This window comes from Pseudomonas sp. GM78 (assembly GCF_000282475.1).
Lineage (GTDB): Bacteria > Pseudomonadota > Gammaproteobacteria > Pseudomonadales > Pseudomonadaceae > Aquipseudomonas.
This window is the reverse complement of record NZ_AKJF01000075.1, coordinates 1-56,875: the sequence shown is the minus strand read 5'-3', so window position 1 is coordinate 56,875 and position 56,875 is coordinate 1. Positions and strand designations below refer to the sequence as shown.

The following is a 56,875-nucleotide window of genomic DNA, read 5'->3' as shown; positions in this document are numbered from 1 at the left end:
TACCGCATGCACCAGATGGCGCTATACGGGCCGTTCCGCACGGCGATGCTGATGCTGGGCAGCAAGATCGGACGCGGGACCGAGCCGCGCCTGAAGCTGCACTGATGTAAAAACCTGTGGGAGCTAGCCTGCTAGCGATAGCGTCGAAACAGTCAGCATCGTGTTGACTGACATAGCGCAATCGCCAGCAGGCTAGCTCCCACATTGGTTTTAGCAGTGCCCTTATGTTTTTCGCAGGCAAAAAAAATCCCCGTATCTTTCGATACGAGGATTTTTAGTATGGTCGGGGTAAGGGGATTCGAACTCCTGACATCCTGCTCCCAAAGCAGGCGCGCTACCGGACTGCGCTATACCCCGGTAAAAAAAAGGCACCTTTGAAAGGCGCCTTCTGCGAACAGAGCTTTTGGCGTCTGATCTTAAGATTCGATTCCAGCGTTAACTGGTTTCAAAAATGGTGGGTCGTGTGGGATTCGAACCTACGACCAATTGGTTAAAAGCCAACTGCTCTACCAACTGAGCTAACGACCCAAAAATGGTCGGGGTAAGGGGATTCGAACTCCTGACATCCTGCTCCCAAAGCAGGCGCGCTACCGGACTGCGCTATACCCCGGTTTGAAATTGGCTCCGTGACCAGGACTCGAACCTGGGACCCAATGATTAACAGTCATTTGCTCTACCGACTGAGCTATCACGGAACTACACATTTCAATTTACAACTTTGTAGCTTTACTGCGTTCTCTTCGACCCGTTCGCATCGCTGCGTTCGTGTGTCTGAGGCGCGCTATTCTACAATCTTCAGCACCTCTGTCAACCCCCTAATTTGCATTCAAGTTAATGATTTGCAACTTATTTTAGATTCCTGCTTGGGAGCAGAAACCCTGGCGGGTGACTTACTGCGGGGCGCACTTTACAAGCCTTTTCCTTAGAGTTCAACAGCCTGAATGAAAAAAAGGCCTCGCAATGCGAGGCCTTTTCGATTTTGCTGCCGTTAGGGATCAGACGAAGACGATTTCGTCGTTCTCCACCACGCCATGGGCCGTATCGCCCGGCATGAATCGACCCGAGAGGATCAACTGCGCCAGCGGGTTCTCGATCCAGCGCTGGATCGCTCGTTTGAGCGGCCGTGCGCCGTACACCGGGTCGTAACCGACCGCGATCAGCTTGTCCATGGCCTCCGGGCTCAGTTCCAGCTTCAGCTCTCGCTCGGTCAGGCGACTGCGCAGGCGACCCAACTGGATCTCGGTGATGCCAGCGATCTGATCCCGCGCCAATGGCTCGAAGATCACCACTTCATCGACCCGGTTGATGAACTCGGGCCGGAAGTGGCTGGAAATCGCATCCATCACCGCTGCGCGCTGTCCCTCACGATCCCCCACCAGCTCCTGGATCTGCACCGAGCCCAGGTTGGACGTCATGACAATCACGGTGTTCTTGAAGTCCACCGTACGGCCATGGCTGTCGGTCAGGCGACCATCTTCCAGCACCTGCAGCAAAACGTTGAACACGTCCGGGTGCGCCTTCTCGACTTCGTCCATGAGGATCACCGAGTAAGGCTTGCGGCGCACCGCCTCGGTCAGGTAACCGCCCTCTTCATAACCGACATACCCCGGTGGCGCACCGATCAAGCGAGCCACGGAATGTTTCTCCATGAACTCGGACATGTCGATTCGCACCATCGCCTCTTCAGTATCAAAGAGGAATTCCGCCAGCGCCTTGCACAGCTCGGTTTTACCGACACCGGTCGGGCCGAGGAACATGAACGAGCCGCTCGGGCGATTAGGGTCGGACAACCCGGCACGGGAGCGCCTTACGGCGTTGGAAACGGCCACCACCGCTTCGTCCTGGCCGATCACACGCTGGTGCAACAGGCTTTCCATCTTCATCAGTTTTTCGCGCTCGCCCTCAAGCATCTTCGACACGGGAATGCCGGTCCATTTCGACACGACTTCGGCGATTTCCTCTTCAGTCACCTTGCTGCGCAGCAACTGGTTTTCGGGCTTGCCATGTTGATCGACCATTTGCAGGCTGCGCTCCAGATCCGGGATCACCCCGTACTGCAACTCGGCCATGCGGCTCAGGTCGCCTTTGCGGCGAGCGCTTTCCAGCTCCTGGCGAGACTGTTCGATCTTCTGCTGGATCTGCGCCGAACCCTGTACCTCGGCTTTTTCCGAGTTCCAGATTTCTTCGAGATCCGAGTACTCACGCTCCAGGCGAGCGATTTCTTCCTGGAGTTTTTCCAGGCGCTTGATGGCTGCTTCGTCGCTTTCTTTCTTCAGCGCCTGGGATTCCACCTTCAGCTGAATCAGGCGACGCTCCAGGCGATCCAGCACTTCCGGCTTGGAGTCGATCTCCATGCGGATGCGGCTGGCGGCCTCGTCGATCAGGTCGATGGCCTTGTCCGGCAATTGCCGGTCAGTGATATAGCGATGGCTGAGCTTGGCCGCCGCAATGATCGCGCCGTCGGTGATCGCCACCTTGTGGTGAACCTCGTAGCGCTCTTTCAGGCCACGCAGGATGGCGATGGTGTCTTCTTCGCTCGGCTCGTCCACCAGCACTTTCTGGAAGCGTCGCTCCAGGGCGGCGTCCTTCTCTATGTACTGGCGGTACTCGTTGAGCGTGGTCGCACCGACACAATGCAGCTCACCACGGGCCAAGGCCGGCTTGAGCATATTGCCCGCATCCATCGAGCCCTCGCCTTTACCGGCGCCGACCATGGTGTGCAGTTCGTCGATGAACAGAATGATCTGCCCTTCCTGCTTCGACAGCTCATTGAGCAGGGCTTTGAGGCGCTCTTCGAACTCACCGCGATACTTGGCACCGGCAATCAATGCCCCCATGTCCAGGGACAGCAGGCGCTTGCCCTTGAGACCATCGGGCACTTCGCCATTGATGATGCGCTGGGCCAGGCCTTCGGCGATGGCGGTTTTACCGACGCCAGGCTCACCGATCAGCACCGGGTTGTTCTTGGTGCGGCGTTGCAGCACCTGGATCGTGCGGCGAATTTCATCGTCACGGCCGATCACCGGATCGAGCTTGCCGTCTTCGGCACGCTTGGTCAGGTCGACGGTGTATTTGTCCAGGGCCTGGCGCGCTTCCTCGTGGTTGGGGTCATTGACCGCCTCACCACCGCGCAGGTTGTTGATTGCGTTTTCCAGGGCTTTCTTGCTCACGCCCTGGCCAAGCAACAGCTTGCCGAGCTTGCTGTTCTCGTCCATGGCGGCGAGCAGCACCAGCTCGCTGGAAATGAACTGGTCGCCCTTCTGCTGGGCCAGGCGATCGGCCTGATTGAGCAGGCGCGCCAGGTCCTGCGACATATTCACGTCGCCGGTCGGATTCTGGATTTTCGGTAGCTGGTCGAGCTCTTTGGTCAGCTCTTTACGCAGGCTGTTGACGTCGAAGCCCACCTGCATCAGCAGGGGCTTGATCGAGCCGCCCTGTTGTTCGAGCAGGGCTTGCATCAAATGCGCCGGTTCAATGGCCGGATGATCGAGACCGACGGCCAGGGATTGGGCATCGGACAACGCTAACTGCAATTTGCTGGTTAAACGGTCTATACGCATGGGTCACCTTCCTTTTGAGCAGGCCGGACCTATAAAACATCCTGAATGAAGAAACCTGCCAGATACCACCTTAGATGTGGTCGATTCTGGGAGATTCAAGCGTCGGGGCGTTGATGCAGGTCAGGCAAGTCTAGCGTTCAAGCCAGATAAGGGAGGCAAACCGACCAGTGCGAGGACTACGGCGGTAGGAGAAGAAGCGCGGATCGGTCACGGTACAGAAACCGCCACCGTAGACAGCCGTTACACCACGAGCCGCCAGACGCAGGCGCGCCAGCGAATAGATGTCGGCCATGAACTTGCCGGCGTTTTGACTTGGCACGAATGCCTGGGCGGCTTCGGGCAATTGCTCGACGAATGTTTCGCGCACTTCCGGGCCGACTTCAAACGCTTTCGGGCCAATGGCCGGGCCCAACCAGACAAGCACTTCATCGGGTGGCAATGCCAGCGTGTCGAGCGTGGCTTCCAGCACGCCCGCCGCCAACCCGCGCCAACCGGCATGAGCCGCTGCAACGCGAGTGCCCGCACGGTCACAAAACAATGCAGGCAGGCAATCGGCGGTCATTGCCGCGCAGGCGATTCCAGGCGTTGCCGTCCAGCTGGCATCGGCGGTCACCACCCGGCTCGGATCGGCATCCGCCACGACAATGCCGTGGACCTGCTGCAGCCAGGCCGGTCGAATGGAGAAGTAATCGGTAAGGCGGCGGCGATTTTCGGCGACAGCTTCGGGGCTGTCGTCGACGTGATCGCCGAGATTGAGGCTGTCGAACGGCGCCACACTGACGCCGCCCGCACGGGTAGTCACACAGGCTTTGACCCCGGCCGGCGCGGGCCAGTCAGGAATCAGCCAGTCATTCATCCGACAAACGCCTCGCGGTCTTGCTTGAGCAGGGTCAGCAACCAGACGAAGTCTTCCGGCAGCGGCGACTCCCAGCTCATGCGGACGCCGGTCGTCGGATGATCCAGCTCCAGGAACCGCGCATGCAGCGCCTGGCGCGGGAAGTTCTTCAGCGACTCGACCATGGTCGGGTTGGCTGCCGGCGGAATCCGGAAACGACCGCCATAGGCCGGGTCTCCGACCAACGGGAAGTTGATGTGCGCCATGTGCACGCGAATCTGGTGCGTACGACCGGTTTCCAGCTTCACCCGCACGTGGGTGTGGGAGCGGAAACGCTCGAGCACGCGGTAATGGCTGACGGCCTGCTTGCCACCCTCCATCACGGCCATGCGCTGGCGTTGCTGGCCATGACGACCGATGGGCGCGTTGATCTTGCCGCCTGCCGTGACCACGCCGATCACGATGCACTCGTAGATCCGGCTGACGCTGCGGCTCTGCAACTGAGTCACCAGCTGCGTCTGCGCCTGGATAGTCTTGGCCACCACCATCAGACCGGTGGTGTCCTTGTCCAGGCGATGCACGATCCCGGCGCGGGGCACATTGATGATGTCCGGCACATGGTGCAGCAAGGCGTTGAGCAAGGTGCCATCAGCGTGGCCGGCAGCCGGGTGGACCACCAGGCCCGCAGGCTTGTTGATCACCAGGATGTCGTCATCTTCATAGACGATGTCCAGGGCGATGTCTTGAGCGACCCATTCGCCCTGAGCTTCCTGCTCGGCAGTGAGTTCAAGAATGGCGCCACCGTGAACGATGTCTCGCGGGCGGACAACCGCCCCATCCACAGTCAGGCGGCCGTCTTTGATCCAGGCGGAAAGGCGCGAGCGCGAGTGCTCAGCGAATAGTTGTGCGGCGACTTGATCGAGGCGTTGGCCGCCCAATTCGGACGGCACCTCTGCGCGAAGTTCAATTTTATCGGACATGCTCGGACTGGGCGTCGGCACAGCCTTTGGTTTCGGCTGCGCGCTTGTGGTTAAATACGGCGTCTTTTGCCCCGAGGCTATTCAACGGGGCGCTCATCATAACAGGACGGCCTCGCCCAAGACAGCGGCCGTCATAGGGACGCAAGCCGCCATGCAAGTGAAACACCTGCTGCTGATCGCCATCCTCGCATTGACCGCTGCTTGCTCTTCGAAGGAAGTCGTAGACGAAAACCTGAGCGAAGTCGAGTTGTACCAACAGGCTCAAGCCGATCTGGACAATAATAGCTACACCAGCGCCACTGCCAAGCTGAAGGCTCTGGAATCGCGCTATCCGTTCGGCCGCTATGCCGATCAGGCTCAGCTTGAGCTGATTTACGCCAACTACAAGAACGCCGAACCGGAAGCTGCCAAGGCGGCTGCCGAGCGCTTCATTCGCCTGCATCCACAGCACCCGAACGTCGATTACGCCTACTACCTCAAGGGCCTGACTTCTTTCGACCAGGACGTTGGCCTGCTCTCGCGTTTCCTGCCGCTGGACATGACCAAGCGTGACCCGGGCGCCGCGCGCGACTCCTATAACGAGTTCGCCCAGCTGACCAGCCGCTTCCCCAACAGCCGGTATTCGCCGGATGCCAAGCAGCGCATGATCTACCTGCGCAACCTGCTGGCAGCCTACGAAATCCACGTGGCCGACTACTACCTGACCCGCCAGGCCTACGTGGCCGCCGCGAACCGTGGCCGTTACGTGGTGGAAAACTTCCAGGAAACCCCTGCAGTCGGCGACGGCCTGGCGGTGATGACCGAGGCCTACCAGCGCCTGCACCTGGACGACCTGGCGGCCACCAGCCTCGAAACCCTGAAGCTCAACTACCCGAACCACCCAAGCCTGGTGGACGGTCAGTTCGTGCCATCGGTTGCCGAAGCCGACAACCGTTCGTGGCTGAGCAAGGCCACTCTGGGCCTGATCGAATCCCGTCCGCCGCTGCCACCGGGAGAAACCCGCGCCAACCAGGACGTGCAGAAGCAATTCCAGGACGCGAAAGACGCGATTCCGAACGAGCTCAAGCCTAAAGACAGCAATGGCGATGTGATCGAGGAAGAGGAACACGAAGCGGAAGGCAACAATGACGACCGCTCGTGGTTCAGCTACATGACCTTCGGCGTATTCGACTGATACGACCGGCGGCATAGAAAGGGAGACTCTCGAGTCTCCCTTTTTTATTGCGCCATTTTTATGCGGCGCGAATACGCTGTGCGGCCGTCATGTCCTTGGCTAAACTGGCGATTCATCCGCCATAAAGCAGCTCATCATGCTTCGTTTATTATTCTGGATCGCAGTGATTGCCGCCGCTGTTTGGTTCTGGCGCAAGTTCAAGGGCCAGTCTTCCGCGCCCAAGTCTTCCGCCGAGTTGGAAGCCGCGCCCATGGTCCGTTGCGCCCATTGCGGCGTGCACCTGCCCCGCGACCGCGCACTGAACCTTCAACAACAGTGGTATTGCAGCCAGGCTCACCTTGAGCAAGGCCCCGGCAAAAGTGATCGCTGAGACGTCCAGTCCCGGCGAAAAACAGGCCCAGCGGCTGCTGCGTCTCTATCACCTCTACCGTTTAAGCATCGGCATCACCCTGGTGCTGCTGATTTTCAGCAACCTGGACAACCGGTTGCTGACGTCCGCCAATGACAACCTGCTGCGCGGTGGCAGCTGTTTGTATCTGGTACTGAACATCCTGCTGACGGTCTTCTTCGGGAGCACCCGCCGCCCGGCGCAGCTGTTCAGCCTGGCACTGGTCGACGTCCTGCTGCTTAGCGGGTTGTTCTACGCCGGCGGCGGTGTGGCCAGCGCCATTGGCAACTTGCTGATCGTCTCGGTGGCCATCAGCAATACCTTGTTACGAAAATCCATCGGCCTGCTGATTGCCGCCATCAGCGCACTGGGCATCCTGGGTTCGAGTTTCCTGCTGAATGTCAGCCATCAGGTCAGTCCCAACGATTATTTGCAGGTCGGTACCCTTGGCGTCCTGTGTTTTGCCGCCGCGCTGCTGGTGCAAGGCCTGGTCCGGCGACTGGAAGTCAGCGAAACCCTGGCGGAACAGAAAGCCAGCCAGGTCGTCGGCCTGGAAGCCCTCAATGCATTAATCCTGCAACGCATGCGCACGGGCATCCTGGTGCTTGATGACCAATGGCGCGTTCAACTGGCCAATCACAGCGCCTTGACGCTGCTGGGCTGCGAGCGCCTCGAAGGCCGACGGATCGACGAACACGCCCCTTCCCTGGTCGAGCGCCTGCAACTTTGGGCCAACAACCCGACGCTGCGCCCGCCAAGCCTGAAGATCGCCAGCAGCGGCCTTGAACTACAGCCGAGCTTCATTGCCCTGGATCCCGGCCCGCATCACCAGACCCTGGTCTTTCTCGAAGACCTCGCACAGATCACTCAACAGGCTCAACAACTGAAGCTCGCCGCCCTGGGCCGCCTGACCGCCGGGATCGCCCATGAAATCCGCAATCCGCTGGGCGCCATCAGTCACGCCGCGCAGCTATTGCGAGAATCGGAGGAACTGAATGCCGCGGATCGACGTCTGACGCAGATTATTCAAGACCACTCTCAGCGCATGAATCGGGTTATCGAAAACGTCCTGCAACTGTCCCGCCGCCAGCCAACCACGGCCCAACGACTCGATCTGAGGCCCTGGCTGGAACAGTTCGTGACGGCAACCCGCGAACAGGCGAGCGAGCAGCATAAGATCCACCTACGCATTGCTCCCGGTGATTTCAAGACCTTGATGGACCCGAACCAGCTGGAGCAGATTCTCGACAATCTGATACGCAATGCATGGCGCCATAGCGCCCTGGACCACGACCAGGCGCAGGTCTGGCTTGAGTTGTTTACCGATCCGGACAGCCAGTTGCCGGTCCTCGAAATCCTCGACGACGGCCCTGGCGTGGCCCAGGAACATCAGGCGCAATTGTTCGAGCCCTTCTTCACCACCAGCCACAAGGGCACTGGCCTGGGGCTCTACCTGTCCCGTGAGCTGTGCGAAAGCAACCAGGCCCGCCTGGACTTCAAGCCATGCCAAGGCGGCGGCTGTTTTCGCATCACCTTTGCCCACGGACGCAAACAAGGTTGAACATGAGCCCACGGCAAAAAGTCCTGATCGTCGACGACGAACCGGACATCCGAGAACTCCTGGAAATCACCCTGGGCCGGATGAAACTCGACACCTACAGCGCCCGTAACGTTGGCGAGGCCCTGGCCCTGCTCCAGCGTGAGCCGTTCGACCTGTGCCTGACCGACATGCGCTTGCCGGACGGCAGTGGTCTTGAGCTGGTGCAGCACATCCAGCAACGCTACCCACAAGTCCCGGTGGCCATGATCACGGCCTATGGCAACCTCGACACGGCGATCAATGCGCTGAAGGCCGGTGCGTTCGATTTCCTGACCAAACCGGTGGACCTGACACGCCTGCGGGAACTGGTGACCAGCGCCTTGCTGCTGCCCGCCCCTGGCACTGCGATCGATCGCCGCTTGCTGGGCGACTCGCCGCCCATGCGCAATCTGCGCAAGCAGATCGACAAACTGGCCCGCAGCCAGGCACCGGTGTACATCAGTGGTGAGTCCGGCAGTGGCAAGGAACTGGTCGCCCGCCTGATTCATGAGCGAGGACCACGGGCCAACCAGCCCTTTGTGCCGGTCAATTGCGGCGCGATTCCAACGGAGCTGATGGAAAGCGAGTTTTTCGGCCATCGAAAAGGCAGCTTCAGCGGCGCCATCGAGGATAAACCCGGATTGTTCCAGGCGGCACACGGCGGCACCCTGTTTCTCGACGAAGTGGCAGACCTGCCCCTGCCCATGCAAGTCAAACTGCTGCGGGCGATCCAGGAGAAAGCTGTACGCAGCGTCGGCGGGCAACAGGAGAAAGTGGTCGATGTGCGCATACTCTGCGCCACCCACAAAGAACTTGGTGCCGAAGTCGCGGCCGAACGCTTTCGCCAGGATCTGTATTACCGCCTGAACGTGATCGAGCTACGGGTTCCACCTTTGCGTGAACGCCGTGACGACATCGAGCCGCTGGCCAGCCATGTGCTCAAGCGCCTGGCTGCAGACACTGGGCAGCCCGCGGCAAAACTCCATCCCAATGCCCTCGACGCCCTGAAAAGCTACCGTTTCCCGGGCAATGTGCGGGAGCTGGAGAACATGCTCGAACGGGCTCACACCTTATGTGAGAACAAGCAGATCGAGGCCAGCGACCTGCGCCTGGCCGAGGGTAACTGTGCCGCCGAAGGGGGCGTGCCGGACCTTACGCAGATCGATAACCTGGAGGCGTACCTGGAAAACGTTGAACGCCAGCTGCTTCTGCAGGCGCTGGAAGAGACCCGCTGGAACCGCACGGCGGCGGCTCAGCGGTTGAATCTGTCGTTCAGGTCGATGCGCTATAGGCTGAAAAAACTAGGCCTGGATTGAAACCTTAAAAGATCGCAGCCTGCGGCAGCTCCTACAGGGGAAATGCGTACTGCTCCTGTAGGAGCTGCCGCAGGCTGCGATCTTTTGATCTTGCTTCAGATCCGCCGTGCCGGCGCATACGGTGCCGGATCGATGATCGGCGCCCTGCCCAACATCACATCAGCGAACAACTGACACGACGCCGGCGCCAGTACCAACCCGTTGCGGTAATGCCCGCAATTGAGCCACAGACCATCAAACCCCGGCACCCGGCCAATGTAGGGAATGCCCTCTGGCGAGCCTGGCCGCAACCCGGCCCAATGCCCCACCACCTCGGCGTTCGCCAACGCCGGAATCAACTCCACGGCCGAAGCCTTGAGGCTTTCGAGTGCCGACTCAGTCGGCGTCTTGTCATAGCCTTCATGCTCCAGGGTGCTGCCAATCAGGATGTGCCCATCGCGCCGGGGTATCGCATAACGCCCTTTGGCCAGCACCATGCTCGGCAGGAAATCCGCTGCGCACTTGTAGAGGATCATTTGCCCTTTCACCGGTTCGACCGGCAACTCAAGGCCCAGGCTCTTGAGTAAATCGCCGCTCCAGGCGCCAGCGGTCAAGACCACTTGATCGCCATGGATTGCGCCTGTGGAGGTCTGCACACCGACTATTTTTTCGTCTTGCCGAATAAACCCGCTGACTTCGCATTGCTCATGAATCGTCACGTTCGCCAGCGCCTGCAATGCCGCCTTGAGCGATTTCACCAGCCGCGGGTTACGCACGTTGGCTACGTCAGCCATGTAGATCGCTCGGGCAAAACCGCCACCGAGCACCGGCACCGCATCGTGGGCCGCCGAGATATCCACAGCCCGCAGTGGACGCCCCTCGCGCGCGGCCCAGGCCAGCGCCTCGGCTTCATCGTCCAGGTCCAGCCAGTACAGGCCCGTGGTATGCACCTCGGGATCGATCCCGGTAGCAGCGAACAAACGCTCGCCCAGCTGTGGATAAAAATCCTGGGACCAATGCGCCAGCGCGGTCACCGCAGGGCTGTAGCGCCATGGATAGAGCGGAGAAACGATGCCACCGCCCGCCCAGGACGACTCCTGGCCGACGTTCGATCGATCCAGCAGCACCACACTCTGCACCTGGGACGCGAGATTGAATGCTGTCAGCAGGCCGATTACCCCACCACCGACGATCACCACTTGCTGTTGCCTGGTCATGTTCAGATCCAACCGTTAAATAGACAGAGGCGCAAAGAACGCCCGAAAAGGAAACTCAGCGACCCCAGCAATCCTTGGTGGTCAGGCCGTCCGTAGCATTGACCATGCTTCTGACACCGGTGTTGGTAAGGGTGAAATCACCACACTTGTCAGCGGCCATGGCAGTCCCGCTTTTGCGTATTGCCGTCAGCAGGAACGTCTGGTCGGTCAGGGTCGGCGTGATACTGTAGTAGTCGTTGCCGGCGCTAAGGCCGGTGGCGTTGGAGTAGACGCTGGACTTCGAATAGTGGCGTTCGAGGATCTGCGCCTGCTCGGAGAGTAGGCCGGCCACTTCAGTGCGGCGCCCCTTATTGAGATATTCGGTGAAGCTCGGCGCAGCGATGGTCATGACAATCCCGATGATCGCAATCACGATCATGATTTCGATCAGGGTAAAACCGCGGTTGGATCTGTGCATGCCTCAACTCTCGCTTACTGTATTTGTCGCCACATGATGCGGCGGCTCCCGCCGCCGCCGGATTTTTCCACCAGCGTGGAGATACCGCCACTGGTATCGTTCACGATCTTGCGCGTCGCGCCATTGACGATGGCGTTCAAGGTCGGAATCCCGCCGGTAAAGACCACGCCGCTGGACAGCGTGTCGGTGCTGTCGACCACTGCGTCGCCGTTGGTGTCGAGCACCGCGTAATTGAGCATCTTACCGCTGAACGCATCGAGTTCGACCAGTTTGCCGGTACCAAAGCTGGCGCAAGGGTCCGTGGTATCCACGCTGGCCGTGGTGAAGACGATCCGTCCGAGCACCAGGCTGGCCTCGTTGACCACCCGCTCACCAGTCAGCGCGCTGTTATACACCAGTGGCAAGTACCAGCCCTTTTGCGCCGGGTAGGTCACCTCGCTCTGGGTGGTGGTGATCACCTGCCCCGAACTTCCCGACGACACCCCGGTTACCGCCTGGGCCTGCAGGCTGGAGGTGGTGATCTGTCCGGAGCCGCCGTTCGCGTCCCACACCGCGTAGAACGCCTGCAGGTCCTTGTTGGTCTTGTCCGCCGTCTCGTTGAGTTTCCCGCTGCCGAAAAACACCATCTTGCCACCCAGGGCATTATCCGCCAGCAACGGCTGCGCGGTGATCGGCTGGGTATCGCCACCAGCGGTGGTAAACAGCGGTTTGCCGGCAAAGGCCAGGCCCCAGGTGTCCGGGGTGGCGCCACTCAGGTCAAACTTCCAGAGCCGTCCCTTGAGGTCGCCGCCATAGGCCGCCTGCACCACATTCTGCGCGTTCACCTTGAGTTTCACCGAAGACAGGCCGTTAGTGGTTTCGCGGCTGTCGATCACGATTTTCCTGATCAGGCTGCCGTCACGAATGTCCACCACGTACAACGCCGCCACCCCTGAGTGACTGCCATAACCGTTGGCAATGAACACAGCCCAGCGCCCATCCGCCAAGCGTGCCACCTCCGGTCGGGCGTAGGCATAACCCAGATCATTGAAAGCGTTCGCCGCACTGGCAGCGGCCGGTGCGCTGATCTCCCACAAGGCCTTGATGACATTCCCCGCCGACGCGTCGAACAGCTGCAGCGCATAAAAAGTTCGTCCACCCGCTCCCGTTCCGCCCAGTGCGAGGGTTTTCCACGCACTGTTCAACTGAGCATCGAACACGCCCACCTGGCCATCCACCAGAAATTTGTGGCTGGCGCCGTTGATGTAGGCGGTATCGGCGATGTAACGCAAAGACGGCAGCACGCTGGAGGGCATGTAGGCATAGCGCCGGGCACCGTTGCCGGTATTGATGACGCTGACGAACCCATCGTTGGCGTTGACCACCAGACTGGCATTCATATTGGCCGCCTTGGTGGCCAGGTAGGTGCTGTAGCTGGTGTCCCCCGACCAGTCCGAGGCGGTTTGATCCGAAGGTGCCGCCAGGACCAACGGTGAGTTGACGATATCGCCCAGCAACACACTGCGCGCTTTCAGGCCGGCCTTGTGGGTGCCCTTGCTCCACTCCACCAGATCGCTGCCCGTAATACCGCTGGGTAAGCCCTGGTTGAGAACGGCTTGCTGGGCTGCGGAAAAGCTGGCGAAGGCCAGTGTCACGGCGCTGTGGGTCTGGTTGTTCCAGGATTGATAGGTCGGTGCCGTAGCGCCCGGCACGATGGCGGTGTCGGTGGACCACAGCACCGATGCGGTATCGACCGTGCCACTGGCGGTGAAACCGTAGGCGTTGATCGTGCCGCGCCAGTCCTTGGGGTCGTAACGAGTCTGGAAATAGCGGGTGCCGCTGGCGACACCACCGCCGCCAGAGCCGGCGGCGCACAACAAGGGCGAATCCGAAGGCGTGAAGGCAAAGGCGGGAGCTGCCAGGAACAAGGCGCAAAAGACCCCGCTCAACAATTTCCACAGCGGCGCGCACCTTTCAATACTTCGCATAAATGCTTTCCACCACGCTGCGCGAAGTGCCGGCAATGCCCACGGCGGTCACCCGGTACAACGTGGCCGACGTATTGCTCGGCACGTTCACCGCCCCCGAGGTGGTGCCTATGTTCTGCACGCCATAGAAGCCGCTGCCGGACGCGATCCAGGTCACCCCCGAGGTGGAATTGAACCCGGCCGTGTTGAGGGTCGCCGATTCGGCAGGCGGTGCGCACCGAGTCGTGCCGCTGCACACTGGCAACGAATAACTGTCGAGCTGCACCGCGCTTTCACCCACGCGCAGCACCGCTTCGGCAGCCTGGAACGACTGGTTGCGCAAGCCCAGGCTACCGGCCATTTTTTCCTGCAGCGTGGCGTTCTGCATCGATGAAATGCCGATCAGCGTCAGCAGCAACAGGAATACCAGGCTGACCAGCAGCGCCATGCCGCGCTGGGAACCTGTGGATACACTCATCGACCCGCCCTTCATGGCAGGCGGTTGCGCAGAGCGGCAACCACGTTGAAGGTTTGGTCGCTCACCCGCTTCTTCGGGTCGGTGAGGGTCAGGCTCAGGCGAACGCTACGGATGCGTGCCGGGTCCGACGGATTGCTGCTGTAACTGGAAGCCGCCGTATCGGACGCCGAGCTGGCGAGACCGAAGCTCACGTTGAAGGCACTGACGTTATCCACCAGCACTTGCTCGAGCGGCTTTTCCCTGCCGACACCCAGCATCAGCTGATCGTTCTTCAAGCTGTAGATCAAGCGCCGGATGGGGAATGCCTGTTGCCCCGTAGCAGGTGCGCGAAAGTCGGTATAAGCCGTCGCGCTGCTGCGACAATCTGAAACCACCGTCCAGGCGGGCTTCCCGCCATTGTTGCCGACGTCCGCTGTCACCAGGGTCAACCTGAGGCCTGTGTTTTCCCAACTGATCGGCGTTATCTGGCTGGCAGCGAAGTCGCCCTCTTTGCTGGCATCGGTGATCGTCCCCAGACAGCCGAACATGCCGACCATGCGGATTTCCTGGATCATCTTGCTCAGCACGAAGCGCGCGTCCTCCTGCATGGCCGCAGCGGCATTCTGGCTGATGTAGGTGTTTTTCGCGGCGATGAACACCTGCACCACACCCAGTACCACGACCAGGCTCAACGCCAGGGCGATCAGCAACTCGATCAGGCCGAAGCCGCGATTGCAGCGACTCATGGATTGGCCACCGGGTCGACAGTCGCGCGACTGGTGAGGACGAAACTGCGCAGTGAGTCGGCGCTGTTGGCGGCCCGCGAGTCGTCCCAGGTGATGGTGATGGTGTACACCCGCTGGTTCTTGGAGATGCTGCCGGTTGCCGTGGCGCCACCGAAATTGACGATGTTCTGGGTGAAATCGTAGAGGTCCTGGTCCCGGGCGACGTTGAGATTGCCCGAGGTCGGCGGTGTAACCGTGTAATCGGCGGCCGCATTGGCGCGAATGCGATCCAGCATGTCGTAGGCGATAAAACTGGCCTGGCTGGTCATGCGCGCACTGTCGGTGTATTTCAAGGCATTCAATTGAACGGCAGCCGCGCCCAACAGCGCCACGCCCAGAATCAGCAACGCCACCAGGACCTCGATCAGCGTCATGCCCTCCTGGGCCCCCTTGCTCCTTGACCTCATCCGCAACTTCCACCCAATAGAATTCGTCCGTTCAAACACACATTCAGCGTCCTGCTTTGCGTTCCGAGCACATAGCTGATCACCACTGCCGTGGAGGGTGACGACAGCCCGCCCAGATTATTGAAATCGATGGCCGTCACTCCCGAGGTTAGCGTCAGAGTTGCACCGCTGCTCATCGCTGGAACAACCCGCAATACATTGGCCGGGGTCCCCGTACCCTCATAGATCGACAACTCCCCTGTCCACACACGTCCATCCGCCGTGGGTCGTATCCGGATGGTCTCGCCGCGATCGATGGCTTGCAGTCGGGCGTAGTTGAGGCAACGCCGCAGATCCCCCATCTCGGTGTCGGCCCTGGTGCCTTGTGTCGAACGGATAAAGGCCGGGACCGCCAAGGTGATCAGGACCAGGAAGACCGACAGCGCAAGCAACAACTCGATTAGCGTGAAACCTTTTGTACGATGATCCATCGTTGTCCTCTGCTGCCGTCGGCTATACCTGCTTGCACACGCCAGGACATTCCAGGGAGGAAAATCTCATGCGTGAGCAAGGTTTCAGTCTGATCGAATTGCTTATGGGACTCGCGATTGCCGGGATTGTTCTTCTGCTGGTCAATCCGGCGTTCGCAACGCTTGCAGAATCGAACCATCGCGAGGAAGCAGCCAAGTCACTTGCCAGCGGCCTGCGCAGTGCAAGAAGCGAAGCGATATCACGCGGCCAGGCCGTCGTCGTTCACGGCATAAACGACGACTGGAGCCAGGGCTGGCGGATCATTCTGGATGTCAGCGGCAAGGGGCACGAGGACCCCGGCAATCCGCTGCTGGTCGAGCGCCGCAGCGGCATGGGCGTGGCGATTTTCGGCAATCAGTATCTCAGGACTGCCGTACGGTTCGGCCCACTAGGGGAGCCGGTGTCCGGAGGTTTTCAAGCAGGGACATTGCATGTGTGCGCGGCACGCGCGGCGCAGAGCCAACACCAGGTGGTGCTGGCCCGGACCGGTCGCGTCAGCCTGCGCAGCGAGAAGACCGCGCAGGCGTTATGCGCGACCTGAAGGTTCAGAGCAGCGAACGGACCCGCAGTTCTTTGGGCATGGAGAACGTGATGTTCTCTTCACGCCCGGCCAACTCATCGGCACCGGTAGCGCCCCAGGCCTGCAATTGCTGAATCACGCCACGCACCAGGACTTCAGGTGCGGAAGCGCCTGCGGTGATGCCGATCCGCTCGACACCGTCGAACCAGCTCTTGTCCAGGTCCTCGGCACCATCGATCAGGTAGGCCGGGGTCGACATGCGTTCTGCGAGTTCGCGCAGGCGATTGGAGTTGGAGCTGTTCGGACTGCCAACCACCAGCACCACATCGCATTCGTCAGCCAGTTGCTTGACCGCGTCCTGGCGGTTTTGCGTGGCGTAGCAGATGTCGTCCTTGCGCGGGCCGCCAATGGCCGGGAAACGCGTACGCAGCGCGTCAATGACGCGACTGGTATCGTCCATGGACAAGGTCGTCTGGGTGACGAACGCCAGTTTCTCCGGATTCCGCACCTGCAGTTCGGCAACATCCTTTTCGTCTTCGACCAGATAGATCGCACCACCACTGCTGGCATCGTACTGGCCCATGGTGCCTTCGACTTCCGGATGACCGGCGTGGCCGATGAGGATGCATTCACGACCGTCGCGGCTGTATCGGGCGACTTCGATGTGCACCTTGGTGACCAGTGGGCACGTGGCGTCGAACACTTTCAGGCCACGGCCGGCAGCTTCGGTCCGTACGGCCTGGGACACGCCGTGGGCACTGAAGATAACGATCACGTCGTCCGGCACCTGGTCCAGTTCCTCGACGAAGACTGCCCCGCGGTTACGCAGGTCTTCGACGACAAACTTGTTGTGGACCACTTCGTGGCGCACATAGATCGGCGGCCCGAAAACCTCCAGGGCGCGGTTGACGATTTCGATCGCCCGGTCCACACCGGCGCAGAAGCCACGGGGATTGGCGAGTTTGATTTGCATGCTGTGCCTCGTGTCTTGCGCGCGAAAACAATGAAAAACCAAACTGTGGGAGCGAGCCTGCCCGCGAAAGCGGTGTGTCAGTCGACATTTATGCTGAATGTGATGACGCTTTCGCGAGCAGGCTCGCTCCCACAGTGGACCTTATTCGGTCAGTTACAGCGCTTTGACGGAGATGATTTCCACGTCAAAGGTCAGCGTCTTGCCTGCCAGCGGATGGTTGAAGTCGATGGTCACTTGCGCGTCATCGAATTCTTTGACCACACCCGGCAATTCAGTATTGGCCGCATCGTTGAAGATCACCAGCAAACCTGGCGACAGGTCCATGTCCTGGAACTGCGAACGCGGGATGATCTGCACGTTTTGCGGGTTGGGCTGGCCGAACGCGTTTTCCGGCTCGATGCTCAGTGTACGCTTGTCGCCCGCCTTGAAACCGAACAGTGCCGCTTCGAAACCTGGCAACAGGTTGCCATCACCGACCTTGAAGGTCGCCGGAGCCTTGTCGAAGGTGCTGTCCACCGTGTCGCCGTTCTCCAGGCGCAATGCGAAATGCAAGGTGACTTCCGTGTTCTGGCCGATGCGTTGCTCAGCCAATACCTGTTCAGTCATGAACGGTTTCTCCGGTCTTTTTACTTTTGAACATATCCAGTGCCAGCATGATGGCACCGACGGTAATCGCACTGTCGGCGACGTTGAACGCCGGGAAGCGCCAGCGATCCTGCCAATGCACCAGAATGAAATCGATCACATGGCCAAGGGCGATCCGGTCGTACAGATTGCCCAGCGCACCACCCAGCACCAGCGCCAAGGCAATGGCCAGCCAGGTTTCGTTGCGGCCCAGGCGCTTCAGCCACACCACCAGCACGGCACTGACCACCACGGCGATCAGGGCAAACAGCCAGCGCTGCCAGCCGGAGCTGTCGGCCAGGAAGCTAAAGGCCGCGCCGGTGTTGTAGGCCAGGGTCCAGCTGAACAAATCGGGGATTACCACGATTTGCTGATACATCTCGAGCCTGCCCTCGAAGTAAAACTTGCTGGCCTGGTCGATGACCAGGACCAGCAAGCTCAACCAGAGCCAGCCCAGCCGTCCGAAACGGCCAGCGGCATTAGGCATAATGACGAACCTCGCCCGCGCCGCTGATGTTGTCGACGCAACGGCCACAGATTTCCGGATGCTCCGGGTTCACGCCGACGTCTTCACGGCAGTGCCAGCAACGGGCGCACTTGGCGAAGGCCGACTTGACGATTTTCAGCTTCAAGCCGCTGACTTCGGTGACCACCGCGTCCGCTGGCGCCTGAACAAAAGGCGCAACGCTGGCGGTGGAGGTGATCAGCACGAAACGCAGCTCGTTGCTCAGCTTGGCCAGGTCGGCGGTCAGCGCCTCTTCGGCGAACAGCGTCACTTCGGCTTGCAGGTTGCCACCGACGGCCTTGGCCGCACGCTGGATTTCCATCTCTTTGTTGACCGCGACCTTCACTTCCATGATGCGGTCCCAGTAGGCGCGACCCAGCTCGAAGCCTTCCGGCAGTTCGCTCAGGCCTTCGTACCAGGTGTTGAGCATGACGGACTCGTTGCGCTCGCCCGGCAGGTATTGCCACAGCTCGTCGGCGGTGAACGCCAGGATCGGGGCGATCCAGCGCACCAGCGCTTCGGAGATGTGGAACAGCGCGGTCTGGCACGAACGACGGGCCTTGCTGTCGGCACCCGTGGTGTACTGGCGGTCCTTGATGATGTCCAGGTAGAAACCGCCCAGCTCCTGCACGCAGAAGTTGTGGATCTTGGAGTAAACGTTCCAGAAGCGGTATTCACCGTAGTGCTCTTGCAGCTCGCGTTGCAGCAGCAGGGTGCGGTCCACGGCCCAACGGTCCAGCGCCAGCATTTCTTCGGCCGGCAGCAGGTCGGTGGCCGGGTTGAAACCGGTCAGGTTCGAGAGCAGGAAACGCGCGGTGTTACGGATACGCCGATAGGCGTCCGCACTGCGCTGCAGGATCTGCTCGGACACTGCCATTTCGCCGGAGTAGTCGGTAGAAGCGACCCACAGGCGCATGATATCGGCGCCCAAGGTATCGTTGACTTTCTGCGGTGCAATGACGTTGCCCAACGACTTGGACATCTTGCGGCCGGACTCGTCAACGGTGAAACCGTGTGTCAGCAGCTCGCGGTACGGAGCGTGGTTGTCGATGGCGCAACCGGTCAGCAGCGACGAGTGGAACCAGCCGCGGTGCTGGTCCGAACCTTCCAGGTACAGGTCGGCGCGTGGACCGCTTTCGTGGCCCATCGGGTGCGAACCGCGCAGGACGTGCCAGTGCGTGGTGCCCGAATCGAACCAGACGTCCAGGGTGTCGCTGATCTTGTCGTACTGTGGGGCTTCATCGCCCAGCAATTCGGCGGCGTCCAGCTTGAACCAGGCCTCGATGCCTTCGCCTTCGACGCGCTTGGCGACTTCTTCCATCAGCTCGACGGTGCGTGGGTGCAGCTCGCCGCTTTCCTTGTTCAGGAAGAACGGGATCGGCACGCCCCAGTTGCGCTGGCGGGAGATGCACCAGTCAGGACGGTTGGCGATCATCGAGTGCAGGCGCGCTTGGCCCCAGGCCGGTACGAACTGGGTCTCTTCGATGGCTTTGAGCGAGCGCTGGCGCAGGGTGTCGCCAGTGGTCGGCTGCTTGTCCATGCCGATGAACCACTGCGCGGTCGCGCGGTAGATCAGCGGGGTCTTGTGGCGCCAGCAGTGCATGTAGCTGTGTTCGATGATGGTGGTGTGCAGCAGCGCGCCGACTTCGGTCAGCTTGTCGACGATGGCCGGGTTGGCCTTCCAGATGAACTGGCCGCCGAAGAATTCCAGCGAAGTCGCGTAGACGCCATTGCTTTGTACCGGATTGAGGATGTCGTCGTTGACCATGCCGTATTTCTTGCAGGTCACGAAGTCGTCCACGCCGTAGGCCGGGGCGGAGTGAACCACGCCGGTGCCGGCGCCCAGTTCGACGTAGTCAGCCAGGTACACAGGCGACAGACGGTCGTAGAACGGGTGACGGAAGTTGATCAGCTCCAGCGCCTTGCCCGCGGTGGTCGCGATGACCGAACCTTCCAGGCTGTAGCGCGCCAGGCACGACTCAACCAGCTCTTCAGCCAGTACCAGCAGTTTGTCGCCGACATCGACCAGGGCGTAGTTGAATTCCGGGTGGACGTTCAACGCCTGGTTAGCCGGGATGGTCCACGGGGTGGTGGTCCAGATCACGATCGAAGCAGGCTTGGCCAGCGATGGCAGGCCGAAAGCGGCAGCCAGGCTGGCTTCATCGGCAATCGGGAACGCCACGTCGATGGTCGAGGACTTCTTGTTCTCGTACTCGACTTCCGCTTCGGCCAGGGCCGATCCGCAGTCGAAGCACCAGTTCACAGGCTTCAAGCCTTTGAACACGAAACCGCCCTTGACGATTTCGGCCAGGGCACGGATTTCACCGGCCTCGTTCTTGAAATCCATGGTCTTGTACGGGTTGGCGAAGTCGCCCAGCACGCCCAGACGGATGAATTCGGATTTCTGCCCTTCGATCTGCTCGGTGGCGTAGGCCCGGCACAGTTCGCGGGTCTTGTCCGCGCCCAGGTTCTTGCCGTGGGTCACTTCGACCTTGTGCTCGATCGGCAGGCCGTGGCAGTCCCAGCCCGGAACATAAGGCGCGTCGAAGCCCGACAGGGTCTTCGAACGGATGATCATGTCCTTGAGAATCTTGTTCAGTGCGTGACCGATGTGAATCGTGCCGTTGGCGTACGGAGGACCGTCGTGCAGGACGAACTTCGGACGATCCTTGCCAATCTCGCGCAACTTTCCGTACAGGCCAATGCTGTCCCAGCGCTGCAGAATCTGCGGTTCGCGCTGAGGCAGGCCGGCCTTCATTGGGAAGGCGGTGTCCGGAAGGTTTAGCGTGGCTTTATAGTCGGTCATTTAAGGCTCTTCATTAGCGATTGGCGCTAGGTGCGACAGGGCACGGGCGGCGGCGACATCCGCATTGATCGCCGTCTTAAGCGCCTCCAGAGAGGCGAAACGCTGCTCTTCACGCAGCTTTTGGTGGAAAACCACCGTCATACGCCGGTCATACAGATCGCCGGCAAAATCTAAAAGATGTACTTCAAGGTGGGCTTTGCCATCTCCCTGAACCGTAGGTCGAACGCCGATATTGGCGACGCCAGGCCAGGTCTTGCCGTCCAGATCTACGCTGACCAGGTAAACCCCGGTAAACGGTACGCGACGACGCTTGAGCTGAATGTTGGCGGTGGGCGTACCCAACTGCCGCGCCAGCTTCTGGCCGTGCAACACGCGACCGGCGATCCGGTACGGGCGGCCCAGCAGACGCTCTGCGAGGGCAAAGTCAGCGGCGGCCAGCGCATTACGCACCTGGGTGCTGCTGACGCGAATACCGTCGAGCTCGACGGTTTGCGCCGCTTCGACGGTAAAGCCCTGCATGACGCCGGCCTGTTGCAGGAAATCGAAATCCCCTACCCGGTCACAGCCGAAACGGAAGTCGTCGCCGACTTCAAGGTGTTGCACGCCAAGGCCATCAACCAGGATGGTATCAACGAATTCACTGGCGCTGAGCTTGCTCAGGCGCTGGTTGAAGGCCAGGCACAGGACCCGGTCGACCCCTTCGGCAGCCAACAGCTGCAGCTTGTCGCGCAACCGGGCCAGGCGGGCCGGCGCCGTGTCAGGGGCGAAGAATTCCCGTGGCTGCGGCTCGAAAATCACCACGCAGCTGGGCACGCCCAACTCCAGTGCACGCTCGCGCAGCCGCGCCAGGATAGCCTGGTGGCCACGGTGTACACCGTCAAAGTTGCCAATAGTGGCGACACAGCCCCGATGCTGGGGGCGCAGATTGTGGAGGCCTCGAACCAGCTGCATAACGCGCTTCTTGCTCATAAAGTGGTCGATTATAACCACACCCGGCGGCCGACGACAGGCAACACCGTATCCCAAAGTAATCGAGCCGACAAAAACGCCGTCTCGCCCCTGTTTATCCAGGCCTGACCTTAACCAAGCGTCCTGCGATTGAAGTCGCGCAACCTGAAGCCCATCAACACTAACATGCCGAAATAAGCCACCACACCGGCGATTACCAAAGCACCCAGGCGCAGGAACCGCTCAGGCATCTGCCCTTCGCTCCAGGCGGGCATGAAATGCATCCCCGCCAGCAGTACAGCGGACATCACCAATACCGCCACCACCAGCTTGAAACCAAACTTCACCCAGCCCGGTTGCGGCTGGTACATCTGCTGTTTGCGCAGTTGATAAAACAGCAGCCCGGCATTCAGGCAGGCACCGGCACTGATGGCGAGCGCAAGGCCGGCATGGGCCAGCGGGCCAATCAACAGCAGGTTGAACAACTGGGTCACGACAAGGGTGAAAATCGCGATTTTTACCGGCGTGCGGATGTTTTGTTGCGCATAAAAGCCCGGCGCCAGCACTTTGATCACAATAATCCCCAGCAAACCGACCGAATAGGCGATCAGTGCGCGCTGGGTCATGGCCGCGTCATGGGCTCCAAACTGACCGTACTGGAACAGCGAAACCGTCAGCGGTTCGGCCAAAATCCCCAACGCCAGGGCGCACGGCAATACCAGCAGGAAACACAGGCGCAGGCCCCAATCGAGGATTCGCGAATATTCCTGGCGGTCCTGGCTGGCGTAGGTCTTGGCCAGGGTTGGCAGCAAAATCGTGCCCAATGCCACGCCCAGCACGCCGGACGGCAACTCCATCAGGCGATCGGCGTAATACATCCAGGACACCGAGCCGGCAACCAGGAAGGAGGCAAAGATGGTGTTGATGATCAGCGAGATCTGGCTCACCGACACCCCGAGAATCGCCGGCAGCATCTGCTTCATCACCCGCCAGACGCCGCTGTCGCGAAAATTCAGGCGCGGCAGGACCAGCATGCCGATCTTTTTCAGATGTGGCAGCTGGTACAGCAACTGCGCCAGACCGCCCGCCAGCACCGCCCAGCCCAGCGCCATCACCGGGGGATCGAAATACGGGGTCAGGAACAGCGCGAAAATAATCATGCTGACGTTAAGCAGGGTCGGCACAAAGGCGGGCACCGAAAAGCGGTTCCAGGTGTTGAGGATGGCGCCGGCCAATGACGACAGGGAAATCAGCAGGATGTAGGGAAAGGTCACCCGCAGCAGACTCGTGGTCAGCTCGAACTTCTCTGGCGTGTCGATGAAACCCGGGGCGGTCACCCAGATGACCCATGGGGCGGCAAGCATGCCCAACACCGTGACGAACGCCAAAACCAGCGTCAGCAGGCCAGAAACGTAGGCGATGAAGGTTCGCGTCGCCTCATCGCCTTTCTGGCTTTTGTATTCGGCAAGAATCGGTACGAATGCTTGGGAAAACGCCCCTTCGGCAAAAATTCGCCGCAACAGATTGGGCAGTTTAAAGGCGATGAAGAAGGCGTCGGTCGCCATTCCCGCGCCGAATGCACGTGCGATAAGGGTGTCACGAACAAACCCCAAAACCCGGGAAAGCATCGTGATAGAGCTGACGGCGGCCAACGATTTGAGCAGATTCATTAAAAGAGTTCGTGCCTGTCGATAAACAGCAGGCGAACTACGCGCCCACTTATGCGATACTCCGCGCCGCAACAGCACAGAGCCAAAGCTCGCGAGTTTACAGGTCGCACGCTGGAAAGAAATATCCAGAGGTGTAGTACCTACCACTTAGCGGAACGTCTCAACCGCCCTTGACAAGACCTCAACTCATCGGCATGATTCGCGGCCTATTTTGTTTGCTATTTCCTAAAAAGTCTTTCGAGGAGCTCGACGGTGGCCAACTCACCTTCCGCCAAAAAACGTGCAAAACAGGCTGAGAAGCGTCGCAGCCACAACGCCAGCCTGCGTTCCATGGTTCGTACCTACATCAAGAATGTAGTTAAAGCCATCGACGCAAAAGACGCTGAAAAAGCTCAAGCTGCTTACGTTCTGGCTGTGCCAGTTATCGACCGTATGGCCGATAAAGGCATCATCCACAAGAACAAGGCCGCTCGTCATAAGAGCCGTCTGAATGGCCACGTTAAGGCCCTGAGCGTTGTCGCTGCTGCCTAAGCGACCCGTTCATTAAAAAACCGACCTCAGGGTCGGTTTTTTATTGCCTGCGATTTGACGAACACACAAAAACTGTGGGAGCGAGCCTGCTCGCGATAGCGTCATCACATTCAACATTCATGCTGACTGATGCACCGCCTTCGCGAGCAGGCTCGCTCCCACAGTTCTGATTGCGTCAGATTATTGAGCGTGAGCCCACGGCAAAATCGGAATCGCCGTCACCGCATTCTGCGGACTGCCCTCGATCAAGCGATCGCTGTACACCAGGTACACCAGCGTATTGCGCTTCTTGTCGAGGAACCGCACCACCTGCATGGTCTTGAACACCAGGGAGGTACGCTCCTTGAACACCTCGTCACCGTCCTTGAGCTCCCCCTTGAAGCTGATGGGCCCGACCTGGCGACAGGCAATGGACGCCTCGGCGCGATCTTCTGCCAACCCCAGCCCACCCTTCACGCCACCAGTCTTGGCGCGCGACAGGTAGCACGTCACACCCTCGACCTTGGGATCGTCAAAGGCCTCGACCACGATGCGATCGTTCGGGCCGACAAACTTGAACACTGTCGACACCTGGCCGATTTCCTCGGCCGATGCCAGCAGCGGCATCGCCAGCAGCAATCCCAACAATCCTTTTGCCATGCGCATCAGGTATTCCTTCAGACCAGGATCAGGTTATCGCGATGAACCAGTTCCGGTTCCGCCATATAACCCAAGAGACCGACAATCGCCTCAGACGACTGACCGATGATTTTTTGTGCTTCCAGCGCACTGTAGTTGGCCAGCCCACGGGCAATTTCACGACCGTCAGGCGCTACGCACACCACCATTTCGCCGCGACGGAAGCTGCCCTGGACCAATTTGACCCCCACCGGCAGCAGGCTCTTGTTGCCCTCGGACAACGCCGTCACCGCACCCGCGTCCAGCACCAGGGTGCCACGGGTTTGCAGGTGCCCGGCCAGCCACTGCTTGCGCGCCGCCAGCATGCCGCGCTCAGGCGAAAGCAAGGTGCCGATGCGCTCGCCCGCCTTGAGGCGATCCAGCACGCGCTCCAGACGACCACCGACGATGATCGTATGCGCACCCGACCGCGCCGCCAGGCGCGCCGCTCGCAGCTTGGTCTGCATGCCTCCGCGCCCCAGCGCACCACCGGTACCACCCGCCACCGCATCGAGCGCCGGATCATCGGCACGCGCCTCGTAGATCAGCTGGGCATCGGGATTGTTGCGCGGGTCAGCGTCGAACATGCCATCGCGATCCGTCAGGATCACCAGCAGGTCAGCCTCGACCAGGTTGGCCACCAGCGCCGCCAGGGTATCGTTGTCGCCGAAACGGATTTCGTCGGTGACCACGGTGTCGTTCTCGTTGATCACCGGGATAACCTTCAACTCGACCAGCGCACGCAAGGTGCTGCGGGCGTTCAGGTAGCGCTTGCGGTCGGACAGGTCATCGTGGGTCAGGAGAATCTGCGCAGTGTGCCGGCCATGCTCGGCAAAGCTCGATTCCCAGGCCTGCACCAAGCCCATCTGGCCGATTGCAGCAGCGGCCTGGAGCTCGTGCATCGCACTGGGTCGCGCGGTCCAGCCCAGACGGCTCATGCCGGCCGCCACCGCCCCGGAGGACACCAGCACCAGCTCGACTCCCGCCTCGTGCAAGGCCACCATCTGCTCAACCCAGACACCCATTGCCGCGCGATCCAGGCCCTTGCCATCCGCCGTCAGCAAAGCGCTGCCGATCTTCACGACCCAACGCTGCGCACCTGTCACCTTGCTCCGCATCATCTTCAACCTTAGCTTGAGGGCAGCGCGACCTGGCACTGCCCGTGACGTTATTCGTGGTTATTCGTGACCAACAATCGATTTCCAGATACTAAAACGCCGCTCGATTGAGCGGCGCTTAAGTTTATCGCAACGAATCAGTCACGCACGTAAATGATTTCCGGACCGTCTTCGTCATCCACATCTTCTTCGTCCCAATCATCGTCGCCGATGTCGTGGACCGACTTCACGCCGCTGCGACGCAGGGCACGCTTGTCATCCAGCGCCTGCAGTTGCGCGCGAGCTTCGTCTTCGATGCGCTGATCGAGATCGGCCAGCTCTTCCTTGTAGGCCGGGTCATTGGCCAGACGATCGGCACGATCTTCCATGTAACGCATGATGTCATGGCACAGACGCTCGGTACCGAGCTTGGAGATAGCCGAGATAACGTAGACCGGACCAGTCCATTCCAGGCGATCAACGATCTCCTTGACGCGAGCATCATGTTCTTCATCAAGGATCTGGTCGCACTTGTTCAGGACCAGCCAGCGATCACGCTCCGCCAGGGACGGGCTGAACTTGATCAGCTCGTTGACGATCACTTCAGCGGCATCAGGGGCGCTGGCATCATCCAGCGGCGCCATGTCCACGAGGTGCAGCAGCAGACGCGTACGCGCCAAGTGCTTGAGGAAGCGAATACCCAGACCAGCACCTTCGGAAGCACCTTCGATCAAACCCGGAATATCGGCAATGACGAAGCTCTTCCAGCGATCGACGCTGACCACACCCAGGTTCGGCACCAGCGTGGTGAACGGGTAGTCGGCAACTTTCGGCTTGGCAGCCGAAACCGAACGGATAAAGGTACTTTTACCGGCGTTCGGCAAACCCAGCAGACCTACGTCAGCCAGTACTTTCATTTCCAGCTTCAGGTCGCGCTGCTCGCCCGGCTTGCCCGGAGTGGTCTGGCGCGGCGCACGGTTAGTACTGGATTTGAAACGGGTGTTGCCCAGACCATGCCAGCCGCCCTGCACCACCATCAACTTCTGACCGGCCTTGGTCAGGTCGCCGATGACTTCCTGAGTCGCGGAGTCGATCACCGTGGTGCCGACCGGAACACGCAGGATCAGGTCTTCACCCTTCTTGCCGGTGCAGTCGGTGCTGCCGCCGTTGGAGCCACGCTCGGCATCGAAGTGCCGGGTGTAACGGTAGTCCACCAGGGTGTTGAGGTTTTCGTCGGCCATCATGTAGATGGAACCGCCGTCACCGCCATCACCGCCGTTCGGGCCACCGTTCTCGATAAATTTTTCCCGACGGAAACTCATGGCGCCATTGCCACCATCGCCAGCTTTTACGCGAATCGATACTTCATCAACAAACTTCATAACAAACGCCTCTCGCCATACGGACGAGCCGAAAAACAATCAAGACATAAGACTCTTGCAAAAATGAGCGCAGCGACCCCAAACCACGACACTTACATCGTACGCCGACAGCCCATACAAACAGCTTTGCAAGAGACTCACCCCACAAACGAAAAAGCCCCGTCGCGAGACAGGGCTTTTCCAGCGATCGCGCAATTAAGCCGCGACTACGCTCACGTAACGACGACCGAAGGCGCCTTTTACTTCGAACTTGATCACGCCTTCGACTTTAGCGAAGAGAGTGTGATCTTTACCCATGCCAACGCCGTAGCCAGCGTGGAATTGGGTGCCGCGCTGACGCACGATGATGTTGCCTGCTTTGATAGCCTGGCCGCCATACATCTTCACGCCAAGGCGTTTGGCTTCTGAGTCGCGACCGTTACGGGTACTACCACCAGCTTTTTTGTGTGCCATGAGTTCAATTCTCCTAGTGAGGAATTAGGCTGTAATTAAGCCTGAATACCGGTGATTTTGATCTCGGTGTACCACTGGCGGTGGCCCATACGCTTCATGTGGTGCTTACGGCGACGGAACTTGATGATGCGGACTTTATCGTGACGACCTTGGGAGATCACTTCAGCCACAACGGTAGCGCCAGCAACAACTGGAGCGCCGATATTCACGTCGTCACCGTTGGCAACCAACAGAACGCGATCAAAGGTAACGGATTCGCCGGTAGCGACTTCCAGTTTTTCGATCTTCAGGTATTCACCTGGGGCGACTTTGTACTGCTTGCCGCCAGTAACGATTACTGCATAAGACATGGTATTTCTCCGATAATCCTGCTCACCCAGCTCTTTATAAGAAGAGGTATTGGCTGGCATGGCTGCATGGGGCTGGAGGCCCGCTTGCAATTGCGTAAGGCAGGTGCTGCCCAGGAAGTTCAGGGTGCGCGATTGTACGCAAGGCACGAGCGCCTTGCAAGAGGCCGTCCATCGCGCCTTGACACCTGCAGGCGTGGGTCCTAGCATGCCGCGCAACCCTTCTGGAGCGACTGTCGCTGATGCAACCCCAAGCTTTCTACCGCGCGGTGGCGGACGATTTTAGCGCCGTCGACGGCATCATCAAGAAGCAGCTGACTTCCCGAGTGCCGCTGGTATCGAAAATCGGCGATTACATCACCTCGGCCGGCGGTAAACGCCTGCGTCCATTATTAGTGCTGCTGTGTGGCAAGGCCCTCGGCCGCGAAGGCGACGACCTGCGCCTGCTGGCCGCCACCATCGAATTCCTGCACACCGCGACCCTGCTGCATGACGACGTGGTCGACATGTCCGGCATGCGCCGTGGCCGCTCGACTGCCAATGCCATGTGGGGCAACGCGCCGAGCGTGCTGGTGGGCGACTTCCTGTACTCGCGCTCCTTCGAAATGATGGTCGAGCTGGGCTCCATGCCAGTGATGAAGATCCTTTCGCAAGCCACGCGCATCATCGCCGAAGGCGAAGTGTTGCAGCTGTCGAAGGTCCGCGACGCCAGCACCACCGAAGAAACCTACATGGAAGTCATCCGCGGCAAGACCGCGATGCTCTTCGAAGCCTCGACCCACAGCGCGGCAGCCCTGGCCGGTGCGACGCCTGAGCAGTGCGAAGCGCTGCGCACCTTCGGCGATCACCTGGGCGTGGCCTTCCAACTGGTCGACGACCTGCTGGACTACAAGGGCGATGCCGAGACCCTGGGCAAGAACGTCGGTGACGACCTGGCCGAAGGCAAGCCGACCCTGCCGCTGATCTACACCATGCGCGAAGGCACGCCGGAGCAGGCCGCACTGGTGCGCAAGGCGATCCAGAAAGGCGGCATCGAAGACCTGGAAAACATCCGCGCAGCCGTGGAAGCCTCAGGTTCACTGGAATACACCGCCCAACTGGCACGCGACTATGTGGCCCGTGCGATCAAGTGCCTGGACGCGCTGCCAGCCAGCGAATATCGCGATGCACTGGTCGAATTGAGCGAGTTTGCGGTCGCCCGCACGCACTAGAAACACCGCAACACCCTGTGGGAGCGAGCCTGCTCGCGATTGCGATCTGACAGTCGACATTGTTGCTGACTGACACACCGCCTTCGCGAGCAGGCTCGCTCCCACAGTTGTTTTATGCCCCCGCGGATAAAACCCTATACAATGTGCGCTTTTTAGCGATCCTGAATCCAAGGAGCCTTAGTGAGCACGTTGCCACCCTGCCCGAAATGCAATTCCGAATACACCTACGAAGACGGCGCCCAGCTGATCTGCCCCGAGTGCGCCCACGAATGGTCCGCCAGCGGTGACGCCGAAGTGGTCTCCGACGACGCAGTGAAGAAGGATTCGGTCGGCAACGTCCTGCAGGACGGCGACACCATCACCGTAATCAAGGACCTCAAGGTCAAGGGCACGTCGCTGGTGGTCAAGGTCGGTACCAAGGTCAAGAACATCCGCCTGTGCGATGGCGATCACGACATCGACTGCAAGATCGACGGCATCGGCCCGATGAAGCTCAAATCCGAATTCGTCAGAAAAGTCTGATTCCGCTGTACGCCATCCCGCGCCCTGGCGTGGGGTGGTGCTGCGCCCTTCCCCGCCTCGCCCAATGAATCCTCGCAATAGCCAAACGCCAGCCGTTTTGACCTTACGCAATCTTTACCCAGAAAAATCCCCAATCTACCAATAGGCCCTTGCTATTTATTGAATAGGAATTATTCTCATTGAACCCAATCAATGGAGATGAGAACCCATGACTTATTTGATCGATGCCTGGCTGGACCGCCCACACCCCTATCTCAGGATCCTGCATCGGGAAACCGGGGAAGTCTGCGCAGTGCTGGAAGAGGAAGCCTTGAGCGAACTGCAGGATCAAGGTGACCTGGACGTCAATGGTTTGAGTTCAAGCGAGCCGGTGGTGCTCAAGGAAGTGGTGAGAAACCTGTTTCTGTTCTGCTATGCCCGGGCATTGCGCCCGACCAGTGAGCTGCATCACAAGATCGAAATATGAGTAACGCAAACCCCGTAGGAGCAAAGCTTGCTCGCGATGCTGGCGACTCAGTCTCGATTTAGAATCGAGTTGAAGCCATCGCGGGCAAGCCATGCTCCTACAAGATCAAAGGCTTACAGAACGTCCAGCAGCTCGACGTCGAACACCAGTACGCTGTGCGGCGGAATGCTGCCAACGCCTTGAGCGCCGTAAGCCAGTTCGCTCGGCACGTACAGGCGCCATTTGCTGCCGGCATTCATCAGTTGCAGGGCTTCGGTCCAGCCAGCGATCACGCCGCCAACCGGGAATTCTGCTGGCTCGCCACGCTCGTAGGAGCTGTCGAACACGGTGCCGTCGATCAGGGTGCCGTGGTAGTGGGTACGCACGGTGTCTTCACGGGATGGCTTGGCGCCTTCACCGGAGGACAGTACTTCGAATTGCAGGCCGGAAGCCAGGGTGGTGATGCCGTCACGCTTGGCGTTTTCAGCCAGGAAGGCCAGGCCTTCGCCAGCGGCCGCTTCAGCCTTGGCTGCAGCTTCGGCCTGCATGATTTCGCGAATCACCTTGAAGCTGGCGGACATTTCTTCCTGGCCAACACGGCTTGGCTGACCGGCGAACGCGTCGGTCAGGCCTGCCAGGATCGCGTCCAGGCTAACGCCCGGTGGCGGGTTGTCGCGCAGCTGGTCGCCCAGCTGACGGCCAATGCCGTAGCTGACGCGGGTTTCGTCGGTGGACAGATTTACTTCGGACATGACACTGCTCCGCTGTGCGGACGACCCGGGAACTGGCCGTGCGTGCACAGCGCGTCCCGGAGCGCCCGGAACCAAAAGGGCCAGCAGACTAGCACAGATGTCGTGGCGTTGATCAGAGGGGTCAGGCGATCGGCACCTTCAGGTTTTCCTCGATATCGGCAACCAACCCGCACATCTCGTCATGAACCACGGTGTGCACCAGGTTGAAGTGCAACTTTGGGAAGGAACGCAGCACATCACGGGCATGCTCCACCGAGCGCAGCTGCATCGTGTGACCTGGCGCATCGCTCAATGGATACGCCGCACCATGCATCCGGGCCTCCAGCAGGTAGATACCCCCCTCCATCGAGATCAGGTTCAACTCATCGACCTTCCCGGCGACGGCATAGGCATTCAACTCTTGCAGGTTCATGAGCGCACCTCACGCAGTGACGAGCCAACACCCTTACAGGGATATGCCTCGGCGCATCAAAGCACAAGCCATAAACGACGCCGCCCGTCTGTTTTGCAACAGACGGGCGGCGCGCAACAACTGGACAGCCGTTGTTCAGTGCTTGGTCACTTTATCCAGGTAACCCATGGCGAATGCCGACACCACAAAGGTCATGTGGATGATGACGTACCACTGCAAATGCTCGGGATCGACGTTCTTGGCGTCCATGAAGATGCGCAGCAGGTGGATGGACGAGATCGCCACGATGGACGCGGCCACCTTCATTTTCAGCGACGAGGAGTCCATGGTGCCCAACCAGTTGAGTTTCTCCTTGCTGTCGTCGATGTCCAGTTGAGAAACGAAGTTCTCATAGCCGGAGATCATCACCATCACCAGCAGGCCGCCGACCAGCGCCATGTCAATCAGCGACAGCAGTACGAGGATCAAGTCCGATTCGGCCATCGAAAAGACGTTGGGGATGACGTGGAAGACTTCCTGGAAGAATTTCAGCGCCAGTGCCAGCAGCCCGAGGGACAGGCCGAAGTAGATCGGCGCCAGCAGCCAGCGCGAGGCGTACATTGCATTTTCGATAAAGCGTTCCATTGAATCTCACATGTGGACTGGAAATGGCCGCGAGTATAACAGCCGTCCGTTACAGCCAAAACCATCGAAAAATCCGCCACCTGCGCGTGTGTGTCAAAGTTTTTCTGCTAGTGTCCAAACCATTGACAGCAAAATGACATCGGACAGGAAGACTGGAAATGGATGGGCGATTGCCGTTAACGAGTGCCGGGATTTTTCTGGCTTTGCTGATCAGCGCCTGCTCGCCCAGCGACGAGAAGCGTCAGGTCAGCCTCGAGGAAAAGACTGCGCAGTTCGAGAAGTCCCTGGATACCATCGAGGACCCGAAACTCAAGGATGCGGTGGCCGAACTGGGTGGCTCGCTGTTGTTGCTCGAGCGTGCGCAACTCAAACTCGACAGCAAACCTGTTGAAACCGAGTATGGCGAAGACGCCCTCGCCATGCTCAAGCACTACCCCACGCCACAGGCCCTGGTCGACACTTACATCAACGGCCTGTTCGTCCTGCACAAGGACTCCAGCTCCGACTACCTGACGGACCTGCAACCGGTGTTTCCGTTCAACTTCAGCATCCCGGCGGCGTTTCTGTTTCCCCATGGCCTGCAATGGCAGTCGGTCACTTTGAGCAACAAACGGGTCATCGCCTTCCAGCCGGAATGGTCGGAAACCGACCCTGGCATTCAACTGAGCCCATCGAGCTCCAACGTCACCAACCCCGACGACCTGACCGTGACCTATCCGTTCATCGAAGGCCTTGACGTCGATATCAAGAACCAGCCACAACCGGTGAGCCTGCAAGGCAAGGTGGAAGTCATTGCACCGCGCCGGCTCTACAGCTTCGACCTGACAAAAAAGGACATCGGCCAGACCCGCACCAACGACAATTTGAGCGTCACCTTGGTGAAACTTGCGGACAACTACGCCGAAATCGAGTTCAGCGACAGCGCGCCGCCCGCCCCCGAGATCGCTGATACTCCGTTGAATCCGCTGATCGTCCAGGCCAGGGATGCCACCGGGCAGTTTCTGTCGCGCTCAGGCTCGATCAATGAGAACGCCGCGCAGATTGCCTTCTACCAGAAGCAGCTGGCGAAGTTGCAGCAACAGAAGCTCTGGAGCGAGTCGCTGGAAAAACAGCTCAATGAAGAGCAGCGAACCTTCGAAAAACAACAGAAACGCCACTACTCCAAGGTGTATTTCAACGGGACCATCGAAACCCTTGAAGTCAGCCTGCTGGATTTCTCCAGCGTTACCGTGACCCGCAAGGACCTGGACCTGCCCGTACGCCGCTTCGACAGCCATACCACAGCGAAAACCATCCAGCCGCTGAACTTGCCGGTGGTGGTCTATGACGACAACGCCCCGACCTGGCTCAAGGGCGCGACCTTGACCCAGGAGCAGTTGAAAAAAGGCGTCAGGATCAATCAATCGGTCGAGGACCCCAGCGCCGCGCGCGTCGAGTTTACTCACCTGCGCAGCTTCAACGATGAATTGCTCGGTACGTCTTTCAACCCAGGCGATAGCCCGGTCAGCTTCTTTACCGAAGACAGCAGCGGCAAGCGCGATGAGCCGATCGAATTGCCCCCCGAGGCGTATGAGGTCGACCCCTTGGGCGGCACCATCACCTACGATCTGAACCTGTTTCCACAAACACCCGCCTTTGTGGTCGGCTCCATCCCGCTGTTCCTGGCCACTGTCGAAAAGCAGACCTTCGAAGCCCATCAATTGCCCAAGGGCCTTGAACTCAAGGGCAATGCACTGGTGGTGGATTCGAAAGTGTTTCCCGATCAGGACTGGCGCTTTTTCGCCAAGGATGACAGCGGCAATTATCTGAAGGAAATTCTTGCGGTCAGCCATGACGCGAGCACAGAAGGACCCGCGTTATTCGCCGTGCATTACTTCTACGGTCAACCTACGCGCCTGGAAGCCTATCAACGAACTGACCTCGCCACCGTGCAATACGGTTTTGAGGTCAAGCTCGACAAGGCCGACATGTCCACCCAGCCCCAATAGCGCTGTCAGTGCTCGGGCCGGAACTCGAAGCCACCCACGCTACGACAACGGCCACCGTTGATCTCCCGCAACTGGGCTTGCAGATGCAGGCACCAGATCTGCGGGTCATCGGCCAGTTCATAGCCGTGCAGGGTCAGGCTTTCAACGATGGTATCGAGGATGGACTCAGCCACAAAAGGGCCATGAAACGGGCCTTGGGCCTTGATGGCTGAGGGTTGTTCACCGGCCATTCCGGCGGCGAAGAGCAAGGTCCACATGCCCGTATCGCCCGCCAGGGGGCGGATGGCGCATTCGATACGGGTCACAAGACCTAGACATTGACGAGTCAGGCAGAGGTTGCGCGGCATGGCGGCGACCCTCGGTAAATCCGGTATTCAGCCTCCACGGGAAGGCTGTCTCGATCCAGTGATACTGTCGATATCCTTGAGCAGAGAATAGAGGAAAAGTCTGACTAGCACGTCAAGTAAGACCAGAAGGCGCCGAATGGTCACTGTGTGAATATTGGCGCCAGAGTGATGGCACTTTATTGCGATTCACAAGCAAATGTGGGAGCGAGCCTGCTCGCGAAAGCGGACGATCATCCAACATCAATGTTGAATGAAAAACCGTCTTCGCGAGCAGGCTCGCTCCCACAGTGGATCGAGGTGAAGCTCAGGCTTGCATCAGGCCGGCTTGGCCTCCACCAGCGCCTCGACCGCCATTTCCTTCTCGGCCTCTTTCAGGTCCTCCTCGCTGATCATCTCCGCGATCACCCGCAAGCGCTCCACCACCCGTGCGTTGACGCTGCCTTCAGGGAACTCGCCATTTTCATCCGGCTCACCCGCCGGCTCGCCCACCAACAGGCTCAGCGCCTCGTCGGCCTGACGCACGGCATAGACGTGGAACTGACCGGCGCGCACGGCCGCCAGCACTTTCTCGTCAAGCATCAGCGTGGCAACGTTGGCGTGGGGAATGATCGCGCCCTGTTCGCCCGTCAGCCCGCGGGCTTCGCAGAGACGGAAGAAGCCTTCGATCTTCTCGTTGACGCCGCCCACGGCCTGTACTTCACCGAACTGGTTGATCGAACCGGTAATCGCAAAGCACTGCTTGAGCGGGGTTTTCGACAATGCCGAGATCAGCGTGCACGCCTCGCCCAGGGAAGCGCTGTCACCATCGACATAGCCGTAGGACTGCTCCAGCGCAATGCTCGCGGAGATCGCCAGTGGAAACTCCTGGGCGTAACGGCTGCCCAGGTAACCGGTGAGAATCATCACCCCTTTGGAGTGGATCGGCTGACCGAGGTTGACCTCCCGCTCGATATCGACGATGCCGCTGCCGCCGGGATACACCGTGGCGGAAATCCGCGCCGGCACACCGAAAGCCGAATCGCCGACTTCCAGCACTGTCAGGCCGTTGCACTTGCCGACCGCCGCACCCGCGGTATCGATCAGGATGATCCCCGCCAGCATGTCATCGAGAATCCGCGCCGACACGCGCCCGGTACGGGTGGCCTTGGCCTTGAGTGCCCGCTCGATGTGACCGGCGTCGGTCATTTCATCCGAGGCCAGGTGACGAATGAAATCCGCCTCGCTGACCAGCTGGAACAGATCGCCGATGCGCGCCGACAACCGCCCCTGATGCTCGGCCAGGCGCGCGCTGTAGGTTGCCAGGCGCGCCACCGCATCGGCGGTCAACGGCGCCATGCCCTCCTCGGAAGTACGGGTCTTGAGCAACTGGGCGAACTGCTCCAGGCTCTCGTCGACCATCGGAATGTCTTCATCGAAATCCACCAGGACGCGAAACATTTCCTGGAAGTCCGGATCGAGGTCCTGCAGCGTGTAGTAGAGCTGGCGGGCGCCGATGATGACGACCTTGACCTGCAACGGAATGTGCTGCGGCGTCAGGGTGACGGTGGCGAAACGGCCCATCTCGCCCAGTGGCGATTCCATTTTCAGTTTGCGCGATTGCAGGGCGCGCTTGAGCGCGTCCCACACGAACGGCTCGCTGAGCATCTTATCCGCTTCAAGAATCAGGAAACCGCCGTTGGCCCGGTGCAATGCACCCGGTCGCAGCTGCCGATACGTGGTGTAGAGCGCGCCCTGGTCGGTGCTGTACTCAATGCGGCCGAACAGGTTCTCGTAGGTCGGATGCGGCTCGAACACGACGGGGGCACCGCCACTGGCGGAATGCCCGACCACCAGGCTCGGTGCGTATTGCTCCTCCAGCAGCTTGCGGGCGACCGCATCGGTCTTGCTGTCGTCGACCAATTGCTCGACCACGGTCTTGAGCAAATACACCTGCATCGCTTGCAGGTAACCGCACACCGCCGCGTTCTCGGCGTATTTCTCCGACAACGGCGACAGCAATGGCTGCAGGGCCAGGGTAATGGTTTCTTCGTTGAGATGGCGCAGTTGATTGCTCGACTCGCGCTTCCATTGCGGCAGGCTGGCGAGTTCCTCGTTCAGACGCTCTTCGAGGTTGGAAATATCCTCGTGGAAGCGCTCGCGCTCGGCTTCCGGCAACTGGGCGAACTCCGCCTCGTCCAGCGCCTTGCCTTCGAGCATCGGAGTGAACGCAATGTTGCTGGCATCGCGATAGAGCGCGACCTCTTTTTCCAGGGCCAGGCGCTCGATGACGTCCAGTGCCTTGTCGTAGCGCTGGTTGAAGGCGCGGTCGATGGCGCTTTTTTTCTGCTGGTAGGACGGGTGTTCGAACACCGCCGGAAAGGTCGCCAGCAGGTTGTCGATCAAGCCGTTGATGTCACCGATGAAGGCACCGGCGGTGCCCGACGGCAATTCCAGGGCACGCGGTTCGCGCGGCTCATCGAAATTATTGACGTAGACCCAGTCCGCCGGGGTCTGCAGGCGTTTGCCTTCGGCCTTCAGGTAGCGTTTGACGAACGAGAAGCGACCGGTGCCAGGCTCGCCCATGACGAATACGTTGTAACCGGGGCGTGGCATGGCCACACCGAACTGCAAGGCTTCGACCGCACGTTCCTGGCCAAGCACACCGCGAAAGGGCTCCAGATCATTGGTGGTAGAGAAGCTGAACTGTTCAGCGGAAAACGGACGGGTCAGCGCTTCGGGCGCTAGACGCAAGCTGGCAGCAACAGGATCAGGCATCGGGCTTCCTTAACAATCAGGCGGGGCAGATAGCGGCATTCTGGCGCTGCCCATGCCTGACTGGCAAGGAGCGCCTCAGGCCAAAGCATAGACAAGTGCAAACCCCGGCGTTGAGCGCTGCCAAATCACTGTTTTCAGCGCATGTTTTGCAAAAAATCACGGAACCCCATGATCGTGCCTAAACTCCAAACTGCGCGACTGGATTAATAACCAGTCCAAACTGGCGAGATAGGCGCCAGAACCCTTGTCCATTGGTTTGCACATAAAGAGAACAAAGCTATGAAACGGATTCTTCTTGGTACTCTCTTCACCGCTGTATCCATCAACGCCATGGCTCAGGCGCCAGGCGGCCCGGATTGCGGTTGGGGCAACATGCTGTTCGAAGGTCAGCGTGGCACCCCGGCTCACTTCCTGGCATCCACCACCAACGGCACTTCCGGCAACGCAACGTTTGGCATGACCTCCGGTACCAACGGTTGCTCAACCAACGCGTCGCTGACCTATGGCGGCAAATCCTGGTTTGCCATGAATGGCATGATGAACGAGCTGTCCGAAGACATGGCCAAAGGTCAGGGCGAAGCACTGACCACCTACGCCGTGGTACTGGGCGTGGCGCCGGAAGACCGTGCGCACTTCGCCGCCGTCACTCATGAGCACTTCCAGCAGATCTTCAGCAAGGCTGACGTGACCGCCGAAGATGTGCATACCAACACCCTGGCCGTTCTGAAGAACGATCCTCGTCTGGCCAAGTACGCGACTCAGGCATAAGCTCGACCCGCCCCGCTTCTTTCGGGAAGCGGGTTTTATTTTTTGGACCTGTCCCCTTTTTGGGTCTTTATTTTTTCCTGTTCAAGTTGCTGACTATGCTCAAACGCCTTGCCTGGCTGGCGCTCTGTGTCTGCGCCCCGCTGTCCGCCGCGCCTCACATCGATCCTCAACGTTTGCAGCAACTGGCCAACGACCCCTTCTGGATTTCCCTGGGTCATTACGAAACCGCCAAGCTCGGTGGCTGGCGCAGCTATGTCAGCGACAAGAAATTCTTTCTGGCCGCCGATGGCAACGAACACCCGGACCATGAGCTGGCGGCCACCGTGCAAGCGTTGTACGCCCCGGCCAGTGCGGGCGAGCAGCATGCGCAGTGCGTCTACCCGGCACGAACCCGCTGGCTCAAGGCGCAACTCAACCTGACCGATTTGCCAACGCTTCCCTGCGCCGAGTTCACGCAATGGTTCAAGGACGTCTCGCCCCACAGCGCGGTGATGATCTTTCCGGCGGCCTATCTCAACAGCCCGTCATCGATGTTCGGTCACACGTTGCTGCGCATCGATCAGGCAGACGTGCAAAGCGACAAGACCTCGCTGCTCAGTTATGCGATCAATTTTGGCGCTTACATCGAGGGTTCGGACAACAGCATCCTGTACGCCTGGAAAGGCCTGATGGGTGGCTATCCGGGGCTGTTTGCGCTGGTGCCTTATCAGGAAAAGCTCTCGGAATACCGCAGTCTCGAGAACCGTGACCTGTGGGAGTACCGCCTGAACCTGACCCAGCAAGAAACCGCGCGCATGGTCGAGCACGTCTGGGAGCTGAAACAGATTCAGTTCGACTATTTCTTTTTCGACGAAAACTGTTCCTATCGCCTGCTGGAACTGCTGCAAGTGGCGCGCCCGAGCCTGCGCCTGACCGAGCAATTTCCACTGACGGCCATTCCCACCGACACCGTCAAGGCCGTGAAAGAGGCCGGGCTGGTGGAGTCCATCCAGTATCGACCGTCTCGCGAACGGGAATTGCTGAGCCGCGCCGAACCACTGACCGATGAAGAACAACAGTGGGTACTGAAAGTCAGCGCCGACCAGAAGCAACTGCAAACGCCCGAATTCAAGGCACTACCCCGTGACCGTCAGGCACTGATCATCGACGCGGCCTATCGCCTGGAACGTTACCGCGCCAACGGCCAGGAGCGTGATCCGCAACGGGCCCAGCGCAGCTTCGAGTTGCTGCGGGCGATCAATCGCAACCCCGCACCGGAACTGGACATCCCGCAGCCTGGCCTGCCCGAGGATGGCCACGAATCGCGCACCTGGCAGGCCGGTCTCGGCACCCGCGGCGACCACGCCTTCGGCGAATACGGCCTGCGCATGGCCTACCACGACCTCAATGACAACACCGAAAGCTTCCCCCTCGGCGCACAGATCGAAATCCTGCAATTGAAACTACGCCAGTACGAAGGCAATGACTGGCAAGTGCAGCAACTCGACCTGGCGACGATTCGCTCCCTGACCCCACGTAATGAGTTGCTGCAACCCCTGTCGTGGCAGGTCACCGGTGGCCTGGAGCGAGTGCCGGGCAAGCATGACGATGAAACCTTGGTCAGCCACGTCAATGGCGGCGGCGGTGGAACCTGGCAATTGACTGACGACATGCTCGGCTTTGCCCTGGGCACCGTGCGCGTGGAACACAACAATGACTTCGCCGAATTCATATCGCCGGCGGCCGGTTTCAACACGGGCCTGCTGTGGAAAAACCCGCTGGGCAATCTGAGCCTGGAGGCAAAAGGCGATTTCTTCACCAATGGTGAAGTACGTCGCAGCCTGAGCCTGAATCAGCAGTGGGAGTTGTCACGCAACCTCGGGTTGCGCCTGAGTGCCCAGCGCGAGTTCAGCCACCTGGCCACACCCGAGAACGAAGTGATGCTTGAGGTGAAGTGGTATCACTATTAAAAGATCTTTCTTTCACATCCCGCTGACGAACCTGCTTCTAGACTTTCCTTACAGGCCGTATTGCGGTCCGGGAGTTCGAGATGTGGCGTTACGCAGGTGTGTTGAGTTTGTTGATATTGATCGCAGGTTGCCAGACAACCCACGAAGATCTGATCGCCAAGGGTTATCCACCGGCATTCGCCGACGGGTTCGATGATGGTTGCAGCAGTGGTCGCCAGGCCGCCGGAGCCATCACCGGCGAGTTTCGCAAGAACGTCCCGCGCTACCTGAAGGACAAGAATTATGCCGAAGGCTGGAGCGATGGTTTCCGTCAGTGTCAGGCCATGCGCGAAAGCCAGGACCGCGAGAGCTATCGCAACAGTCATTGGGACGAGCGCGATGAAGCCTGGCAACGGCAAAAGGATCAAGACGCCGCCCGAGCCTATCGCTCGCAATAGGTCGCTCACGGATATCCATCGAAACTAAAACCCTGCAACCATGGCCCAAACCCTATAACGGGAGAAAACCATGAGCCGGGCTTTCGTCAATGAAGACAATGCCGCCGCGCAAGCCGATCAGCCGGTCGAACGACAGGTCAGCGCGCAGCCCAACTACGTCACGCCCACGGGCCTCGCCCAGTTACAAGCGAAGGTCGCCGAGTTGCAGAACCTTCTGGGAGAACTGAGCGCGCAAGGAGATTTGGCCAACAAACAGCGAGAAGCAGATCTACAACGCGACTTGAGGTATTACAACCAGCGCCTGCAAAGCGCTCAGGTTGTTCCACCCGCCAGCTCTACGGAAAAAGTGCAGATCGGCGGTCGAGTGACATTCGCCGACGAACACGACACGGAGCAAACCGTGCAACTGGTCGGTGAAGATCAGGCCGACGCGTCTGCCGGCCTGATCAACTGGGGGTCACCCCTGGGTCGGGCGTTGCTCGGGGCGCAACTCGGTGACGAGGTGCTGTGGCAACGCCCGGCCGGCGATCAACTGATCGAGATCATCCGTATCGAACCGGCTTAAACCACGCCCTGGGCCAGCATCGCGTCGGCGACTTTGACGAAGCCGGCGATGTTCGCGCCCTTGACGTAGTTGACCTGGCCATTCTCCTCACCGTAATGCACGCAAGCGTGATGGATCGACTGCATGATGGCGTGCAGCTTGCTGTCCACCTCACCACCGGTCCATAGCAGGCGCATGGCGTTCTGCGACATCTCCAGACCGCTGACGGCAACACCGCCGGCATTGGACGCCTTGCCCGGCGCGAACAGGATGCCGGCCTCGATAAACAGGTCCACGGCTTCGAGGGTGGTCGGCATGTTCGCGCCTTCCGCCACGCAGGTGCAGCCATTGCGCAGCAACGCACGTGCCGCATCGGCATCCAGTTCGTTTTGCGTGGCGCACGGCAGCGCGATGTCGCAGCTGAGCCCCCATGGGTGCTGGCCAGCCAGGAACTCCAGGCCAAAACGACCCGCCAGCTCGCTGATGCGTCCGCGCTGGACGTTTTTCAGTTCAAGCACGGCCTGCCATTGCTCCTCGGTCAGCCCGCTTTCGCAGTACAGCGTGCCCTCGGAGTCAGACAGCGAAATCACTTTGCCACCCAGGTCCATGACCTTGCGCGCGGCATATTGCGCAACGTTGCCGGAACCCGAGATCGCCACGCGTTTGCCTTCGACGGTTTCACCGCGACGCTTGAGCATTTCCTCGGCGAAGTACACGCAACCGAAACCGGTGGCCTCGGGGCGAATCAGGCTGCCACCGTAGCTTGGGCCCTTGCCGGTCAACACGCTGGTGAATTGGTTGCTCAGGCGCTTGTACTGACCGAACAGGAAGCCGATCTCGCGGGCACCCACACCGATGTCACCGGCCGGCACGTCAACGTCGGCGCCGATGTGACGGTACAGCTCGCTCATGAAGGCCTGGCAGAAGCGCATGACTTCGGCATCGCTTTTGCCTTTTGGATCGAAGTCCGAACCACCCTTGCCGCCACCCATGGGCAACGACGTCAGCGAGTTCTTGAAGGTTTGCTCGAAGGCGAGGAACTTCAAGACACCCAGATTCACCGACGGATGGAAACGCAGACCGCCCTTGTACGGGCCGATGGCGCTGTTCATCTGGATACGGAAACCGCGATTGACCTGCACCTTGCCGTGATCGTCGACCCAGGACACGCGGAACACGACCGCTCGCTCCGGCTCGCAAATGCGCTCCAGAATGCCCGAGGTCAGGTAGTGCGGGTTGGCTTCAAGAAAGGGCCACAGGCTACGCAGGACCTCTTCGACGGCCTGGTGAAATTCAGGCTGGTCCGGGTCGCGTTTTTTCAGGCGGGCAAGGAAGGATTCGACGGATTCGATCATGGAAAAGTCTCGGCAAATTATTGTCGTTGGAAGAAATTGGGCCGGACTTTAACAAACGAATCGCGCACAGGAATAGAGCAGAATGTCGCCTTTATGAAATTAAATGGTGCATTTGATATAAATTTAGTCCGATTATCGGTCACTTATGCACCCAAATAGGGAAGTATTCCTTTAAAACTGCACCAACAGTTACACCGCCATCGCTGGCAAGCCAGCTCCCACAGTTTGGGTGTTGTACACACTTTCCAGGCATTGCTCATTTCCTGTGGGAGCTGGCTTGCCTGCGATGAATACACCGCGGTGTCCCTGAAAAAACACTTCCCCAAAAAAAACGGAGCCCGAAGGCTCCGTTTTTTCATGCAACCAACCTGAAATCAGGCCAGTTTCTTGTGGCGTACCCGATGCGGCTGGGCAGCGGCTTCGCCAAGACGCTTTTTGCGATCGGCTTCGTACTCGGTGTAGTTACCTTCGAAGAACACCGCTTGCGAGTCGTCTTCGTACGCCAGGATGTGCGTCGCGACACGGTCAAGGAACCACCGATCGTGAGAGATCACAATGGCGGCGCCCGGGAAGTCGAGCAGGGCTTCTTCCAGGGAACGCAGGGTTTCGACGTCGAGGTCGTTGGACGGTTCGTCGAGCAGCAGGACGTTGCCGCCCTCTTTCAGGGTCAGGGCCAGGTGCAAGCGACCACGCTCACCACCGGACAGGTCCTTGACGAACTTCTGCTGGTCGCCGCCCTTGAAGTTGAAGCGACCGACGTAGGTACGCGACGGGATCTCGTAGTTGCCGATGCGGATCTGGTCGGAACCGTCGGAGATCTGCTGGAACACAGTCTTGCTGCCGTCCAGGTCTTCGCGGCTCTGGTCCACGCAAGCCAGTTGCACGGTTTCACCGACTTCGATGCTGCCTGAATCCGGTGTTTCCTTGCCCATCAGCATGCGGAACAGAGTCGATTTACCCGCACCGTTACCGCCAATCACGCCGACGATGGCGCCTTTAGGCATGGAGAACGACAGGTTGTCGATCAATACGCGATCGCCGTAGCCCTTGGTGACGTTCTTGAACTCGATGACCTTGTCGCCCAAGCGTGGGCCGGCCGGGATGTAGATCTCGTTGGTTTCGCTGCGCTTCTGGAATTCCTGCGATTGCATTTCTTCGAAGCGTTGCAGACGTGCCTTGGATTTCGACTGGCGGGCCTTGGCGCCTTTGCGCACCCACTCCAGTTCTTCCTTCATGGCTTTTTCGTGAGCCGACTGCTGCTTGGATTCGGCAGCCAGACGATCGGACTTGGCTTCCAGCCAACCCGAATAGTTGCCCTCGTAAGGAATGCCCGCGCCGCGGTCGAGTTCCAGGATCCAGCCAGCGACGTTGTCCAGGAAGTAACGGTCGTGCGTGATCGCGACCACGGTGCCCGGGAAGTCGTGCAGGAAGTGCTCAAGCCACGCAACGGAATCGGCATCCAGGTGGTTGGTCGGCTCGTCGAGCAGCAGCATGTCCGGTGCGGACAGCAGCAGGCGGCACAGGGCCACACGACGTTTTTCACCACCGGAGAGGACTTCGACCTTGGCATCCCAGGCCGGCAGACGCAGCGCATCGGCGGCGACTTCCAGCTGGCGCTCCAGGTTGTGGCCATCGCTGGCTTGCAGGATGGCTTCGAGTTTGGCCTGTTCGGCAGCCAGCTTGTCGAAGTCGGCATCCGGGTCGGCGTAGGCCGCGTAGACCTCGTCCAGGCGCGCCTGGGCGTCCTTGATCACGCTGACCGCTTCCTCGACCACTTCACGCACGGTCTTGGTCGGGTCCAGCTGTGGTTCTTGCGGCAGGTAGCCGATGTTCAGGTCCGGCATCGGACGGGCTTCACCGTCGAACTCGGTGTCGACGCCCGCCATGATTTTCAGCAGGGTGGACTTACCCGAACCGTTGAGGCCGAGTACGCCGATCTTGGCGCCCGGAAAAAACGACAAGGAGATATTTTTCAGGATTTCCCGCTTCGGCGGAACAACTTTGCCCAGCCGATGCATGGTGAATACGTATTGAGCCATGGAGAACCTAGGGTCAGTGACTGATGAATGAATAGAGCGCAGGCGATGCCCGGCCAGACCATGCGCGTCGTACGCTTGGCTAAGCCAAAGCGCAGGCGCTGAAAAAAGTCTGATTCTAGGAGCTGGAACGCTCCCGCGTAACCGGCAAAGCTACCTTAATGACCGATGGCAGTCCAGCCGAGCGGGACTGGCACTTCGCCACAACTCAAGGCATGCTAGCCGCCCTTCGGGCGTCCGGCTTATAGTGCACGTCGCGCCAGTCCAGCCAAACCGCAGGATTACAGTTTGTCCAGTGTCCCTCCGTCCCTGATTACCCGCGCACCGACTGTTGCACCCGGCTCGCCCATGCGCGGCACGCTCAAGGGCGCTTTGGCGATACTCGTGTTGCTGCTGCTCGCCCTGTTGTTCTGGCAGCTCTTCGATCAGCTGCGGGAAACCCAGAAAAGCCAGCGCCAGGCCACCATCGACCACACTGCCGACCAAGCTGCACAAGTCAGCCTGAACATGGCGCTCAACGCCCAGATCGCCCTCAACCTGCTGCCGATCGTCGAACAGCCACAAAGTGCTGACGAGCTCCAGGACTTGCTGCGCAAAGTGCAAAAGTCCTTGCCCGATCTGCTAAGCCTTGCACTGCTCAGCCCCTCGGGAAGAATTATCAGCGACACGGTCGGCACCCGCGACGATGCCGACTATCTGGGGGATCTGGTCCGACGCAGTCGCTCCCAACCCCACTATTACAGCAACGCCATCGACGGCTCGCGGGTGTATTTGTTGTTGCATCAAGCCAGCGGCAGCAATCGTGGCTATTGGGCCTTGCGCTTCAAGCCGACGTTTTTCGCCTCACTGACCAAGCTGAACGAGACGGGCACTGCCCCGCTGTGGCTGGTGGAAAATCGCCTCAATCACCAGATCATCAGCCGCGACGAGGCGCTGCCGCAGGTCAACCCCGGCACCTTGACCCAGGACGATGTGGCCAACAGCGTACTGACCGTCGCGCTGAGCAGCAGCGACTGGCAGTTACGTGGACTGTTCGATCGCCAGCGAGTGCTCGAGGAACTGCTGCCGGCGTTCATCGGCAAATGCCTGCTATGCCTGGCCTTTTCCATGCTGCCGTTCATCGTCCTGCTGAACATGCGCCGTCGCCAGCGACAGCTGCACGAAGGTCGCCGACGCTACCAGGAGATTTTCGAAGGAAGCGGCGTGGCCCTGTGCGTACTCGACATGTCCGGCCTGCGAAGCGTGTTCGACAAGGCTCAGCTGCACGACGAGCAACTGCAAGCATGGCTGGCGGCCCCGGAACAACGCCGGCAGTTGTTGCAGGAGCTGCGCATTACCGAGGTCAACCAGGTCGCCCTGCAACTGCTCAACGTCAATACCTGTGATCAAGTCTGGAGACTGCTGATCGATGGCAACCCTGTGGAGGGCAGCGCCATTGGCAATCAGGTACTCGAAGCGGTGCATAGGCAACAGCAACAGCTTGAGCTGGAAATCAAACTTCAGGACGCCACGGGGCGTGACCAACACCTGTGGCTGGTGTTGCGCCTGCCGCAGAACCCTGACGACTTCAAGGCGGTGATCCTGAGCATCACCGATATCACCAGCCGCAAGCTCATCGAGCTGTCGCAGCAGGAGCGCGAAGGCTTCTGGTCCGACGTCGTGCGGACCGTGCCCGATCACCTGTACGTGCAAGACGTGATCAGCCAGCGAATGATCTTCAGCAACCACCATCTGGGCCAGACGCTGGGCTACAACCGCACGGAACTGCAGCAGATGGGCGAGTACTTCTGGGAAATCCTCCTGCACCCCGACGACGCCGACTACTACCACCGCTCGCGCCAAAGCCAGCGGCAAGGCGGCTACAGCCAATTGATGCAGTGCCAGCTGCGCTTCCGCCACCGTGACGGGCAATGGCGGCGTTTCGACATTCGCGAGCAGGCACTGGCACGGGACAAGCATGACCAGGTCACCCGCATCATCGGCGTGGCCAAGGACGTTACCGAGCAGATCGAGGCCAGTGAGTCGCTGCGCGACAGCGAGCAACGCTACCGCATGCTCGCCGAAAGCATCAGCGACGTGATTATTTCCACCGACAGCCGACTGGCACTCAACTATGTCAGCCCTTCGGTACAGGCGGTGCTGGGCTACGAAGTCGAGTGGATTTTCCAGAACGGCTGGCAATCGACCATTGCCAATCCGCAACAGTTGAGCGGCATCTACCAACTGATGGATCGCGTCGGCAAAGCGCTGGATAAACCCGAGCAACTGGCCCATTTACGCAGCCAGGTGCAAACCCAACTGTTTCTGTTCGACTGCCTGCGCGCCGACGGACGCAAGATTCCCATCGAACTGCGGCTGGTACTGGTATGGGACGAAAACGGTACATTCGAAGGCGTGCTGGGGGTCGGTCGCGACATCAGCCAGCAACGCCGGGCCGAAAAAGACCTGCGAATGGCCGCCACGGTATTCGAACACTCGACCTCGGCGATCCTCATCACCGACCCGGCCGGCTATATCGTCCAGGCCAACGAAGCCTTCAGCCGGGTCAGCGGTTATGCCGTGGAACAGGTACTCGACCAGCTGCCGAACATGCTCACCGTCGACGAGCAGCAGGAAGCCCATTTGCGCTACGTGCTCAAGCAACTGAACCAGCACAGCACCTGGGAAGGCGAAGTGTGGCTGCGTCGGCGCAATGGCGAGCATTATCCGGCCTGGGTCGGTATTACCGCGGTACTGGACGATGAAGGCGACCTGGCCAGTTACGTGTGTTTCTTCAGCGACATCAGCGAACGCAAGGCCAGTGAGCAACGGATTCACCGCCTGGCCTACTACGACGCCCTGACCCACCTGCCCAACCGCACGCTGTTCCAGGATCGCCTGCACACGGCGTTGCAAGCGGCTGAACGGCAGAAGTCCTGGGTGGTGTTGATGTTCCTCGACCTCGACCGCTTCAAACCGATCAACGATTCCCTGGGCCATGCCGCCGGTGATCGCATGCTCAAGGAAATGGCCACGCGCCTGCTCGGTTGCGTCGACGATGACGACACGGTCGCGCGCATGGGCGGCGATGAATTCACCTTGCTCCTGCAACCGCGGGCCAACCGTGAAATCGCCTTGACCCGGGCGATTCACGTGGCGGAGCAGATCCTCGCCAGCCTGGTCAAACCCTTCGTGCTCGAAGGCCGCGAGTTCTTCGTCACGGCCAGTATCGGCATCGCCCTGAGCCCGCAGGACGGCAATGAGCTCAGCCAGTTGATGAAGAACGCCGATACCGCGATGTACCACGCCAAGGAACGCGGCAAGAACAACTTCCAGTTCTATCAGGCGGACATGAACGCCAGCGCCCTGGAGCGCCTGGAACTGGAAAGCGACTTGCGCCATGCCCTGGAGCAAAACGAATTCGTGCTGTATTACCAACCGCAGTTCAGCGGCGATGGCAAACGCCTGACCGGCGCCGAAGCCTTGCTGCGCTGGCGCCATCCGCGTCGAGGCCTGGTACCGCCGGGGGATTTCATCCCGGTGCTAGAAGAGCTGGGCCTGGTGGTGGATGTCGGCGACTGGGTGATCGGCGAGGCCTGCCGTCAGCTCAAGACCTGGCATCAGGCCAAGGTGCGCGTGCCGAAGGTGTCGGTGAACATCTCCGCCCGGCAGTTCTCCGACGGCCAGCTCGGCACGCGGATCGCCACCATCCTGAGGGACACCGGCCTGCCGCCGGCTTGCCTTGAGCTGGAACTGACCGAAAGTATCCTGATGCGCGAAGTCAGCGAAGCCATGCAGATTCTCGCCGGGTTGAAGAACCTTGGCCTGAGCATCGCGGTCGACGACTTCGGCACCGGCTACTCATCGCTCAACTACCTCAAGCAGTTTCCGATCGACGTACTCAAAATCGACCGCACCTTCGTCGACGGCTTGCCGTCGGGTGAGCAGGATGCGCAGATCGCCCGGGCGATCATCGCCATGGCCCATAGCCTCAACCTGGCGGTGATCGCCGAGGGTGTGGAAACCCAGGAGCAGCTTGGTTTCCTGAGGGAACACGGTTGCGATGAGGTCCAGGGTTACCTGTTCGGCCGGCCGATGCCAGCCAACACCTTTGAAGGGCAATTCAGCAATGATGCCCTCTTCATGTTCGACTGAATAATCGCAGCGAGGCTGCTGGCCTCATCGCTGGCAAGCCAGCTCCCACAGGGACTTGCTGTGAACCAATATTCTCGGGTTGAAACACGGACATTGTGGGAGCTGGCTTGCCAGCGATGAGGCCGGCAGATTCACCACTAACCCCCTCATGAAGCCCACTTGTCTGCGACATGATGTCCTTTCATATGCCTTCCAAAACCCGATGGGGTAGAATGCCCCCCTTTTCCGCCCCCGATCCTTGAGGACCGCCATGTTCAGCCGTGATTTGACTATTGCCAAGTACGACGCCGATCTCTTTGCCGCCATGGAGCAAGAAGCTCAGCGCCAGGAAGAGCACATTGAGCTGATCGCTTCGGAAAACTACACCAGCCCTGCGGTGATGGAAGCTCAAGGCTCGGTACTGACCAACAAGTACGCCGAAGGCTACCCGGGCAAGCGCTACTACGGTGGTTGCGAGTACGTTGACGTCGTCGAGCAGCTTGCAATTGATCGAGCCAAAGAACTGTTCGGCGCCGATTACGCCAACGTTCAGCCACACGCCGGTTCGCAAGCCAACAGCGCCGTTTACCTGGCCCTGCTGCAAGCTGGCGACACCATCCTGGGCATGAGCCTGGCCCACGGCGGTCACCTGACCCACGGTGCCAGCGTTTCGTCCTCCGGCAAGCTGTACAACGCCATCCAGTACGGCATCGACGCCAATGGCCTGATCGACTACGACGAAGTCGAGCGCCTGGCGGTCGAGCACAAGCCGAAAATGATCGTGGCCGGTTTCTCTGCCTACTCGCAGATCCTCGACTTCCCGCGTTTCCGCGCAATCGCCGATAAAGTGGGCGCGTACCTGTTCGTCGACATGGCCCACGTGGCCGGTCTGGTCGCCGCTGGCGTCTACCCGAACCCGGTGCCATTCGCTGACGTGGTAACCACCACCACCCACAAGACCCTGCGCGGTCCACGTGGCGGCCTGATCCTGGCTCGCGCCAACGCCGACATCGAGAAGAAGCTGAACTCCGCGGTATTCCCGGGCGCCCAAGGCGGCCCGCTGGAGCACGTGATCGCCGCTAAAGCGATCTGCTTCAAAGAAGCTCTGCAGCCTGAGTTCAAGGCTTACCAGCAACAAGTGGTGAAAAACGCCCAGGCCATGGCCAGCGTATTCATCGAGCGCGGTTTTGACGTGGTTTCCGGCGGTACTGAAAACCACCTGTTCCTGCTGTCGCTGATCAAGCAGGAAATCTCCGGTAAAGATGCCGACGCCGCCCTGGGCAAGGCGTTCATCACCGTGAACAAGAACTCCGTGCCAAACGACCCACGCTCCCCGTTCGTCACCTCCGGCCTGCGCTTCGGCACTCCGGCTGTGACCACTCGCGGCTTCAAGGAAGCAGAGTGCAAGGAACTGGCCGGCTGGATCTGCGACATCCTGGCAGACCTGAACAACGAAGCGGTGATCGATGCCGTTCGTGAGAAGGTCAAGGCTATCTGCAAGAAGCTGCCGGTGTACGGCGCTTAATAAGCCCCGCTAAATCGCAGCAATAGAAAACCGGCCAGCGATGGCCGGTTTTTTTTCGCCTGAATTTTTAGACCGGTAAAAGGCTCTAAATCAAGCCTTCAGCCAACTGGTAAGACCGGTCATGCCAATTTTTTAATTTTTACTTGCGATCACCCGAAAATAGCGCCTAGACTGCGCCTGCACTGGACATACCGGTAAGACCACAATAATTAAGTCCTGAATCTGATGCGCGATGCGCACGGCAGCCAGGACACCGACCAGGATTCCTCCCATGCTCAGATGGTGCTCGCGTTCAATCTTCCTCCAAGTGGTTCTCGGACTGGTGCTCGGCATCGTCTGCGGGCTGACCCTTCCCGAATACTCCGCTCAGCTCAAACCGCTTGGTGACGGTTTTATCAAGCTGATCAAAATGCTCATCGGCCTGATTGTGTTCTGCGTAGTGGTCAGCGGCATCAGCGGTGCCGGCGACCTGAAGAAGGTCGGCCGCATCGGCCTGAAATCAGTGATCTACTTTGAAATCCTCACCACCATTGCCCTGGTGATCGGCCTGGTGTTCGCCTTCAGTACTGGCATCGGCAGCGGTGCGAACATTCATCTGGATCAGCTTTCCGCTGCAGACATGGGCGATATCGCCCAACGCAGCCAGCACATGCACACCACCACGCAGTTCCTGATGGATCTGATTCCGACCTCGGTAATAGGTGCGTTTGCAGACAACAACATCCTGCAAGTGCTGCTGTTTTCGGTGCTGTTCGGCAGTGCGCTGAACCTGGTGGGCGAAGCCGCCTCCGGAATCTCGCGCCTGATCAATGAGCTCAGCCACGTGATCTTCCGCATCATGGGCATGATCGTGCGCCTGGCACCGATCGGTGTGTTCGGCGCAATCGCCTTCACCACCAGCAAATATGGCCTGGACTCGCTGCAGCATCTGGGCAGCCTGGTCGGTTTGTTCTACCTGACCTGCGTAGCCTTCGTTGCTCTGATTCTCGGCCTGGTGATGCGCCTGTCCGGCCTGCGGATGTGGCCGCTGCTCAAGTACCTGCGCGAAGAACTGCTGATCGTCATGGGTACCGCTTCGTCCGATGCCGTGCTGCCACAAATCATGCGCAAGCTTGAGCATCTGGGCATCGGCAGCTCGACGGTCGGGCTGGTGATTCCAACCGGGTATTCATTCAACCTCGACGGTTTCTCGATCTACCTGACCCTGGCCATTGTGTTCATCGCCAATGCCACCGGCACACCGCTGGCGATGACCGACCTGCTGACGATTCTGCTGGTGTCGCTGATCACCTCCAAGGGCGCGCACGGCATTCCGGGTTCGGCGCTGGTCATTCTGGCCGCCACCCTGACGGCGATCCCGGCGATTCCGGTGGTGGGCCTGGTGCTGGTGCTGGCAGTGGACTGGTTCATGGGCATCGGCCGGGCGCTGACCAACCTGATCGGCAATTGCGTGGCGACCGTAGCCATCGCCCGCTGGGAAAAGGATATCGATGTGCAACGGGCGAACAAGGTACTGTCCGGCCAGGTGGGTTATACCTTCCAGCCGAGAAAACCTGTGGCCCCTGCCCATCAGCAGGAATTTTGAACAAACGCCGTGCCTGCCTTCGGGCGGGCACGGCCAACAACGCTATGGATGCTCATGGAGCGAACAGTGATTACCTCGTCGACCGTTGTAAATTCAGTCGTAGAAAAACTGCGGGGCGCTCTGGCCCGCGGTCAGTGGCGCTCCGGCGAAATGCTCCCGGGGCAACGTGAATTGGCCGAGCAGCTGGGCATCAGCCGTCCGAGCCTGCGTGAAGCGGTGACCGTGCTGGAAACCCTCGGCCTGGTGCGTTCCATGCCGGGCAAAGGCGTGGTGGTGCTGGACGCGAATCTCAACGACAGCCAAAGCCACGACAGCGCAGTGGCCGGGGCGAGCCTGGAAGACGTCCTGCAACTGCGCTACACCCTTGAGCCATTCATCGTCGGCCTGGTGGCGCAATCCATCAGCAGCAAGGAAGTCGGGCAACTGCGCCTGACCCTGATGGACATGCGCGAAGCCCTGGAAGCCAACGACAGCGAGGCCGGCGTGAATGCCTACATCGCGTTCCATGAAGAGTTGTTCACGCTGACGTCGAATCCGATTTTCCAGAGCGTGGTCCAGCAGACCAGCAATGCCCTCAAGCAGAGCGCCGATGTGTTGCGCAACTCCCCGGAACACCTGGCGGAACGCCTCGAAGAAAACGAAGCCGTGGTGCGCGCCATCCGTAGCAAGAACAGCGCCCAGGCTAGCGCCGAGATGCGTCGGCACATTCTTCGCGAAGGACAGCGGATGGGCATCGAACTGAACATTCCGGACGACAACCTCGGCAGTTGAGTCCGCTTCGAACTGGAGACAGGCCATGAACAGCTTCGTTTCACCACAAATGCTCAACACCCTGCCCTTTCCACCGGCGGCGGATGATCTGTACTCGCGGGTCTTCAACGCCATTCTCGAACAGCGCATCCATTCGGCCAGTCGCTTTACCGAAGAAAGCCTGGCGCAGATGTTTGGCGCTCGACGCAGCGCCATGCGTGACGTGCTGACGCGGCTGTCCCACCAGCAGGTCATTGTCCTTCGGGCCAACCATCGTCCTCGCGTCGCTGCGCTGAATGCCGAGCAAACCCGGCAAGCGCTGCATGCCAGGCGACTGACCGAGCTCATGCTGGTGCGGTTGGCCTGCCAGCGCCCCTGCCCGCTTGCCCTGGCGCGCCTGCAGGTGGTGGCCGATACCGAGCGCCAATGCGCCGAGCGTGGCCGGGCGATTCGTCTGTCGGGAGAGTTTCACCTGCAGCTGGCAGAGATGGCGGGCAATGTACCGTTAGCGCATTTTCTCGGCAGCCTGGTGCCACTGATCTCATTGGCGATTGCGCAGTTTGACGCCGCCTTGGATGACTATTGCGCTTGGCAGCTGCACGAGCAAATAGTGGATGCGCTCACGCGTAGGGATGCCGCGATGGCGGTGACGTTACTGAACCGGTACCTGGATCATCTGGAGGCGGTTTTGCTGAACGCTCAACCGCACTCCAACCACAAGCGTATTGCCGGTTAGCTCGCAGCCACTCGCGCGAACCCTTGGCGAATCTTTTCCTGCGGCAAATCATCGGCAATGAACACGATCACGCTTTCACGGGTTTCATCGTCCGCCCATTCCGTGTCCCAGTCGAAACCGTAAAGTTTCAGCACACCCTGAAACACCATGCGGCGCGGCTCGCCGAGGATGTTCAATACGCCTTTGTAGCGCAGCAGTTGCTTGCCGTGCTCCTCCAGCAGTTCGTTCATGAACTCGCTGAGCTTGTCGATATCCAGCGGTTTTTCGGTGCGTAGTACCAGGCTGGAAATACGGTCGATGGACGGGGCCTGGCTCACTGGGCGCAAACTCACGCCGCCGCCCAGATCGGCGTTGAGATTGAACCCACGCACGTCGAGCAGTTCGGCCAGGTCGATCTTGCCGTGGTCGACCACGCGGATCGGTGCACGACGATTGATACGGGTCAGGCGCTCGCTCAACGCCGTGAACGCAGGTTCGTCCACCAGATCACGCTTGCTCACCAGCAAGCGGTCGGCGAAACCGATCTGCGCCTGGGCGATGGTCTGGGTCAGGTGCTGTTCGGCGTGTGCCGCGTCCACCAAGGTGATGATGCCATCGAGGATGTAGCGCTCGCGCAGCTCCTCGTCGATGAAGAAGGTTTGTGCCACCGGAGCCGGATCGGCGAGGCCGGTGCATTCGATCACCAGGCGGTCGAAGGCGATGTCACCGCTGTCGAGGCGCTCGAGGAGCAGATACAGGGCCTTGGTCAGGTCGGTGTGGATGGTGCAACAGACACAGCCGTTAGACAGCGTCATCACTTGCACCGGTTCATCGCCCAACAGCTGGGTGTCGATGCCGGCGTCACTGAATTCGTTTTCGATCACGGCGATTTTCAGACCGTGCTCGGCTTTGAGCAGGTAGCGCAGCAAGGTGGTTTTACCTGCGCCGAGGAAGCCACTGAGGATCGTGACCGGGATTGGAGTGAGCAAAACGAAATCTCCTATGCGCAAAAAACAGTAGGAGCACGGCTTGCCGGCGATGGCGTCCTGAAGATCGCCATCGCCGGCAAGCCGTGCTCCTACAGAGTCAATGTTTGCCTAATTGCCTTGCATCAACAGCACTTCGGCCCCCCCTTGCCACCGTAACGAGCCTCCTGGCGTTCGCGAAAGAACGCCTCGTAGCTCATCACCGGTTTGTCCGGGTGCTTGCTTTGCATGTGCTCGACGTAGTTGTCGTAATCGGGCATGCCAACCATCAGGCGCGCGGCCTGACCGAGGTATTTACCGAGGCGACTCAGGTCATTGAACATGCTGCAATCCTCTGGTTACGCATCCGGCAGCGCCTGGAAGGGTGATTCTTTATCCGTGCGCTCTTTTTTGCCCCAGGCGGCTATACCGACCTTGAGCGCATAGAACAGGATACTGAACACCACGAACAGGAACAGCGCGGTCAGCGTAGCGTTGGTGTAGGCGTTGAAGATCACGTGCTGCATTTGCGTGATGTCCTTGGCCGGGGCGAGGATCTGACCGTTGGCCAGGGCATCGCTGTATTTTTTCGCCAGGGCCAGGAAGCCAATGGCCGGGTTGGCGTCGAACAGCTTGATGAAGCCGGCGGTGGTGGTACAGATCAGCAACCACACGGCAGGCAGCATGGTGACCCACACATAACGCTGGCGTTTCATCTTGATCAGCACCACGGTGCCGAGCATCAGCGCGATACCGGCCAGCATCTGGTTGGAGATGCCGAACAGCGGCCACAGGGTATTGATGCCACCCAGCGGATCGATCACGCCCTGATACAGCAGCCAGCCCCACATGGCCACGCAGCCGGCGGTGGCGAGGAAGTTGGCAGCCCAGGACTCGGTGCGTTTGAGCGCTGGCACGAAGGAACCGAGCAGGTCCTGCAGCATGAAACGCCCGGCACGGGTACCGGCGTCGACCGCAGTGAGGATGAACAACGCTTCGAACAGGATCGCGAAGTGATACCAGAACGCCATGGTGTTTTCACCCGGCAGCACGCTGTGCAGGATCTGTGCGATACCCACAGCCAGGGTCGGCGCACCGCCGGCACGGGCCAGGATGGTGGTTTCACCGATGTCGTGGGCCACCGCTTGCAGCGCCTCCGGGGTAATCGCAAAGCCCCAGTTGCTGACCGCGGTCGCCACGGCCACCACATCACCGCCGACCACGGCGGCCGGGCTGTTCATGGCGAAGTACACGCCAGGCTCGATTACCGAGGCCGCGACCATGGCCATGATGGCTACGAAGGACTCCATCAGCATGCCGCCGTAGCCAATGTAACGGGCGTTGACTTCGTTATCGAGCAGCTTCGGCGTGGTGCCGGAAGAAATCAGTGCGTGGAAACCCGAAACCGCACCACAGGCGATGGTGATGAACAGGAACGGGAACAGACCGCCCTTCCACACAGGTCCCGTGCCGTCGACGAATTGGGTCAGGGCCGGCATTTTGAGCTCGGGCATGGTGATCAGGATGCCGATCGCCAGAGCCACGATGGTACCGATTTTCAGGAAGGTCGAGAGGTAGTCACGTGGCGCCAGGATCAGCCACACCGGCAACGAGGCTGCCACGAAACCGTAACCAATCAGCATCCAGGTGATCTGCACACCGGTGAAGGTAAAGGCCTTGGCCCACACCGGGTCTGCGGCAATCTGCCCGCCCAGCCAGATCGACCCCAGCAGCAGCAACACGCCGATCACCGAAATTTCACCGATGCGACCCGGGCGGATGTAGCGCATGTAGATGCCCATGAACATCGCGATCGGGATGGTCGCCATCACCGTGAAGATCCCCCAAGGGCTCTCAGCCAGGGCCTTGACCACGATCAGCGCCAGCACCGCGAGGATGATGATCATGATCAGGAAGCAGCCGAACAGCGCGATGGTGCCAGGGATGCGGCCCATTTCCTCGCGGACCATGTCGCCCAGGGAGCGGCCGTTGCGGCGGGTGGACATGAACAGGACCATGAAGTCCTGCACGGCACCGGCCAGCACCACGCCGGCAATCAGCCACAGCGTGCCGGGCAGGTAGCCCATCTGCGCCGCCAGTACCGGACCGACCAGCGGCCCCGCGCCGGCGATAGCCGCGAAGTGGTGACCGAAGAGGATATGCTTGTTGGTCGGGACATAATCCAGACCGTCATTATTGAGCACTGCGGGGGTAGCCCGTCGCGCATCGAGTTGCATGACATTATTGGCGATGAACAGACTGTAGTAACGATACGCCACCAGATAGATGGCCACGGCAGCGACCACAATCCACAAAGCGTTGATCGCTTCACCTCGGCGCAGTGCCACTACGCCCAGGGCGCACGCCCCAACGATTGCCAGCAACAGCCAGGGTAAGTGGCGTAGCGGGCTATTATTATTTTTCATTTTATTATTCCAGCCAGAGTGGACAAGAAAGACAGCCACCTCGAGTTTAGCTTGCCTGACAGCAAAGGCCATACCCCGACATTGGTCCAGACACCTGGCGGCGCTGGCGGCCTTTTGCAATGCCGGTCTATAGTCAGCGTACATTTCCGAGGATCGTGCCATGAGCGAGCACCCTGCCGAACGTCGCCGTTTCAAACGTATCGCGTTCGATGCCAGAACCGAGCTGGGCCAAGGTGCGTTCATCTGGCCGGTGAAGCTGATCGACCTGTCGCTCAAGGGCTTGCTGATCGAGCGCCCGGAACCGTGGCTGGGCAACCCGCAGCAGGACTTTTTTGTCGACATCCATCTGAGCGAAGACATCGACATCGAGATGGATGTGCAGTTGACCCATCAAGACCATGGACAATTGGGTTTCGTGTGCAGGCATATCAGCCTGGAGTCCATCGAACGCCTGCGGCGATTGATTGAATTCAATCTGGGCGATCCGCAGGAGCTTGAGCGGGAATTGGGCGCCCTGATCGAAGTCTGAATCACCCCTGTAGGAGCTGC

At 59.9% G+C, this 56,875-nt stretch carries 51 protein-coding genes, 4 tRNA genes and 1 pseudogene (1 of these 56 cut by a window edge); 21 read left to right on the top strand and 35 right to left on the bottom strand.

Annotated elements, in window-relative coordinates:
* Window positions 1-105, top strand: partial view of an NAD(P)/FAD-dependent oxidoreductase gene (locus PMI35_RS19535; protein WP_008058325.1) — the 3' end only. 1,194 nt of this gene lie to the left of the window's left edge; only the last 105 of its 1,299 coding nucleotides appear in the window; its start codon lies beyond the left edge, outside the window; its stop codon occupies window positions 103-105.
* 175 nt (window positions 106-280) lie between these two features.
* On the opposite strand, the gene PMI35_RS19540 is transcribed toward PMI35_RS19535, so the two are convergent.
* The 7 genes from PMI35_RS19540 to rluD form a co-directional block, all read right to left on the bottom strand.
* Window positions 281-357, bottom strand: a tRNA-Pro gene (locus PMI35_RS19540).
* A 95-nt stretch (window positions 358-452) separates the two neighbouring features.
* A tRNA-Lys gene (locus tag PMI35_RS19545) sits at window positions 453-528 on the bottom strand.
* A gap of 5 nt (window positions 529-533) precedes the next feature.
* Window positions 534-610 (bottom strand) — tRNA-Pro (locus PMI35_RS19550).
* A gap of 9 nt (window positions 611-619) precedes the next feature.
* A tRNA-Asn gene (locus PMI35_RS19555) sits at window positions 620-695 on the bottom strand.
* A 300-nt stretch (window positions 696-995) separates the two neighbouring features.
* On the bottom strand, window positions 996-3,560 hold the full coding sequence (clpB, locus tag PMI35_RS19560) for an ATP-dependent chaperone ClpB (RefSeq protein WP_008058323.1): 2,565 nt from the start codon (window positions 3,558-3,560) through the stop codon (window positions 996-998).
* 130 nt (window positions 3,561-3,690) lie between these two features.
* A complete protein-coding gene (gene pgeF / locus PMI35_RS19565; protein WP_008058322.1) occupies window positions 3,691-4,416 on the bottom strand; it encodes a peptidoglycan editing factor PgeF in 726 nt (241 codons plus the stop codon).
* Window positions 4,413-5,375, bottom strand: a complete 963-nt coding sequence (gene rluD, locus PMI35_RS19570; RefSeq protein WP_008058321.1) for a 23S rRNA pseudouridine(1911/1915/1917) synthase RluD — start codon at window positions 5,373-5,375, stop codon at window positions 4,413-4,415. Before rluD ends, pgeF begins: the two co-directional genes overlap by 4 nt.
* A 151-nt stretch (window positions 5,376-5,526) precedes the next feature.
* Between rluD and PMI35_RS19575 the strand changes: the two genes are divergently transcribed.
* From PMI35_RS19575 to PMI35_RS19590, 4 genes are all read left to right on the top strand, one after another.
* Window positions 5,527-6,549 (top strand): outer membrane protein assembly factor BamD, encoded by a 1,023-nt coding sequence (locus PMI35_RS19575; protein ID WP_008058320.1) that lies wholly within the window; start codon window positions 5,527-5,529, stop codon window positions 6,547-6,549.
* Between the two features lie 136 nt (window positions 6,550-6,685).
* Window positions 6,686-6,919 carry a PP0621 family protein gene (locus PMI35_RS19580; RefSeq protein ID WP_032831533.1) on the top strand — a complete coding sequence of 78 codons (234 nt, stop codon included), beginning with the start codon at window positions 6,686-6,688 and terminating at the stop codon, window positions 6,917-6,919.
* Window positions 6,909-8,498: a sensor histidine kinase gene (locus tag PMI35_RS19585; protein WP_032831531.1), complete on the top strand. Its 1,590-nt coding sequence runs from the start codon at window positions 6,909-6,911 to the stop codon at window positions 8,496-8,498. Before PMI35_RS19580 ends, PMI35_RS19585 begins: the two co-directional genes overlap by 11 nt.
* A 2-nt stretch (window positions 8,499-8,500) precedes the next feature.
* A complete protein-coding gene (locus PMI35_RS19590; RefSeq protein WP_008058317.1) occupies window positions 8,501-9,832 on the top strand; it encodes a sigma-54-dependent transcriptional regulator in 1,332 nt (443 codons plus the stop codon).
* Between the two features lie 95 nt (window positions 9,833-9,927).
* Here the strand turns inward: PMI35_RS19590 and thiO are convergent, their stop codons facing one another.
* The 7 genes and pseudogenes from thiO to PMI35_RS19625 form a co-directional block, all read right to left on the bottom strand.
* The gene (thiO, locus tag PMI35_RS19595; protein ID WP_008058314.1) at window positions 9,928-11,028 is read right to left on the bottom strand and encodes a glycine oxidase ThiO; all 1,101 of its coding nucleotides are present in this window, start codon (window positions 11,026-11,028) and stop codon (window positions 9,928-9,930) included.
* Window positions 11,029-11,083: 55 nt separating this feature from the next.
* Window positions 11,084-11,485, bottom strand: a complete 402-nt coding sequence (locus PMI35_RS19600; RefSeq protein WP_008058312.1) for a type IV pilin protein — start codon at window positions 11,483-11,485, stop codon at window positions 11,084-11,086.
* 14 nt (window positions 11,486-11,499) lie between these two features.
* A pseudogene (locus PMI35_RS19605) lies at window positions 11,500-13,335 on the bottom strand (pilus assembly protein); the annotation flags it as partial.
* A 103-nt stretch (window positions 13,336-13,438) separates the two neighbouring features.
* Entirely contained in the window at window positions 13,439-13,909 is a 471-nt protein-coding gene (locus PMI35_RS19610; RefSeq protein WP_008058309.1) for a pilus assembly PilX family protein, read from the bottom strand.
* 11 nt (window positions 13,910-13,920) lie between these two features.
* The gene (locus PMI35_RS19615; protein ID WP_008058308.1) at window positions 13,921-14,634 is read right to left on the bottom strand and encodes a prepilin-type N-terminal cleavage/methylation domain-containing protein; all 714 of its coding nucleotides are present in this window, start codon (window positions 14,632-14,634) and stop codon (window positions 13,921-13,923) included.
* On the bottom strand, window positions 14,631-15,080 hold the full coding sequence (gene pilV / locus PMI35_RS19620; protein WP_008058307.1) for a type IV pilus modification protein PilV: 450 nt from the start codon (window positions 15,078-15,080) through the stop codon (window positions 14,631-14,633). Before pilV ends, PMI35_RS19615 begins: the two co-directional genes overlap by 4 nt.
* Window positions 15,077-15,550, bottom strand: coding sequence for a GspH/FimT family pseudopilin (locus PMI35_RS19625; RefSeq protein WP_008058305.1), 474 nt, complete (start codon window positions 15,548-15,550; stop codon window positions 15,077-15,079). The genes pilV and PMI35_RS19625 overlap by 4 nt, the downstream gene beginning before the upstream one ends.
* A 68-nt stretch (window positions 15,551-15,618) precedes the next feature.
* On the opposite strand from PMI35_RS19625, the gene PMI35_RS19630 reads away from it, so the two are divergent.
* Window positions 15,619-16,131 carry a GspH/FimT family pseudopilin gene (locus PMI35_RS19630; RefSeq protein WP_008058303.1) on the top strand — a complete coding sequence of 171 codons (513 nt, stop codon included), beginning with the start codon at window positions 15,619-15,621 and terminating at the stop codon, window positions 16,129-16,131.
* Between the two features lie 4 nt (window positions 16,132-16,135).
* Here the strand turns inward: PMI35_RS19630 and ispH are convergent, their stop codons facing one another.
* From ispH to murJ, 6 genes are all read right to left on the bottom strand, one after another.
* Entirely contained in the window at window positions 16,136-17,083 is a 948-nt protein-coding gene (gene ispH / locus PMI35_RS19635; RefSeq protein ID WP_008058301.1) for a 4-hydroxy-3-methylbut-2-enyl diphosphate reductase, read from the bottom strand.
* A 153-nt stretch (window positions 17,084-17,236) separates the two neighbouring features.
* Complete coding sequence (gene fkpB, locus PMI35_RS19640; protein WP_172668667.1) at window positions 17,237-17,674, bottom strand: FKBP-type peptidyl-prolyl cis-trans isomerase; 438 nt, start codon at window positions 17,672-17,674, stop codon at window positions 17,237-17,239.
* 7 nt (window positions 17,675-17,681) lie between these two features.
* Entirely contained in the window at window positions 17,682-18,194 is a 513-nt protein-coding gene (gene lspA, locus PMI35_RS19645; protein ID WP_008058296.1) for a signal peptidase II, read from the bottom strand.
* Window positions 18,187-21,018: an isoleucine--tRNA ligase gene (ileS, locus tag PMI35_RS19650; protein WP_008058294.1), complete on the bottom strand. Its 2,832-nt coding sequence runs from the start codon at window positions 21,016-21,018 to the stop codon at window positions 18,187-18,189. The genes lspA and ileS overlap by 8 nt, the downstream gene beginning before the upstream one ends.
* Entirely contained in the window at window positions 21,019-21,969 is a 951-nt protein-coding gene (gene ribF, locus PMI35_RS19655) for a bifunctional riboflavin kinase/FAD synthetase (protein WP_008058292.1), read from the bottom strand.
* Window positions 21,970-22,097: 128 nt separating this feature from the next.
* Window positions 22,098-23,636 (bottom strand): murein biosynthesis integral membrane protein MurJ, encoded by a 1,539-nt coding sequence (murJ, locus tag PMI35_RS19660; RefSeq protein ID WP_008058290.1) that lies wholly within the window; start codon window positions 23,634-23,636, stop codon window positions 22,098-22,100.
* 252 nt (window positions 23,637-23,888) lie between these two features.
* On the opposite strand from murJ, the gene rpsT reads away from it, so the two are divergent.
* Window positions 23,889-24,167, top strand: a complete 279-nt coding sequence (gene rpsT, locus PMI35_RS19665; RefSeq protein WP_008058289.1) for a 30S ribosomal protein S20 — start codon at window positions 23,889-23,891, stop codon at window positions 24,165-24,167.
* A gap of 180 nt (window positions 24,168-24,347) precedes the next feature.
* On the opposite strand, the gene PMI35_RS19670 is transcribed toward rpsT, so the two are convergent.
* The 5 genes from PMI35_RS19670 to rplU all read right to left on the bottom strand — a co-directional run bounded on the left by PMI35_RS19670 (window position 24,348) and on the right by rplU (window position 28,106).
* On the bottom strand, window positions 24,348-24,812 hold the full coding sequence (locus tag PMI35_RS19670; protein WP_007990450.1) for a CreA family protein: 465 nt from the start codon (window positions 24,810-24,812) through the stop codon (window positions 24,348-24,350).
* Between the two features lie 11 nt (window positions 24,813-24,823).
* Window positions 24,824-25,942 (bottom strand): glutamate 5-kinase, encoded by a 1,119-nt coding sequence (gene proB, locus PMI35_RS19675; protein WP_032831528.1) that lies wholly within the window; start codon window positions 25,940-25,942, stop codon window positions 24,824-24,826.
* Window positions 25,943-26,079: 137 nt separating this feature from the next.
* Window positions 26,080-27,303 carry an Obg family GTPase CgtA gene (gene cgtA, locus PMI35_RS19680; protein ID WP_008052064.1) on the bottom strand — a complete coding sequence of 408 codons (1,224 nt, stop codon included), beginning with the start codon at window positions 27,301-27,303 and terminating at the stop codon, window positions 26,080-26,082.
* Window positions 27,304-27,498: 195 nt separating this feature from the next.
* Window positions 27,499-27,756 (bottom strand): 50S ribosomal protein L27, encoded by a 258-nt coding sequence (gene rpmA / locus PMI35_RS19685; protein ID WP_003281574.1) that lies wholly within the window; start codon window positions 27,754-27,756, stop codon window positions 27,499-27,501.
* A gap of 35 nt (window positions 27,757-27,791) precedes the next feature.
* Window positions 27,792-28,106: a 50S ribosomal protein L21 gene (gene rplU / locus PMI35_RS19690; protein ID WP_007950961.1), complete on the bottom strand. Its 315-nt coding sequence runs from the start codon at window positions 28,104-28,106 to the stop codon at window positions 27,792-27,794.
* A 239-nt stretch (window positions 28,107-28,345) separates the two neighbouring features.
* Here rplU and PMI35_RS19695 point away from each other — a divergent pair, with 239 nt between their 5' ends.
* The 3 genes from PMI35_RS19695 (at window position 28,346) to PMI35_RS19705 (ending at window position 30,302) form a co-directional block, all read left to right on the top strand.
* Window positions 28,346-29,314, top strand: a complete 969-nt coding sequence (locus PMI35_RS19695; protein WP_008058287.1) for a polyprenyl synthetase family protein — start codon at window positions 28,346-28,348, stop codon at window positions 29,312-29,314.
* A 180-nt stretch (window positions 29,315-29,494) separates the two neighbouring features.
* Entirely contained in the window at window positions 29,495-29,836 is a 342-nt protein-coding gene (locus PMI35_RS19700) for a zinc ribbon domain-containing protein YjdM (protein WP_008058286.1), read from the top strand.
* Window positions 29,837-30,044: 208 nt separating this feature from the next.
* Window positions 30,045-30,302, top strand: a complete 258-nt coding sequence (locus PMI35_RS19705) for a PA4570 family protein (protein ID WP_008058285.1) — start codon at window positions 30,045-30,047, stop codon at window positions 30,300-30,302.
* A 113-nt stretch (window positions 30,303-30,415) separates the two neighbouring features.
* Here the strand turns inward: PMI35_RS19705 and PMI35_RS19710 are convergent, their stop codons facing one another.
* From PMI35_RS19710 to PMI35_RS19720, 3 genes are all read right to left on the bottom strand, one after another.
* Window positions 30,416-31,033, bottom strand: a complete 618-nt coding sequence (locus PMI35_RS19710; protein WP_008058284.1) for an FKBP-type peptidyl-prolyl cis-trans isomerase — start codon at window positions 31,031-31,033, stop codon at window positions 30,416-30,418.
* A 121-nt stretch (window positions 31,034-31,154) separates the two neighbouring features.
* Window positions 31,155-31,445 (bottom strand): DUF6482 family protein, encoded by a 291-nt coding sequence (locus PMI35_RS19715; protein WP_008058258.1) that lies wholly within the window; start codon window positions 31,443-31,445, stop codon window positions 31,155-31,157.
* A gap of 135 nt (window positions 31,446-31,580) precedes the next feature.
* Window positions 31,581-32,069, bottom strand: coding sequence for a TIGR00645 family protein (locus tag PMI35_RS19720; RefSeq protein ID WP_007970904.1), 489 nt, complete (start codon window positions 32,067-32,069; stop codon window positions 31,581-31,583).
* A 158-nt stretch (window positions 32,070-32,227) separates the two neighbouring features.
* Here PMI35_RS19720 and PMI35_RS19725 point away from each other — a divergent pair, with 158 nt between their 5' ends.
* Complete coding sequence (locus tag PMI35_RS19725; protein WP_008058255.1) at window positions 32,228-34,057, top strand: hypothetical protein; 1,830 nt, start codon at window positions 32,228-32,230, stop codon at window positions 34,055-34,057.
* 5 nt (window positions 34,058-34,062) lie between these two features.
* Here PMI35_RS19725 and PMI35_RS19730 read toward each other — a convergent pair whose 3' ends face one another.
* Both PMI35_RS19730 and PMI35_RS19735 read right to left on the bottom strand, forming a co-directional pair.
* Window positions 34,063-34,404, bottom strand: a complete 342-nt coding sequence (locus PMI35_RS19730) for a PA4575 family protein (RefSeq protein ID WP_008058253.1) — start codon at window positions 34,402-34,404, stop codon at window positions 34,063-34,065.
* 315 nt (window positions 34,405-34,719) lie between these two features.
* Window positions 34,720-37,158: a Lon protease family protein gene (locus tag PMI35_RS19735; protein ID WP_008058251.1), complete on the bottom strand. Its 2,439-nt coding sequence runs from the start codon at window positions 37,156-37,158 to the stop codon at window positions 34,720-34,722.
* A 279-nt stretch (window positions 37,159-37,437) separates the two neighbouring features.
* Between PMI35_RS19735 and PMI35_RS19740 the strand changes: the two genes are divergently transcribed.
* The 4 genes from PMI35_RS19740 (at window position 37,438) to PMI35_RS19755 (ending at window position 40,877) form a co-directional block, all read left to right on the top strand.
* Window positions 37,438-37,926, top strand: a complete 489-nt coding sequence (locus PMI35_RS19740) for a DUF3015 domain-containing protein (RefSeq protein WP_008058249.1) — start codon at window positions 37,438-37,440, stop codon at window positions 37,924-37,926.
* A gap of 95 nt (window positions 37,927-38,021) precedes the next feature.
* Complete coding sequence (locus PMI35_RS19745; RefSeq protein ID WP_008058247.1) at window positions 38,022-39,875, top strand: Lnb N-terminal periplasmic domain-containing protein; 1,854 nt, start codon at window positions 38,022-38,024, stop codon at window positions 39,873-39,875.
* An 80-nt stretch (window positions 39,876-39,955) separates the two neighbouring features.
* Window positions 39,956-40,312 carry a hypothetical protein gene (locus PMI35_RS19750; RefSeq protein WP_008058245.1) on the top strand — a complete coding sequence of 119 codons (357 nt, stop codon included), beginning with the start codon at window positions 39,956-39,958 and terminating at the stop codon, window positions 40,310-40,312.
* A 70-nt stretch (window positions 40,313-40,382) separates the two neighbouring features.
* Window positions 40,383-40,877, top strand: coding sequence for a GreA/GreB family elongation factor (locus PMI35_RS19755; RefSeq protein ID WP_008058242.1), 495 nt, complete (start codon window positions 40,383-40,385; stop codon window positions 40,875-40,877).
* Here the strand turns inward: PMI35_RS19755 and gdhA are convergent.
* Both gdhA and ettA read right to left on the bottom strand, forming a co-directional pair.
* A complete protein-coding gene (gdhA, locus tag PMI35_RS19760) occupies window positions 40,874-42,211 on the bottom strand; it encodes an NADP-specific glutamate dehydrogenase (protein WP_008058241.1) in 1,338 nt (445 codons plus the stop codon). The two genes, PMI35_RS19755 and gdhA, sit on opposite strands and share 4 nt — an antisense overlap.
* A 374-nt stretch (window positions 42,212-42,585) precedes the next feature.
* A complete protein-coding gene (ettA, locus tag PMI35_RS19765; protein WP_008058240.1) occupies window positions 42,586-44,250 on the bottom strand; it encodes an energy-dependent translational throttle protein EttA in 1,665 nt (554 codons plus the stop codon).
* A gap of 345 nt (window positions 44,251-44,595) precedes the next feature.
* Between ettA and PMI35_RS19770 the strand changes: the two genes are divergently transcribed.
* From PMI35_RS19770 to PMI35_RS19790, 5 genes are all read left to right on the top strand, one after another.
* Window positions 44,596-48,381, top strand: a complete 3,786-nt coding sequence (locus tag PMI35_RS19770; RefSeq protein WP_008058238.1) for a sensor domain-containing protein — start codon at window positions 44,596-44,598, stop codon at window positions 48,379-48,381.
* Window positions 48,382-48,631: 250 nt separating this feature from the next.
* Window positions 48,632-49,885, top strand: coding sequence for a serine hydroxymethyltransferase (glyA, locus tag PMI35_RS19775; RefSeq protein WP_008058236.1), 1,254 nt, complete (start codon window positions 48,632-48,634; stop codon window positions 49,883-49,885).
* A 271-nt stretch (window positions 49,886-50,156) separates the two neighbouring features.
* Window positions 50,157-51,470, top strand: a complete 1,314-nt coding sequence (locus PMI35_RS19780) for a C4-dicarboxylate transporter DctA (protein ID WP_008058234.1) — start codon at window positions 50,157-50,159, stop codon at window positions 51,468-51,470.
* Window positions 51,471-51,536: 66 nt separating this feature from the next.
* Complete coding sequence (locus tag PMI35_RS19785) at window positions 51,537-52,241, top strand: FadR/GntR family transcriptional regulator (protein WP_032831522.1); 705 nt, start codon at window positions 51,537-51,539, stop codon at window positions 52,239-52,241.
* A 25-nt stretch (window positions 52,242-52,266) separates the two neighbouring features.
* Window positions 52,267-52,956: a GntR family transcriptional regulator gene (locus PMI35_RS19790; RefSeq protein WP_008058224.1), complete on the top strand. Its 690-nt coding sequence runs from the start codon at window positions 52,267-52,269 to the stop codon at window positions 52,954-52,956.
* On the opposite strand, the gene yjiA is transcribed toward PMI35_RS19790, so the two are convergent.
* The 3 genes from yjiA to PMI35_RS19805 form a co-directional block, all read right to left on the bottom strand.
* Window positions 52,953-53,924, bottom strand: coding sequence for a GTPase (gene yjiA / locus PMI35_RS19795; protein ID WP_008058223.1), 972 nt, complete (start codon window positions 53,922-53,924; stop codon window positions 52,953-52,955). The two genes, PMI35_RS19790 and yjiA, sit on opposite strands and share 4 nt — an antisense overlap.
* Before the next feature lie 122 nt (window positions 53,925-54,046).
* On the bottom strand, window positions 54,047-54,244 hold the full coding sequence (locus PMI35_RS19800) for a YbdD/YjiX family protein (RefSeq protein WP_008058222.1): 198 nt from the start codon (window positions 54,242-54,244) through the stop codon (window positions 54,047-54,049).
* Window positions 54,245-54,259: 15 nt separating this feature from the next.
* Window positions 54,260-56,326: a carbon starvation CstA family protein gene (locus tag PMI35_RS19805; protein ID WP_008058221.1), complete on the bottom strand. Its 2,067-nt coding sequence runs from the start codon at window positions 56,324-56,326 to the stop codon at window positions 54,260-54,262.
* A gap of 160 nt (window positions 56,327-56,486) precedes the next feature.
* Between PMI35_RS19805 and PMI35_RS19810 the strand changes: the two genes are divergently transcribed.
* The gene (locus tag PMI35_RS19810; RefSeq protein ID WP_008058220.1) at window positions 56,487-56,855 is read left to right on the top strand and encodes a PilZ domain-containing protein; all 369 of its coding nucleotides are present in this window, start codon (window positions 56,487-56,489) and stop codon (window positions 56,853-56,855) included.
* Window positions 56,856-56,875 lie beyond the last annotated feature (20 nt).

What these genes read in the sequence shown, in the direction of transcription:
- rluD (WP_008058321.1), bottom strand. Translation starts at nt 5,375, where the DNA reads ATGTCCGATAAAATTGAACTTCGCGCAGAGGTGCCGTCCGAATTGGGC.
- proB (WP_032831528.1), bottom strand. Translation starts at nt 25,942, where the DNA reads ATGCGGAGCAAGGTGACAGGTGCGCAGCGTTGGGTCGTGAAGATCGGC.
- lspA (WP_008058296.1), bottom strand. Translation starts at nt 18,194, where the DNA reads ATGCCTAATGCCGCTGGCCGTTTCGGACGGCTGGGCTGGCTCTGGTTG.
- PMI35_RS19705 (WP_008058285.1), top strand. Translation starts at nt 30,045, where the DNA reads ATGACTTATTTGATCGATGCCTGGCTGGACCGCCCACACCCCTATCTC.
- PMI35_RS19780 (WP_008058234.1), top strand. Translation starts at nt 50,157, where the DNA reads ATGCTCAGATGGTGCTCGCGTTCAATCTTCCTCCAAGTGGTTCTCGGA.
- PMI35_RS19755 (WP_008058242.1), top strand. Translation starts at nt 40,383, where the DNA reads ATGAGCCGGGCTTTCGTCAATGAAGACAATGCCGCCGCGCAAGCCGAT.
- ileS (WP_008058294.1), bottom strand. Translation starts at nt 21,018, where the DNA reads ATGACCGACTATAAAGCCACGCTAAACCTTCCGGACACCGCCTTCCCA.
- PMI35_RS19800 (WP_008058222.1), bottom strand. Translation starts at nt 54,244, where the DNA reads ATGTTCAATGACCTGAGTCGCCTCGGTAAATACCTCGGTCAGGCCGCG.
- pgeF (WP_008058322.1), bottom strand. Translation starts at nt 4,416, where the DNA reads ATGAATGACTGGCTGATTCCTGACTGGCCCGCGCCGGCCGGGGTCAAA.
- PMI35_RS19810 (WP_008058220.1), top strand. Translation starts at nt 56,487, where the DNA reads ATGAGCGAGCACCCTGCCGAACGTCGCCGTTTCAAACGTATCGCGTTC.
- PMI35_RS19670 (WP_007990450.1), bottom strand. Translation starts at nt 24,812, where the DNA reads ATGCGCATGGCAAAAGGATTGTTGGGATTGCTGCTGGCGATGCCGCTG.
- rpmA (WP_003281574.1), bottom strand. Translation starts at nt 27,756, where the DNA reads ATGGCACACAAAAAAGCTGGTGGTAGTACCCGTAACGGTCGCGACTCA.
- PMI35_RS19750 (WP_008058245.1), top strand. Translation starts at nt 39,956, where the DNA reads ATGTGGCGTTACGCAGGTGTGTTGAGTTTGTTGATATTGATCGCAGGT.
- PMI35_RS19770 (WP_008058238.1), top strand. Translation starts at nt 44,596, where the DNA reads ATGCGCGGCACGCTCAAGGGCGCTTTGGCGATACTCGTGTTGCTGCTG.
- pilV (WP_008058307.1), bottom strand. Translation starts at nt 15,080, where the DNA reads ATGAGGTCAAGGAGCAAGGGGGCCCAGGAGGGCATGACGCTGATCGAG.
- PMI35_RS19600 (WP_008058312.1), bottom strand. Translation starts at nt 11,485, where the DNA reads ATGCACAGATCCAACCGCGGTTTTACCCTGATCGAAATCATGATCGTG.
- PMI35_RS19630 (WP_008058303.1), top strand. Translation starts at nt 15,619, where the DNA reads ATGCGTGAGCAAGGTTTCAGTCTGATCGAATTGCTTATGGGACTCGCG.
- PMI35_RS19710 (WP_008058284.1), bottom strand. Translation starts at nt 31,033, where the DNA reads ATGTCCGAAGTAAATCTGTCCACCGACGAAACCCGCGTCAGCTACGGC.
- PMI35_RS19805 (WP_008058221.1), bottom strand. Translation starts at nt 56,326, where the DNA reads ATGAAAAATAATAATAGCCCGCTACGCCACTTACCCTGGCTGTTGCTG.
- ettA (WP_008058240.1), bottom strand. Translation starts at nt 44,250, where the DNA reads ATGGCTCAATACGTATTCACCATGCATCGGCTGGGCAAAGTTGTTCCG.
- cgtA (WP_008052064.1), bottom strand. Translation starts at nt 27,303, where the DNA reads ATGAAGTTTGTTGATGAAGTATCGATTCGCGTAAAAGCTGGCGATGGT.
- PMI35_RS19740 (WP_008058249.1), top strand. Translation starts at nt 37,438, where the DNA reads ATGAAACGGATTCTTCTTGGTACTCTCTTCACCGCTGTATCCATCAAC.
- PMI35_RS19575 (WP_008058320.1), top strand. Translation starts at nt 5,527, where the DNA reads ATGCAAGTGAAACACCTGCTGCTGATCGCCATCCTCGCATTGACCGCT.
- PMI35_RS19745 (WP_008058247.1), top strand. Translation starts at nt 38,022, where the DNA reads ATGCTCAAACGCCTTGCCTGGCTGGCGCTCTGTGTCTGCGCCCCGCTG.
- PMI35_RS19735 (WP_008058251.1), bottom strand. Translation starts at nt 37,158, where the DNA reads ATGCCTGATCCTGTTGCTGCCAGCTTGCGTCTAGCGCCCGAAGCGCTG.
- PMI35_RS19590 (WP_008058317.1), top strand. Translation starts at nt 8,501, where the DNA reads ATGAGCCCACGGCAAAAAGTCCTGATCGTCGACGACGAACCGGACATC.
- PMI35_RS19715 (WP_008058258.1), bottom strand. Translation starts at nt 31,445, where the DNA reads ATGAACCTGCAAGAGTTGAATGCCTATGCCGTCGCCGGGAAGGTCGAT.
- gdhA (WP_008058241.1), bottom strand. Translation starts at nt 42,211, where the DNA reads ATGATCGAATCCGTCGAATCCTTCCTTGCCCGCCTGAAAAAACGCGAC.
- glyA (WP_008058236.1), top strand. Translation starts at nt 48,632, where the DNA reads ATGTTCAGCCGTGATTTGACTATTGCCAAGTACGACGCCGATCTCTTT.
- PMI35_RS19580 (WP_032831533.1), top strand. Translation starts at nt 6,686, where the DNA reads ATGCTTCGTTTATTATTCTGGATCGCAGTGATTGCCGCCGCTGTTTGG.
- ribF (WP_008058292.1), bottom strand. Translation starts at nt 21,969, where the DNA reads ATGCAGCTGGTTCGAGGCCTCCACAATCTGCGCCCCCAGCATCGGGGC.
- PMI35_RS19790 (WP_008058224.1), top strand. Translation starts at nt 52,267, where the DNA reads ATGAACAGCTTCGTTTCACCACAAATGCTCAACACCCTGCCCTTTCCA.
- PMI35_RS19720 (WP_007970904.1), bottom strand. Translation starts at nt 32,069, where the DNA reads ATGGAACGCTTTATCGAAAATGCAATGTACGCCTCGCGCTGGCTGCTG.
- PMI35_RS19610 (WP_008058309.1), bottom strand. Translation starts at nt 13,909, where the DNA reads ATGAGTGTATCCACAGGTTCCCAGCGCGGCATGGCGCTGCTGGTCAGC.
- PMI35_RS19730 (WP_008058253.1), bottom strand. Translation starts at nt 34,404, where the DNA reads ATGCCGCGCAACCTCTGCCTGACTCGTCAATGTCTAGGTCTTGTGACC.
- clpB (WP_008058323.1), bottom strand. Translation starts at nt 3,560, where the DNA reads ATGCGTATAGACCGTTTAACCAGCAAATTGCAGTTAGCGTTGTCCGAT.
- rplU (WP_007950961.1), bottom strand. Translation starts at nt 28,106, where the DNA reads ATGTCTTATGCAGTAATCGTTACTGGCGGCAAGCAGTACAAAGTCGCC.
- PMI35_RS19625 (WP_008058305.1), bottom strand. Translation starts at nt 15,550, where the DNA reads ATGGATCATCGTACAAAAGGTTTCACGCTAATCGAGTTGTTGCTTGCG.
- PMI35_RS19615 (WP_008058308.1), bottom strand. Translation starts at nt 14,634, where the DNA reads ATGAGTCGCTGCAATCGCGGCTTCGGCCTGATCGAGTTGCTGATCGCC.
- PMI35_RS19695 (WP_008058287.1), top strand. Translation starts at nt 28,346, where the DNA reads ATGCAACCCCAAGCTTTCTACCGCGCGGTGGCGGACGATTTTAGCGCC.
- thiO (WP_008058314.1), bottom strand. Translation starts at nt 11,028, where the DNA reads ATGACCAGGCAACAGCAAGTGGTGATCGTCGGTGGTGGGGTAATCGGC.
- PMI35_RS19725 (WP_008058255.1), top strand. Translation starts at nt 32,228, where the DNA reads ATGGATGGGCGATTGCCGTTAACGAGTGCCGGGATTTTTCTGGCTTTG.
- murJ (WP_008058290.1), bottom strand. Translation starts at nt 23,636, where the DNA reads ATGAATCTGCTCAAATCGTTGGCCGCCGTCAGCTCTATCACGATGCTT.
- ispH (WP_008058301.1), bottom strand. Translation starts at nt 17,083, where the DNA reads ATGCAAATCAAACTCGCCAATCCCCGTGGCTTCTGCGCCGGTGTGGAC.